The 57,671-nt window shown below is 65.4% G+C and carries 49 protein-coding genes and 1 pseudogene (1 of these 50 running past the window's edge); 45 read left to right on the top strand and 5 right to left on the bottom strand.

The genetic code is table 11. From position 1 onward, the window contains the following. The 10 genes from sucC to A5777_RS18995 form a co-directional block, all read left to right on the top strand. On the top strand, nt 1-176 hold the 3' end of the coding sequence (gene sucC, locus A5777_RS19040; RefSeq protein WP_064863832.1) for an ADP-forming succinate--CoA ligase subunit beta. The gene continues 988 nt to the left of window position 1, outside the view; only the last 176 of its 1,164 coding nucleotides appear in the window; its start codon lies off the left edge, out of view; its stop codon occupies nt 174-176. Between the two features lie 14 nt (nt 177-190). Beyond that, nucleotides 191-1,093 carry a succinate--CoA ligase subunit alpha gene (gene sucD, locus A5777_RS19035; protein ID WP_064863831.1) on the top strand — a complete coding sequence of 301 codons (903 nt, stop codon included), beginning with the start codon at nt 191-193 and terminating at the stop codon, nt 1,091-1,093. 205 nt (nt 1,094-1,298) lie between these two features. Continuing rightward, a complete protein-coding gene (locus A5777_RS19030) occupies nt 1,299-2,060 on the top strand; it encodes a hypothetical protein (protein ID WP_064863830.1) in 762 nt (253 codons plus the stop codon). Beyond that, nucleotides 2,047-2,607 (top strand): RDD family protein, encoded by a 561-nt coding sequence (locus A5777_RS19025; RefSeq protein ID WP_064863829.1) that lies wholly within the window; start codon nt 2,047-2,049, stop codon nt 2,605-2,607. The genes A5777_RS19030 and A5777_RS19025 overlap by 14 nt, the downstream gene beginning before the upstream one ends. Before the next feature lie 77 nt (nt 2,608-2,684). After that, nucleotides 2,685-4,637: a carboxyl transferase domain-containing protein gene (locus A5777_RS19020; protein ID WP_064863828.1), complete on the top strand. Its 1,953-nt coding sequence runs from the start codon at nt 2,685-2,687 to the stop codon at nt 4,635-4,637. 163 nt (nt 4,638-4,800) lie between these two features. Further along, a complete protein-coding gene (locus A5777_RS19015) occupies nt 4,801-5,673 on the top strand; it encodes a MetQ/NlpA family ABC transporter substrate-binding protein (protein ID WP_064863827.1) in 873 nt (290 codons plus the stop codon). Next, nucleotides 5,663-6,757, top strand: coding sequence for a methionine ABC transporter ATP-binding protein (locus A5777_RS19010; protein WP_197502422.1), 1,095 nt, complete (start codon nt 5,663-5,665; stop codon nt 6,755-6,757). The genes A5777_RS19015 and A5777_RS19010 overlap by 11 nt, the downstream gene beginning before the upstream one ends. 17 nt (nt 6,758-6,774) lie before the next feature. Beyond that, nucleotides 6,775-7,461 carry a methionine ABC transporter permease gene (locus tag A5777_RS19005; RefSeq protein ID WP_082933751.1) on the top strand — a complete coding sequence of 229 codons (687 nt, stop codon included), beginning with the start codon at nt 6,775-6,777 and terminating at the stop codon, nt 7,459-7,461. A 13-nt stretch (nt 7,462-7,474) separates the two neighbouring features. Beyond that, nucleotides 7,475-8,095, top strand: a complete 621-nt coding sequence (locus A5777_RS19000; RefSeq protein WP_064863826.1) for a nitroreductase family protein — start codon at nt 7,475-7,477, stop codon at nt 8,093-8,095. 47 nt (nt 8,096-8,142) lie between these two features. Continuing rightward, complete coding sequence (locus A5777_RS18995) at nt 8,143-8,790, top strand: TetR/AcrR family transcriptional regulator (protein WP_064863843.1); 648 nt, start codon at nt 8,143-8,145, stop codon at nt 8,788-8,790. A 364-nt stretch (nt 8,791-9,154) separates the two neighbouring features. Here the strand turns inward: A5777_RS18995 and A5777_RS18990 are convergent, their stop codons facing one another. Next, a complete protein-coding gene (locus tag A5777_RS18990; RefSeq protein WP_064863825.1) occupies nt 9,155-12,868 on the bottom strand; it encodes an indolepyruvate ferredoxin oxidoreductase family protein in 3,714 nt (1,237 codons plus the stop codon). 522 nt (nt 12,869-13,390) lie between these two features. On the opposite strand from A5777_RS18990, the gene A5777_RS18980 reads away from it, so the two are divergent. The 23 genes from A5777_RS18980 (at nt 13,391) to A5777_RS18875 (ending at nt 39,834) form a co-directional block, all read left to right on the top strand. Further along, nucleotides 13,391-14,938 (top strand): carboxyl transferase domain-containing protein, encoded by a 1,548-nt coding sequence (locus tag A5777_RS18980; RefSeq protein ID WP_039856216.1) that lies wholly within the window; start codon nt 13,391-13,393, stop codon nt 14,936-14,938. A 34-nt stretch (nt 14,939-14,972) separates the two neighbouring features. Then, the gene (locus A5777_RS18975; protein WP_039856214.1) at nt 14,973-17,036 is read left to right on the top strand and encodes an acetyl/propionyl/methylcrotonyl-CoA carboxylase subunit alpha; all 2,064 of its coding nucleotides are present in this window, start codon (nt 14,973-14,975) and stop codon (nt 17,034-17,036) included. Further along, nucleotides 17,036-18,181, top strand: a complete 1,146-nt coding sequence (locus A5777_RS18970; protein ID WP_064863823.1) for an acyl-CoA dehydrogenase family protein — start codon at nt 17,036-17,038, stop codon at nt 18,179-18,181. The genes A5777_RS18975 and A5777_RS18970 overlap by 1 nt, the downstream gene beginning before the upstream one ends. Then, nucleotides 18,178-18,687: a MaoC family dehydratase gene (locus A5777_RS18965; protein WP_039856200.1), complete on the top strand. Its 510-nt coding sequence runs from the start codon at nt 18,178-18,180 to the stop codon at nt 18,685-18,687. Before A5777_RS18970 ends, A5777_RS18965 begins: the two co-directional genes overlap by 4 nt. A 50-nt stretch (nt 18,688-18,737) precedes the next feature. Further along, nucleotides 18,738-19,658, top strand: a complete 921-nt coding sequence (locus A5777_RS18960) for an HpcH/HpaI aldolase/citrate lyase family protein (RefSeq protein WP_005207296.1) — start codon at nt 18,738-18,740, stop codon at nt 19,656-19,658. 47 nt (nt 19,659-19,705) lie between these two features. Beyond that, complete coding sequence (locus A5777_RS18955) at nt 19,706-21,349, top strand: AMP-binding protein (RefSeq protein ID WP_005207295.1); 1,644 nt, start codon at nt 19,706-19,708, stop codon at nt 21,347-21,349. Then, nucleotides 21,349-23,370 carry an acetoacetate--CoA ligase gene (locus tag A5777_RS18950; protein ID WP_064863822.1) on the top strand — a complete coding sequence of 674 codons (2,022 nt, stop codon included), beginning with the start codon at nt 21,349-21,351 and terminating at the stop codon, nt 23,368-23,370. The genes A5777_RS18955 and A5777_RS18950 overlap by 1 nt, the downstream gene beginning before the upstream one ends. A gap of 100 nt (nt 23,371-23,470) precedes the next feature. After that, entirely contained in the window at nt 23,471-24,757 is a 1,287-nt protein-coding gene (locus tag A5777_RS18945) for a hypothetical protein (protein ID WP_064863821.1), read from the top strand. A gap of 159 nt (nt 24,758-24,916) precedes the next feature. Then, the gene (locus tag A5777_RS18940) at nt 24,917-26,488 is read left to right on the top strand and encodes a cell division protein PerM (protein ID WP_231894652.1); all 1,572 of its coding nucleotides are present in this window, start codon (nt 24,917-24,919) and stop codon (nt 26,486-26,488) included. A 53-nt stretch (nt 26,489-26,541) separates the two neighbouring features. After that, entirely contained in the window at nt 26,542-27,123 is a 582-nt protein-coding gene (gene purN, locus A5777_RS18935; protein WP_064863841.1) for a phosphoribosylglycinamide formyltransferase, read from the top strand. Further along, nucleotides 27,120-28,700: a bifunctional phosphoribosylaminoimidazolecarboxamide formyltransferase/IMP cyclohydrolase gene (gene purH, locus A5777_RS18930; protein WP_064863820.1), complete on the top strand. Its 1,581-nt coding sequence runs from the start codon at nt 27,120-27,122 to the stop codon at nt 28,698-28,700. The genes purN and purH overlap by 4 nt, the downstream gene beginning before the upstream one ends. A gap of 69 nt (nt 28,701-28,769) precedes the next feature. Then, a complete protein-coding gene (locus A5777_RS18925; protein ID WP_064863819.1) occupies nt 28,770-29,513 on the top strand; it encodes a sulfite exporter TauE/SafE family protein in 744 nt (247 codons plus the stop codon). A 163-nt stretch (nt 29,514-29,676) separates the two neighbouring features. Continuing rightward, nucleotides 29,677-30,546, top strand: coding sequence for an ABC transporter permease (locus tag A5777_RS18920; RefSeq protein WP_005207288.1), 870 nt, complete (start codon nt 29,677-29,679; stop codon nt 30,544-30,546). A 6-nt stretch (nt 30,547-30,552) separates the two neighbouring features. Then, nucleotides 30,553-31,629 (top strand): taurine ABC transporter substrate-binding protein, encoded by a 1,077-nt coding sequence (locus A5777_RS18915; protein ID WP_005207287.1) that lies wholly within the window; start codon nt 30,553-30,555, stop codon nt 31,627-31,629. A 67-nt stretch (nt 31,630-31,696) separates the two neighbouring features. Beyond that, nucleotides 31,697-32,542, top strand: coding sequence for an ABC transporter ATP-binding protein (locus A5777_RS18910; RefSeq protein ID WP_064863840.1), 846 nt, complete (start codon nt 31,697-31,699; stop codon nt 32,540-32,542). A 68-nt stretch (nt 32,543-32,610) separates the two neighbouring features. Beyond that, a complete protein-coding gene (locus A5777_RS24810; protein ID WP_156529428.1) occupies nt 32,611-32,865 on the top strand; it encodes a hypothetical protein in 255 nt (84 codons plus the stop codon). Beyond that, nucleotides 32,846-33,787 carry a TauD/TfdA dioxygenase family protein gene (locus tag A5777_RS18905; protein WP_064863818.1) on the top strand — a complete coding sequence of 314 codons (942 nt, stop codon included), beginning with the start codon at nt 32,846-32,848 and terminating at the stop codon, nt 33,785-33,787. The genes A5777_RS24810 and A5777_RS18905 overlap by 20 nt, the downstream gene beginning before the upstream one ends. Before the next feature lie 182 nt (nt 33,788-33,969). Continuing rightward, a complete protein-coding gene (locus A5777_RS18900) occupies nt 33,970-34,353 on the top strand; it encodes an ArsR/SmtB family transcription factor (protein ID WP_064863817.1) in 384 nt (127 codons plus the stop codon). After that, a complete protein-coding gene (locus A5777_RS18895; protein ID WP_039856209.1) occupies nt 34,347-34,835 on the top strand; it encodes an SRPBCC family protein in 489 nt (162 codons plus the stop codon). The genes A5777_RS18900 and A5777_RS18895 overlap by 7 nt, the downstream gene beginning before the upstream one ends. 1 nt (nt 34,836) lies before the next feature. Next, nucleotides 34,837-35,409 (top strand): maleylpyruvate isomerase family mycothiol-dependent enzyme, encoded by a 573-nt coding sequence (locus tag A5777_RS18890; RefSeq protein WP_064863816.1) that lies wholly within the window; start codon nt 34,837-34,839, stop codon nt 35,407-35,409. A 56-nt stretch (nt 35,410-35,465) separates the two neighbouring features. Continuing rightward, a complete protein-coding gene (locus A5777_RS18885) occupies nt 35,466-36,911 on the top strand; it encodes a sigma 54-interacting transcriptional regulator (RefSeq protein WP_064863815.1) in 1,446 nt (481 codons plus the stop codon). A 35-nt stretch (nt 36,912-36,946) separates the two neighbouring features. Then, entirely contained in the window at nt 36,947-38,947 is a 2,001-nt protein-coding gene (locus tag A5777_RS18880; RefSeq protein ID WP_064863814.1) for a vWA domain-containing protein, read from the top strand. A gap of 125 nt (nt 38,948-39,072) precedes the next feature. After that, entirely contained in the window at nt 39,073-39,834 is a 762-nt protein-coding gene (locus tag A5777_RS18875; protein ID WP_442903061.1) for a DUF1707 SHOCT-like domain-containing protein, read from the top strand. A gap of 101 nt (nt 39,835-39,935) precedes the next feature. Here A5777_RS18875 and A5777_RS18870 read toward each other — a convergent pair whose 3' ends face one another. Then, a complete protein-coding gene (locus A5777_RS18870) occupies nt 39,936-40,598 on the bottom strand; it encodes a TetR/AcrR family transcriptional regulator (protein WP_064863812.1) in 663 nt (220 codons plus the stop codon). Nucleotides 40,599-40,683: 85 nt separating this feature from the next. Between A5777_RS18870 and A5777_RS18865 the strand changes: the two genes are divergently transcribed. Further along, the gene (locus A5777_RS18865; protein ID WP_051993946.1) at nt 40,684-42,204 is read left to right on the top strand and encodes an MFS transporter; all 1,521 of its coding nucleotides are present in this window, start codon (nt 40,684-40,686) and stop codon (nt 42,202-42,204) included. Between the two features lie 90 nt (nt 42,205-42,294). On the opposite strand, the gene A5777_RS18860 is transcribed toward A5777_RS18865, so the two are convergent. After that, nucleotides 42,295-43,233 carry an AEC family transporter gene (locus tag A5777_RS18860; RefSeq protein ID WP_064863811.1) on the bottom strand — a complete coding sequence of 313 codons (939 nt, stop codon included), beginning with the start codon at nt 43,231-43,233 and terminating at the stop codon, nt 42,295-42,297. A 179-nt stretch (nt 43,234-43,412) separates the two neighbouring features. On the opposite strand from A5777_RS18860, the gene A5777_RS18855 reads away from it, so the two are divergent. The 3 genes from A5777_RS18855 (at nt 43,413) to A5777_RS18845 (ending at nt 45,635) form a co-directional block, all read left to right on the top strand. Beyond that, on the top strand, nt 43,413-44,303 hold the full coding sequence (locus A5777_RS18855; RefSeq protein WP_064863810.1) for a DUF4190 domain-containing protein: 891 nt from the start codon (nt 43,413-43,415) through the stop codon (nt 44,301-44,303). Between the two features lie 295 nt (nt 44,304-44,598). After that, entirely contained in the window at nt 44,599-44,772 is a 174-nt protein-coding gene (rpmF, locus tag A5777_RS18850) for a 50S ribosomal protein L32 (protein WP_005174583.1), read from the top strand. Nucleotides 44,773-44,996: 224 nt separating this feature from the next. Next, nucleotides 44,997-45,635 carry a trimeric intracellular cation channel family protein gene (locus tag A5777_RS18845; protein WP_064863809.1) on the top strand — a complete coding sequence of 213 codons (639 nt, stop codon included), beginning with the start codon at nt 44,997-44,999 and terminating at the stop codon, nt 45,633-45,635. Between the two features lie 40 nt (nt 45,636-45,675). On the opposite strand, the gene A5777_RS18840 is transcribed toward A5777_RS18845, so the two are convergent. Further along, nucleotides 45,676-46,446, bottom strand: coding sequence for an SDR family oxidoreductase (locus tag A5777_RS18840; protein WP_064863808.1), 771 nt, complete (start codon nt 46,444-46,446; stop codon nt 45,676-45,678). A 247-nt stretch (nt 46,447-46,693) separates the two neighbouring features. Between A5777_RS18840 and A5777_RS18835 the strand changes: the two genes are divergently transcribed. Both A5777_RS18835 and A5777_RS18830 read left to right on the top strand, forming a co-directional pair. Then, nucleotides 46,694-47,638 (top strand): AurF N-oxygenase family protein, encoded by a 945-nt coding sequence (locus A5777_RS18835; RefSeq protein ID WP_064863807.1) that lies wholly within the window; start codon nt 46,694-46,696, stop codon nt 47,636-47,638. After that, nucleotides 47,638-49,233 (top strand): 4Fe-4S binding protein, encoded by a 1,596-nt coding sequence (locus A5777_RS18830; RefSeq protein ID WP_005207270.1) that lies wholly within the window; start codon nt 47,638-47,640, stop codon nt 49,231-49,233. Before A5777_RS18835 ends, A5777_RS18830 begins: the two co-directional genes overlap by 1 nt. Before the next feature lie 94 nt (nt 49,234-49,327). Here A5777_RS18830 and dctA read toward each other — a convergent pair. Continuing rightward, a pseudogene (dctA, locus tag A5777_RS18825) lies at nt 49,328-50,744 on the bottom strand (C4-dicarboxylate transporter DctA). A 171-nt stretch (nt 50,745-50,915) separates the two neighbouring features. Between dctA and A5777_RS18820 the strand changes: the two are divergent. The 6 genes from A5777_RS18820 (at nt 50,916) to A5777_RS18795 (ending at nt 57,568) form a co-directional block, all read left to right on the top strand. After that, nucleotides 50,916-51,602, top strand: coding sequence for a response regulator transcription factor (locus A5777_RS18820; protein ID WP_005207267.1), 687 nt, complete (start codon nt 50,916-50,918; stop codon nt 51,600-51,602). A 32-nt stretch (nt 51,603-51,634) separates the two neighbouring features. Continuing rightward, nucleotides 51,635-53,092: a sensor histidine kinase gene (locus tag A5777_RS18815; RefSeq protein WP_064863806.1), complete on the top strand. Its 1,458-nt coding sequence runs from the start codon at nt 51,635-51,637 to the stop codon at nt 53,090-53,092. A gap of 173 nt (nt 53,093-53,265) precedes the next feature. Next, nucleotides 53,266-54,651, top strand: coding sequence for a S1C family serine protease (locus tag A5777_RS18810; RefSeq protein ID WP_064863839.1), 1,386 nt, complete (start codon nt 53,266-53,268; stop codon nt 54,649-54,651). A 126-nt stretch (nt 54,652-54,777) separates the two neighbouring features. Then, on the top strand, nt 54,778-55,431 hold the full coding sequence (locus tag A5777_RS18805; RefSeq protein WP_049697920.1) for a MogA/MoaB family molybdenum cofactor biosynthesis protein: 654 nt from the start codon (nt 54,778-54,780) through the stop codon (nt 55,429-55,431). 695 nt (nt 55,432-56,126) lie between these two features. Beyond that, complete coding sequence (locus A5777_RS18800; RefSeq protein WP_049697921.1) at nt 56,127-56,771, top strand: MspA family porin; 645 nt, start codon at nt 56,127-56,129, stop codon at nt 56,769-56,771. A gap of 77 nt (nt 56,772-56,848) precedes the next feature. Then, entirely contained in the window at nt 56,849-57,568 is a 720-nt protein-coding gene (locus A5777_RS18795; protein ID WP_049697922.1) for an MspA family porin, read from the top strand. Nucleotides 57,569-57,671: the final 103 nt, after the last annotated feature.

The following is a 57,671-nucleotide window of genomic DNA, read 5'->3' as shown; positions in this document are numbered from 1 at the left end:
TCGGTGCGCTCAATAAGCTCGGCGACGAGGCCAACAAGCCTCTGGTGGTCCGCCTCGACGGCAACAAGGTCGAAGAAGGCCGCAAGATCCTGGCCGATGCGAATCACCCCCTGGTGACGCTCGCCGAAACGATGGACGCAGGCGCCGACAAGGCTGCCGAACTGGCGAGCAAGTAAGGGGCGACGAATCAATGTCGATCTTTCTGAACAAGGACAACAAGGTCATCGTCCAGGGCATCACCGGCGGTGAGGGCACCAAGCACACCGCGCTGATGCTCAAGGCAGGCACCAACGTCGTCGGCGGCGTCAACGCGCGCAAGGCCGGCACCACCGTCACCCACAAGGACTCCGACGGCAACGACATCGAGTTGCCGGTCTTCGGATCTGTCGCCGAGGCGATCGAGAAGACCGGTGCCGACACGTCGATCGCGTTCGTGCCGCCGAAGTTCTCCAAGGACGCCATCATCGAGGCGATCGACGCGGAGATCCCGCTTCTCGTCGTCATCACCGAGGGCATCCCCGTGCAGGACACCGCGTACGCGTGGGCCTACAACGTCGACAAGGGCGCCAAGACGCGCATCATCGGCCCGAACTGCCCCGGCATCATCACGCCGGAGGAGTCGCTGGTCGGCATCACCCCGGCGAACATCACCGGCAAGGGCCCGATCGGTCTCGTCTCGAAGTCGGGCACCCTGACGTACCAGATGATGTACGAGCTGCGTGACCTCGGCTTCTCGACCGCCATCGGCATTGGTGGCGACCCGGTCATCGGCACGACACACATCGACGCCATCGAGGCCTTCGAGAAGGACCCCGACACCAAGGTCATCGTGATGATCGGCGAGATCGGTGGCGACGCCGAGGAGCGTGCTGCCGAGTACATCAAGGCCAACGTCTCGAAGCCCGTGGTCGGATATGTCGCGGGCTTCACCGCGCCCGAGGGCAAGACGATGGGTCACGCAGGTGCGATCGTGTCGGGTAGTTCCGGCACCGCGCAGGCGAAGAAGGAAGCCCTCGAGGCGGCAGGCGTGAAGGTCGGCAAGACGCCGAGCGAGACCGCCAAGCTGGCCCGCGAGCTCTACGAGAATCTGTGACCGCGTAGACCCCGGTTCGTGATCCACCCCCGCGTAGCGCACCCGCGCGACGCGGGGGTGAGTCTTTTCCGAGGTCATGCTCACGCGACTGTGGTGTGCTCCCGCGAACGACGTCACGGTCGCGGGAAGGAACTGACTTCGCGGGTGGGTGCGATCTCGTGAAGTGCGCACCGTATCGGACTCGTTGCGGTGCCATACTTCTCGTGTGAGCAACGATGCCGGTGCACAGCGTGATGACCGAGGTGGTGCCAGTGTCTTCGGACTGATCGGGCTGCCGGTCCGCGCGGTGTCGAGGATGATCGACGTTGCCGAGCAGGTCCCGGTTGCCGGATCTGCTGTACGCGATGCCCGGCGAAGGGCGCACGACGTCGTCGATTCCGCAGGAGTGTTGGCAACCGCCGGAGCGCAGGCGGGTATGAGTGCGCTGATCCGCGAGGTCGTGGCCGTGTTCACGTCCGAGATCGACCTCACCGCGCTGGTGCTCGACAACGTCGATCTCGACAAGATCATCGCGTCGGTCGACATGGACGCGATCGTCGACCTTCTCGACCTCGAAGCCATTGTCGCGCGGGTTGATCTCGACGCTGCGGTCGCGCGGGTCGATCTCGACGCTGCGGTCGCTCGGGTGGACCTCGACGCTGCGGTCGCGCGCGTCGACATCGAAGCGGTCATCGCGACCGTCGACCTGGACGCGATCATCGACACCGTCGACCTCGACCGTGCCGTCTCGCATGTGGACGTCGACGCCGTGATCAACCGCGTCGACCTCATCGGCCTCGCCGACGTCGTCATCGACGGCGTCGACCTTCCCGGGATCATCCGCGAGGCGAGCACGTCGGTCACCGCCGACGGAATGACCGACGTACGCAGCACCAGCGAACGCGCCGACGACGCCGTCGCCGTCATGGTCGGCCGGCTGCTGCGCCGACGCGTGGCCGCGGAGGTGGAATCCGGTGAGCGTGATTGAGCCCCAACGGGATTCGTCCGAATCCGATTCGCACCATGAACCCGACGGCGGCGATACCTCCGATACCGCCGCCGACGAGCACGCCGCTCGCTCAGAGGCCAGAAAGACCAAGGCCCACGCGGTGCACGACACCGCGAAGTCGGCCGGCATCGTGAGTCGCGGAGTTGGTGCGGTCATCGACCTGATCGTCGTGCTGGTCATCATGAGTGCCATCTACCTGGGCGTCGTGATGGCCCGACTGCTCTACAACGTCCACGACTTTTCGATGCCGAGCACCAACGGGATCTTCACGGTCGGTGCATTCGTCGTCGTGTCGATCGTCTACCTCGCGACGTGTTGGGCGGTGTCTGGGCGCACGTTGGGGAGCGTCGTGATGGGCATTCGGGTGGTGAATCGCAAGGGAGATCGTGTGCGGCCATCCGTGGCTGTGATTCGGGCTGCGATCTGCGTGTTCTTCGCCATCGGACTGCTGTGGGCCGGCGTCGACACAAAGCGACGCTCGGTTGCCGACCTGATCCTGCGGACGCGAGTCGTGTACTCGCGCTGAGGTTCTTCACCCGCCGAAGCCAGGTCGCCGACTAGCGTTGGTGAGGTGGTTGAGTCGGTGGGAATGACGGCGGGCGAATGACGGCACTGGAACTGGTGACCGCCCTCGTCGACGACGGCACCTGGCAGTCCTGGGACGAAGCGCCCAGCTACGTTGAGCTCGACCGGGACTACGCCGCGGCGTTGGGGCGTGCTCGCAAGCGAACCGGTATCGACGAGTCGGTGATCACCGGGGTCGGAGAGATCTCCGGCGCTCCGATTGTGTTGGTTATCAGCGAATTCGGGTTCCTGGGCGGATCGATCGGGCGCGCCGCCGGTGAGCGTGTGGTCAACGCTGTTCGACGCGCGACACGTGAGCGACTTCCGGTGCTGGCACTGCCCGCTTCCGGTGGCACTCGAATGCAGGAGGGCACGGCCGCCTTCCTGCAAATGGCGTCGATCGCCGAGGCGGTCGGCAGTCACCGACGAGCGGGGTTGCCGTACCTCGTGTATCTGCGCAACCCGACCACCGGCGGGGTGTTCGCCTCGTGGGGTTCTCTGGGGCACATCACCTGGGCCGAACCCGGCGCGCTCATCGGGTTCCTCGGACCGCGAGTCTACGAAGGCCTGCACCACAAGCCTTTTCCCGACGGCGTGCAGGTGTCGGAGAATCTGGCCGCCCACGGCATCGTTGACGCCATCGTGCCGCTGCGCGAACTCCCGGGACGCGTAGCCCAGGTCGTCGCATTGCTTGCCGAGCCCGCTGATCTGCCGGCCGAGCCGCTGTCTCCGCCGACCGACCCGCCGGTCGACGCCTCATCCCCGTTGGTCGACGCCCTTCTCCCGCCGGTCGCCGCCCCATCTCCGCCGGTCGAGGTCCCATCTCCGTTGGTCGACGTCCCGTCTCCGCTGGTCGAGCTTGTCGAGACCTGGCCCAGCGTGCTGGCGACGCGCGCCGCAGGCCGTCGCGGGCTGCGCGCGCTGCTGCTCGATTCCGGCACCGCCGTGATCCACGACACCGGTCCAATTGTCCTGGCGCTGAGTCGATTCGGGCGAGCGACGGCCGTGGTGGTCGGGCAGGACAGGGCAGTGCAGGCCGACGGTCGGCTGATCGGCCCTGCTGACCTGCGGGTCGCCCGGCGAGGTCTGGTGTTGGCGACCGAACTGCGCCTGCCCGTCGTCACGGTGATCGACACACCGGGCGCAGACCTGTCCGTCGACGCCGAAGAGGGTGGTCTCGCGCGTGAGATCGCGCTCTGTCTGGCAGATCTCATCGCTGTGCCGCGGCCAACGGTGTCGGTGCTGCTCGGTGGGGGGGCCGGTGGCGCGGCGCTCGCGTTGTTCCCGACGGATCGTCGACTCGCCGCGCACGACGCGTGGCTGTCGCCTCTGCCGCCGGAGGGTGCGAGTGTCATCGTGCATCGTGACACGGAGCACGCACCAGAACTCGCTGCGGCACAGGGTATTGCGGCCACCGACCTCGCCGAACACGGTGAGATCGACGAGATCGTGCACTGGGGAGCCGACGCAGCGGGCGACCTCCGCGCGAGTATCGGCCGGGTGTTGGCGGGGCTCATACCCGATCATCGACGGCGTGTGCGTCATTCGGCAGACAGGCGCGGACGTCGAATACTCGCCGTCGGTGCGATCATTCGCGACGACGACGGACGATTTCTTCTGGTGCAGCGACTTCGCGACCCCCAAGCCGGCCGGTGGACGGTGCCCGGCGGCAAGGTCGATCCGGTCGACGCCGTCGGTCCCCACGGACCCCGTGACGACGAAGACATACTCGTCGCGGCGGTGATCCGCGAGATCGCAGAGGAGACCGGACTCGACGTCGCGGTCGGCGCCAAGGCATGGGTGGTCGACATCCCCGACGGCAGGGGAGGGGTCTTCGAAATCCACGATTTCGTCGCAGTTCCGGTCGGTGGCACGGTGAGGGCAGCCGACGATGCCGCTGACGCCGGATGGTTCACGGTCGACGAGATGCGCGCGCTGCCACTCACCGACGGCCTGCTCGAGCATCTGACCGCGGGCGGGTTCGTCGAGTGAGCCACTTCCGTTCATCGTGAACACAATTCGACGTCGCGTCGAATCCGCAGGTCCGCATGGTGGGTGATGATCGTGACATCGGCGCGTGGTCGGAAGCTCGGTGTACGGGCATTAGCGTTTTGCAGAGTCAGATCAGTGTCGATTGTGATTCGCGGAGGTCGTCGTGCGGTCGAAAGTTCTCGCCGTCTTGTTGTTGCTCGTGTTCGGTGGGGCGGTGCTGACGGCCTGCGGTGGCGACGACGACTCGTCGAAGGTCAAGATCGGTGTCGCCGACGCGTCCGAGGAATACTGGAATGTGTTCAAGCAGAAGGCTTCTGCGCAGGGCATCGACGTCGAGCTGGTGAACTTCACCGACTACAACCAGCCCAATCCTGCTCTCGCAGAGGGTGAACTCGACCTCAACGAGTTCCAGCACCTGCTTTACCTCGCCACGTACAACGCGAAGAACAAGCAGAATCTGGTGCCGATCGGTGCGACGGCCGTCTACCCGTTGCCGCTGTACTCGACCAAGCACAAGTCGGTGTCGGAGATCCCTCAGGGTGGGCAGGTCGCGATCCCCAATGACCCGACCAACCAGGCGCGCGGACTACTGGTTCTCGAACAGGCGGGTTTGATCACGCTCACCAAGCCGGGCAATGCGTTCTCGACCCTCGCCGACATCGACCAGGGCAAGTCGAAGGTGAAGGTCATCGCCGTCGACGCCGGTCAGACAGCGGCCAATCTGGATTCGGTCGACGCCGCGATCGTCAACAACAACTACGCGACGTCGGCGAAGCTGACCAAGGACCAGATCATCGCGTCCGACGATCCCAACTCGGCCGGGGCCAAGCCGTACATCAACGCGTTCGTCGCCCGCAACGACGACAAGGACAACCCCACCTATGCAAAGCTGGTGAAGATCTACCACGACCCCGAGGTGATCGCCGCCGTCAAGCGTTCACTCGGCGATAGCGGTGTGATCAAGGACAATTCGGCCTCCGAGCTCCAACAGACGACGAAGGACCTACAGGCGTCCGTCAACACCAATGGCTCCTGACGTCGACGCGGCGTCGGACCTCGGTTCATCTGCGGGGTCCGACACCGCGATTGACTTCGTCGGCGTCTCAAAGCGTTTCGACAAGTCTGGGCCGAAAGTCCTCGACGGGATCGATCTGAGTGTCCGCTCGGGGGAGATCGTCGGGATCATCGGTCCGTCCGGTGCCGGAAAGTCGACGCTCGCCAGGCTCATCAACGGTCTCGAACGGCCAACCAGTGGGCAGGTATTCGTGCACGGTGCAGAACACAGCCGGGCGTCGGAGCGGGAGCTCAACCGGCTGCGTACCGATATCGGCATGATCTTCCAGCAGTTCAATCTGTTCAACTCGCGGACCGTGGCGGGCAACGTCGACTTCGCTTTGAAGGTCGCTCACTTTCCGAAGGACAAGCGGCGCAGTCGAATCGAGGAGCTACTCGACTTCGTTGGCATTGCCGACAAGGCCGATCAATGGCCCGCAGCGCTCTCGGGCGGACAGAAGCAGCGCGTCGGAATCGCGCGAGCACTCGCCACCTCGCCGTCGATTCTCATCGCCGACGAGGCGACGAGCGCGCTCGATCCGCAGACGACGTCGGACACCCTGAAGTTGTTGCGGCGCATCAACTCCGATCTCGGTACGACGATCGTCGTGATCACCCACGAGATGGATGTCGTGCGTGACGTGTGCGAGTCGGTCGCGGTCCTCGATCGGGGTCGGCTCGTCGACAACGGAGATGTGTACTCCGTCTTCGAGCATCCCACGTCGGACGTCACACGAGGACTGTTGCGACACGCCGTCGCGGGAGTCCCGGACGCCGATGCGTTGGCGACGCTGCGCGCCCGGCACCCTGGACTCCTCGCAACCGTGTCGGTGCGCGACGACGCTGCCGCTAGCGGTCATCAGGACGTCACATTCGACCTACCCGCGGCCGTCGCGGAGCACGGCGCTCGGTCGACGGTGATCGCGGGCGGCATCAGCGACATCGCGGGTCGACCGTTCGGCGCATTGACCTACGAGATCATTGGCGACGCACCGTCGGTCGACGCTGCGCGTGCGCAACTGGTGCGCATCGACGGCGTCGTCGTACACGAGGAGGCACAGCAGTGACCGCCCCCCAGACGTTCCTGCTCGCCGACGGCGAGAGCCTCACGCGGGTCTTCGGGCCGGAGCTGCGGCCGCTGCTCATCCAATCCATCTGGGAGACATTCGAACTCGTCGGCGTGACGCTGCTGATCGGAGGTCTGCTCGGGCTGGTCATCGGAGTGATCCTGTACGCGACGAGTCCTGGAAATCTCTGGTCCAACGCGTGGATCTTCAACGGGTTCAACGTCGTTGTGAATATCGTCCGACCGATCCCGTTCATCATCTTCATCACCGCGATCGCCCCGCTCACCAAAGCTGTGATGGGCACGCGCATCGGTACCGAGGCGGCGATCTTCCCGATGACGCTGATGGCGATGGTGGTCATCGGGCGCGTCGTCGAACAAAGTCTTGTGTCTGTTGACCCGGGCGTCGTCGAAGCGGCGCGGGCGTCGGGTGCGAGTCGGTTGCGTACGTTGCTGACCGTCGTGGTTCCCGAAGGATTTGCGCCGCTAATCCTCGGCTACACCTTCATCTTTGTCGCCATCGTCGACATGTCGGCGATGGCCGGGTACGTCGGCGGTGGGGGTCTCGGCGACTTTGCCTTCCAGTACGGCTATCAGCAGTTCGACTGGAAACTGACCGTCGTGGTGATCGCCCTACTGGTGATCCTGGTACAAGTGGGCCAGTACTTTGGGAACTGGCTGGCACGCCGCGCACGGCACAGATGACCCGAGGAGCACGATGACCGACCTTCTGCCGCTGAACCCTGATGAGCTGCTGACGACGACCCGTTCGGTTCGCAAGCGCCTCGACCTGGAGCGACCCGTTCCGATCGAGGTCGTCCGTGAAGCACTCGAGGTTGCGATTCAGGCCCCGACCGGGTCGAACGCGCAGGGCTGGCATTGGATCGTCATCTCCGACGCCGACCTCAAGCGCCAGGTCGCCGACTATTACGCCCGCTCGTTCGCCGACTATTCGGCGCAGCGCACATTGTCGACCGACACCGCCCGCCGTGTCGCCGCCAGCGCCCAGTACCTCGCCGACGTGATGGGCGAGGTGCCGGTGTTGATAGTGGGAGCGATCAAGACGGGCGCTGACCTGCCGACAGGCAACCAGGCCGGGGTGTGGGGATCGTTGCTCCCGGGGGCCTGGAACCTCATGCTCGGACTGCGTGCACGCGGATTGGGTTCTGCGTGGACCACGCTGCACCTCGTGTACGAACAAGAAGTGGCCGACCTGCTCGGCATTCCCGACGGCGTGCACCAGGGCGTGCTGCTCCCGGTCGCCTACACGCAGGGCACCGACTTCGCGCCTGCACAACGCAAGCCGCTCGACGATGTACTGCATATCAACGGTTGGTGAATCAGCGTCGCCGGTATCGCCGTACCGGCGGTAGATTCGATGACACCATGACGCCAGCAGACCCCGTTGAGACCGCGACGCTTGCCTCGCCTGTCACGCCGCCGCTCACCAAGCGTGGCGAGGCGAAAGCCGCTCGACGTCGAGAAATGCTCGACGCCGCCGCCCGACAAATGGCCGCACGGGGATTCGCCGGAGTGCGCCTCGAGGACATCGGCGGCGCCGTCGGGGTGAGTGGCCCCGCGATGTATCGGCACTTCGCTTCGAAGACCGACCTGCTCGATCAGATGCTGCTCGACATCAGCCGTCGACTCCGCGACGGCGGTGCCGAGGTCGTCGACCGCGGCCTTGCGCCTGCCGAGACCCTCGAGGCGTTGATCCACTTTCACATCGACGTGCTTGTCACCAAGCCGGACCTGATCGTCGTGCAGGATCGCGATCTGCACAACCTGACACCCGAGGCCAACCACGAGGTGCGCTCGCTGCAGCGCCGTTACGTCGAGCAGTGGGTTGACGTACTCCTGGCGCTGATGACCGAACGCGGCGCGACACTCGCGCGGCCGGAAGCCCGCGTCCGGGTACACGCGATGTTCGGCCTGCTCAACTCCTCGCCGCGACTGCCCGCACTCGACAGCTCCCGCCTCCGCACCGTCCTGACCGCCATGGCCACCGCCGCGCTGGAGTGCTCGGCGGGGTGAGCGGGGGCGCGCGGCGTCGGCGGGGAGCAGCTCTCGGGCAGCCGGGCCGTCGGGCCGTGCAGAAAGTAGGGGAAGGGTTCTTTCCGCGGGGTTTGGGCGTTTCCGTTGGTTGTTTCGCGGGGAAAGGTCAGGACTGCGGGGAAGGGTGTGGGGGTGGTCTGTTCGGCGGTTGTCGGGCGGTGCAGAAAGTAGGGGAAGGGTTCTTTCCGCGGGGTTTCGGCGTTTCCGCGGGTTGCTTCGCGGGGAACGGTCAGACCCACGGGGAAGAGTTCGGCCAGCCTGCTGCGGGACGGCCCGAGCGCCACGCAGAAAGTGGGGGAAGAACCCTTCCCCCACTTCCCGCGCACTCAGTCGGGGACAGCCGTCAGATCCCGAGCTCGGCCCGGCGGCGTGCGACCTCGGCGCGATACCGCGCGACGTTGTCCATCTTGATCTGCTCGTAGCCGCGGACCATGTCGGGCAGCGCCGCCAACTCGGCCAGCGCCGACAGCCGACGCGGATCAGGAGTGCCAGGATCGACAGACCCCGAGCCGACGGCGCCGAGGATCGCGTCGACGAGTTCCCGATATTCGACGATGAGCTCGCGCTCGGTGCGTCGAATCTCGGTGTAGCCGAACGGATCGAGGCGCGTACCGCGCAACTTCTTCATCTTCGCGAGACCGGCGAGCATCGGGGCCGTCCGCGCACCGAACGACATCTTCTCCTTGCGGCCAAGTGCCCGCAGCAGCGGGGGATGCAGTCGCACAGCGACTTTCGCGTCGTCGCCGTAATCGCCGCTGATTTGGGCGGCGAAGGTCGGATCGGCGGTGAGGCGCGCCACCTCGTACTCGTCCTTGTACGCCATCAGTTTGTACAGGTTCCGTGCCACCGCGTCGACGAGTTCGGGGCTGTCCGACTCGCGCGACACGCGGTCGACGACGCCGAGATACTCAGCGGCATAACGCTCGTCGGCGTAAGCGACCAATTCGTCGACGCGAATGCCGACGCTGTGGGCGAGGTCGTCGTCGAGGTGTAGTCGCGCAACCTGCTCGCGCGCATACGAACTCGGCTCGACTGCAGTTGATTCGACGCCGGTGACCTCTCGCGACACGGCATCCGGATCCGCGATCACCTGACGACCACGCCGGAACGCCTGCAGGTTTGCCGACACTGCAACGCCGTTGAGTTCGACGGCGCGCTCGATCGACTCGGCCGAGATCGGTAGTGCCCCGGTCTGATACGCCGCGCCGACCATCAGCATGTTGGCGAACTGCTCGTCATCGAACAACTCCGTCGCGAGCGCGCCCGCGTCGAGGTATGCGGCTCGTGCGACACGGGCGTCGATCGAGTCATGGACAGCGGTGTCGGCGGGGAAGCCGACCGAGGTGTCGATGACCATGGCGCCGGTGGGAATTCGGGTCGTCGACACCACCGCGACGGTCCGATCCGGCGCGGTGACCTTGAGGTTCACCGGGTCGGTGCCGACGAGGGAGTCGCACGCGAGGTACAGATCGCACGTGTCGGCCGCGGCCTTGGCTGCCTGCTCGACGGGGCTGGGGAGGTGGTCTCGACAAGCTCGACCAGCGGTGGAAGCTCGACCAGCGGGATCGGCTTGACCCGCGGTGGAATCAGCTCGACCAGCGGTGGGATCGGCTTGACCAGCGGAAGACGACGCTTCACCAGCGGGGTCGGCTTGACCAGCGGCATCAGCGGAATCGGTGTCGACGGAGTGCAGCGCCGAGACCTTGATGTCGCTGACGACGGCGCCGCCCTTTTGGGCGAGGCCGGTCATGTCGACCGTGCGGGCCGCGTGGCCGTCCAAGAACGCTGCGGTTGCGAGGATCTGGGAGACGGTGACGACGCCGGTCCCGCCGATGCCCGTGATGCGCATCGTGAAGTCTGTGTCGCCCGTGACGGGTCGGGCAATGGGGGGAGTGGGGACCACACCGGCGTCGATCTCGGTCGCGCGCCGCGCGGCCGGAGTGTGGCCGGGCGTCACGGTGACGAACGACGGGCAATCGCCCTTCAGGCACGAGAAGTCGAGGTTGCATGAGCTCTGGTCGATACGTGTCTTGCGGCCGAACTCGGTCTGTACCGGATGCACCGAGAGGCAATTCGACTTCTCACCGCAGTCGCCGCATCCCTCGCAAATTCGCTCGTTGATGACGATTCGCTGCGTCGGGGTGGACATGGTGCCGCGCTTGCGTTTCCGACGTTTCTCCGCCGCGCAGTGCTGATCGTGGATCAACACCGTGACCCCGGGGACCGCCGCCAGTTCGGTCTGCACGTCGGCGAGGTCGCCGCGATCACGCACCACGACGCCGTCGGCGAGGTCGGCAGACCGTGTGCGCGACGGGTCGTCGGAGGTGACGACGATGCGCGACACCCCTTCTGCGGCAAGCAGTCGCGTCAACTGGGCGAGGCTGAACTCGCCGACGGGGTCCTGTCCGCCGGTCATCGCGACGGTGCCGTTGTAGAGCAGCTTGTAGGTGATGTTCTCACCCGAGGCGACAGCAGCGCGCAGGGCGAGTGATCCCGAATGCGTGAACGTGCCGTCGCCGATGTTCTGCACGAAATGGTCGGCGGGTACGAACGGTGCCATGCCGAGCCACTGGGCGCCCTCGCCGCCCATCTGGGTGACGCCGGCGATATCGCCGACCTGTTCCGGATCCATCAGCAACACCATTGCGTGACAGCCGATTCCGCCGCCGACGAGCGTGCCGGGACTGACCTTGGTCGAGCTGTTGTGCGGACATCCCGAACAGAAATACGGCGTGCGGACAGCGAGCGGAAGGTCGATCCGGGTACTCGACCGACGCGCGTTGTGCTCGTCGAGCCACGCCTGCGCGGCGTCGACGTGATGGTGTCTTGCCAGGCGTGTCGCGAGGCCGAGAGTGACTGCGTCGACGTCGAGTTCGCCGAAACGCGAGAACAACGTCGAACCGTCCTCATGAACCTTTCCGACGATGCGCGGGGCCCGCGGATGGCGATACAGCATGTCGCGCATCATGGTTTCGATGAAGTCGCGCTTCTCCTCGACGACGATCACCTCGTCGAGTCGACCGGCGGCGGTATCGGTGATGAAGCGCTCGAGGATCTCGCGGTCGAGCGGGTAGACCATGCCGAGTTTGAGGATGCGGATACCGGCCCGTTGTAGATCGGCGTCGTCGAGTCCCATGAGTCGCAACGCATTCCGAAGATCGAGGTACGTCTTTCCCGCGGCGACCAGTCCGATCCTGTCGTCACCACTGCGTACCGCGATGCGGTTGATGCCGTTGTGTCGTGCATATGCCAGCGCGCGCGGGATGCGCGTCGTCAACTGATTCTGTTCGAGCTCCATGAGATTGGCGCCGAGCAGCTTGCCGCTGGGTACGTGCGGGCTGCGCCCCAGATCGCCGTAGACGGGAACCACTCGATCGGGATGCACCACCGCGGTCGACGACCCATCCGCCACGTGTGCAGAGATCTTGAGCGAGGTCCACAGACCGCTGACCCGGCTCATGACCGCGGCGTGTACGCCGAGGTCGAGGATGTCTTGAGAATCGGCCGGGTAGAGCGTCGGGATGTAGAGGTCGGCGAGCGCCATCTCCGATGTGCACGGGACCGTCGAGCTCTTGGCGGCCGGATCGTCGCCGACGAGAGCGACGGCACCGCCGTCGGGATGCGTACCGATGAGGTTGGCGTGGCGTATGGCGTCTGACGCGCGGTCGAGGCCGGGCGCCTTGCCGTACCAGTAGCCGACGACGCCGTTGCGCTGCTGGCCGTCGTCGTCGGCCGCGAGCGGGCCGAGTGTCGGCGCGAGTTGCGATCCCATCACCGACGTCGCGGCGAGTTCTTCGTTGAGACCCGGGCGGTGCACCACGTCGAAGGGTGCAAGGAGCGACTGGCGTCGCATGAGTTCGAGGTCGAAGCCTGCGAGCGGCGAGCCTTCGTAGCCGGAGATGAACGACGCCGTGCGCAGATTCTGTCTCCGGTCGACGCGGGCGCGGTCGGCGATCATCCGGACGAGCGCCGTGATCCCGCCGAGGAAGATCGGACCTTCTTCGCGGGTGTATCGGTCGTCGAGCGTGAAATCGGTGGGGCGTGTCGTCGCACGCACTCCTGCCTGCGTCGATGCTGAATTCTTCGCGGTTGCGTCGCGCCGGAATCGGTCGGCTCGATCATCTGCGAGGGTCACGGGTTCACCTGGCCTTCGTGGTGTGTCGGCGTCGGCACGGGGTGTGGCCGACGACGTGTGGGCTGGGTCCGGGGGTGGTGGACCTCATCACCCACAGTACGAAATTGCGTGACGCCCGTCACGTCTGGGACGACGATGACAAGTAGATGACAGCCGCGCCGCGATCCGCTAGAGTCACTTTCAGTTAATTGCAGCTAACTGAAAGCGGATGGCTGCACGCATCCCTGCGAAGCGAAAGGTCTGCCTGTGACGAGGGTGGTCTCGACAAGCTCGACCAGCGGTGAGGGCTCGGCCAGCGGTAGCGGCTCGGGCAGCGTGGTCTCGACAAGCTCGACCAGCGAGAAGGGCTCGGCCAGCGTGGTCTCGACAAGCTCGACCAGCGAGAAGGGCTCGACCAGCGGTGAGGGCTCGGGCGGCGGCAATGGCTCGGCCAGCGGTCGGGCGGTGCACGAGGCCAACGTCGCGACGCTGCGCGAGCGTCTTGCGCGCGTCGCGGTCGGCGGCGGCGAGCGCGCCCGTGAGCGGCACATCTCCCGCGGCAAACTGCTCCCGCGCGATCGCGTCGACGGCCTGCTCGACGTCGGGTCGCCGTTCCTCGAGGTCGGGCCGCTCGCGGCGTTCGGCATGTACGACGACAAGGCGCCGTCGGCCGGTGTGATCGCCGGTGTCGGGCGTGTCGCCGGGCGTGAGTGCATGATCGTCGCCAACGACGCCACGGTGTCGGGCGGCACCTACTACCCGATGACGGTCAAGAAGCACCTGCGTGCGCAGGAGATCGCCGCCGCCAACCGGCTGCCCTGCATCTACCTCGTCGATTCCGGTGGCGCGATGCTCCTGGCGCAGGACGAGGTGTTTCCCGACCGGGAACACTTCGGACGGATCTTCTACAACCAGGCGACGATGAGTGCGGCGGGCATCCCGCAGATCGCGGCGGTGCTGGGATCATCGACGGCAGGCGGCGCCTACGTGCCCGCGATGAGCGACGAGACCGTCATCGTCCGCAATCAGGGCACCATCTTTCTCGCGGGACCCCCGTTGGTGAAGGCCGCGACCGGCGAGGACGTCAGCGCGGAGGACCTCGGCGGCGGTGCCATGCACTCGTCGGTCTCCGGGGTCACCGACCACCTCGTCGACAACGACCAGCAGGCGCTGGCCAAGGTCCGCGAGATCATCGCGACCCTCGGGCCGCGCGAGCAACCGCAGTGGGACACGATCGCCCCGCGTGAACCCGCGCGCAGCCAGACCGACATCTACGACGTCGTGCCCACCGACGCGCGTACCCCGTACGACGTTCGACAGGTCATCGAGATCATCAGCGATGCAGGCGAATTCACCGAGTTCAAGGCGAACTACGGCACGACGCTGGTCACGGCGTTCGCGCACGTGCACGGTCATCCCGTCGGCTTCGTCGCCAACAATGGTGTGCTGTTCAGCGAATCGGCGCTCAAGGGAGCGCACTTCATCGAACTGTGCGACCAGCGTCGAATTCCGTTGGTGTTCCTACAGAACATCACCGGATTCATGGTCGGGCGTGCCTATGAGGAAGGCGGTATCGCCAAAAACGGCGCCAAGATGGTCAATGCCGTTGCGTGCGCACGCGTTCCGAAGTTCACCGTGATGATCGGTGGCTCGTTCGGGGCGGGCAACTACTCGATGTGTGGCCGCGCCTACTCGCCGCGGTTCCTGTGGTCGTGGCCCAACGCGCGCATCTCCGTGATGGGCGGACCACAGGCCGCTGACACCCTTGCGACGGTGCGCCGCAACCAGATCGAACGATCCGGGAAGGAGTGGTCGGCCGACGACGAGGAGGCGTTCAAGACGCCGATCCGCGAGCAGTTCGACGAACAGTCCGACGCGTACTACTCGACGGCGCGCCTGTGGGACGACGGCATCGTCGATCCGGCACACACCCGCACGTTGCTCGGGCTCGCGCTCGAAACCGCCCGTTACGCACCGCTGGCCGATCAGCGCTACGGCGTCTTCCGGATGTGACCGACCGATGCGACACGAGATGGATGAGAACGTCATGACGACACCGACAGCCCGCCCGATCCGCAGCGTGCTCGTGGCCAACCGAGGCGAGATCGCGTGCCGCGTCATCGAGACATTGCGCCGCATGGGGATTCGGAGCATCGCCGTCTACTCCGACGCCGATGCCGACGCTCTGCATGTGCGGATGGCCGACGTGGCAGTACGACTCGGGCCTGCGTCCGCCGCACGCAGCTACCTCGACATCGACGCGGTGGTGCGCGCGGCGCAGCAGACCGGCGCCGATGCGGTGCACCCCGGATACGGATTCCTTTCGGAGAACCAGAAGTTCGCGGCAGCGCTCGACGCCGCGGGGATTGCGTTCATCGGGCCCCCGGCGGATGCGATCGCGACGATGGGCGACAAGATCACCGCGCGCGCCGCCGTCGTCGAACGCGACGTTCCGGTGGTGCCCGGTCTGTCACGGCCGGGGCTGACCGACGAGGATCTGATCGCCGCAGCCCCCGAGATCGGATTCCCGGTCCTGATCAAGCCCAGCGCCGGCGGCGGTGGCAAGGGCATGCACCGCGTCGAGAACGCCGACGAACTCCCGGCGGCGCTGCAACGTGCACGACGAGAGGCCGGATCGGCGTTCGGCGACGACTCGTTGTTCCTCGAGCACTTCGTCGACACCCCACGCCACATCGAGGTGCAGGTCCTTGCCGACCAGTACGGCAACGTGATTCATCTCGGCGAGCGCGAGTGCTCGCTGCAGCGTCGACACCAGAAGGTCATCGAGGAGGCACCCTCGGCGCTTCTCGACGAAGCGACGCGCGCACGTATCGGCGAGGCCGCCTGCGACGCGGCGCGCAGTGTCGGCTACACCGGAGCGGGCACCGTCGAATTCATCGTCTCCGCCAAGCGACCCGACCAGTTCTTCTTCATGGAGATGAACACACGGCTGCAGGTCGAGCATCCTGTCACCGAGCTCGTCACCGGAGTCGACCTCGTCGAGCAGCAGATCCGGGTTGCGCGCGGTGAGAAGCTCGCGCTCACCCAGTCCGACATCGTCTTGTCGGGGCACGCGATCGAGGCGCGGGTGTATGCCGAAGATCCGGCGCGGGGATTCCTGCCGACCGGCGGCACGATCGTGGCGCTCGAAGAGCCGGCCGTGCCGGGTGAGACGTCCGAATACAGCGGCATCCGTGTCGATTCCGCGATGTTCGAGGGCATGGTAGTCGGGAGCGATTACGACCCTATGCTGGCCAAGGTCATCGCATACGGCAGCGACCGCGACGAGGCGATCGAGCGTCTCGACCAGGCTCTCGCGCACACCAGAGTGCTCGGTGTGGTCACCAACATCGACTTCTGCCGCTTCGTGCTGGCGCAGGACCGCGTCCGCGACGCCGAGCTCGACACCGAACTGCTCGACAGGCTCGTCGTCGACTACGCTGCGCCGCAACCGGTTCCGGAAGCGCTGGTGCTCCTGGGTGCTGCCCGCACCGGGTTTCGGCAACCCGGCGACGTCTGGAATACCGAAGTCGGCTGGCGCATCGGTGCACCTGCACCGGTGGTGACCCGCATCGTCGACGGCGACAACAAGCACTGGACGGTCTCGTTCCGTGTCGACGCCGCCACCGACGACACTCTGCGCGGACGCGCGTCGGTCTCCGGCGACGACGTCGACTCCTGGGAAGCCGACGTCGAATACCGTCGAATCGACCAGGGCGGCAACGGTGATCACGTCGACCGCTTGATCGTCGACGGTGTCAGTCAGTCGTGGTCGCACGCGGAGATCGACGGCTCGTGGTGGGTGTCGGGACCAACGGGGTCGTGGACTCTCGAACTCGCCCGACCGATTCTCGACGAGGCCGCAGATGAGAAGGCCGGAGAGATCACCTCGCCCATGCCGGGGACCATCGTTGCCGTGTCGGTCGTCGACGGTGACGATGTCGAGGCAGGGGTACCCGTGCTCGTCGTCGAGGCGATGAAGATGGAGCACACGCTGACAGCCCCGATCACGGGCGTGGTCGCGCTCGCGGCGAAGGTCGGCGACAAGGTCGCGGCGGGCCAAACACTTGCACACGTAACGGATGAGAACTCGATGGAGCAGGCCAACTGATGGAACTGACACAGGACTACACCGACCTGATCGACACCGTGCGCGACTTCGCGCAGTCGGTGGTTGCGCCGGTCGCGGCGAAACACGATGCGGAACACAGCTTTCCGTACGAGGTCGTCTCGCAGATGGGGAAGATGGGACTCTTCGGACTCCCGTTCTCCGAAGAGTACGGCGGCATGGGTGGCGACTACTTCGCGCTGTCGCTCGCGCTCGAGGAACTCGGCAAGGTCGACCAGTCGGTGGCGATCACGCTCGAGGCCGGTGTGTCGCTCGGGGCGATGCCGATCTACAAGTTCGGTACCGAGGAGCAGAAGCAGCGCTACCTGCCCGACCTGACTTCCGGTGTCGCGCTGGCCGGATTCGGGCTCACCGAGCCGGGAGCCGGCTCGGATGCAGGAGCCACCGCCACAACGGCGCGCGACGACGGCGACACGTGGATCATCAACGGCGCCAAGCAGTTCATCACCAACTCCGGTACCGACATCACGTCGCTGGTGACGGTGACCGCGGTGACCGGCGTCAAAGACAATGGGCGCAAGGAGATCTCGACCATCATCGTGCCGTCGGACACGGTCGGGTTCACCGCTGAACCCGCGTACAACAAGGTCGGCTGGAACGCGTCGGACACCCACCCGCTGGCCTTCACCGACGCGCGGGTACCGACCGAGAATCTCCTGGGCGAGCGTGGCCGCGGATACGCCAACTTCCTGTCCATCCTCGACGAGGGGCGCATCGCCATCGCGGCACTCGCGACGGGTGTGGCGCAGGGATGTGTTGACGAGAGCGTGAAGTACGCCAAGGAGCGGCAGTCCTTCGGGCAGCCGATCGGCAACTACCAATCGGTCTCGTTCGCCATCGCCCGAATGGAGGCGCGAGCACACGTAGCCCGCACTGCGTACTACGACGCCGCAGCGAAGATGTTGGCGGGCAAGCCGTTCAAGAAGGAAGCGTCGATCGCCAAGATGATCGCCAGTGAAGCCGCGATGGACAACGCGCGGATGGCGACACAGATCCACGGCGGTTACGGGTTCATGAATGAGTATCCCGTGGCCCGCCATTACCGGGACTCGAAGATCCTCGAGATCGGGGAGGGCACCACCGAGGTGCAACTCATGCTGATCGCACGCGAACTGGGGTTCTCATGAGTGATGGCACGCAATCGCCCACATCGACGGCTCGCAGGGTGATACAACGCGGGTTGTGGTTCGAGGAGTTCGACGAGGGCACGGTGTACGAGCATCGGCCGGGTCGGACCGTGACCGAGGCCGACAACGTGCTGTTCACCACGTTGACCATGAACACGCAGGCACTGCATCTCGACGCCGCGTGGTCGGCTCAGCAGCCCGGCTTCGGCGGTCAGCGACTCATCAATTCAATGTTCACGCTGTCGACGATCGTCGGATTGTCGGTGTCGCAACTGACACAGGGGACGCTCGTCGCGAACCTCGGTTTCAGCGAGGTCTCCTTTCCCGCACCGTTGTTCGCGGGCGACACGCTGTACGCGGAGACGGAGTGCACTGGCATCCGCGAGTCCCGGTCGCGTCCCGGCGAAGGGGTGGTCAACCTGCTTCACGTCGGTCGCAATCAGGACGGGGTGGTTGTCGCCCGAGCCGCGAGGGCCACACTGGTACGGAAGCGACCCGACGACTGACGCCGCCGGAGACAACTCCGCCGACGTCTGAACGAACAGGAGTGAGAATCGTGACCACCGGCCCGATCGTGCCGCCCAATCAGTTCGGTATTTCCAGCCAGATCGGCAGTGAACCACAGATGTTGGTCAACGCCTGGCTGCCCTCGGGTCCGGCGATGCTGTTCTGTCCGGCCGACCGTCCCGACCGCTACCAGAAGGCACTCGAGCGAGCCGACGTCGTCATCCTCGACCTCGAGGACGCGGTCGCACCGGAGAATCGCGTGGCAGCACGGGAAGCGTTGGTCGCCAACCCGATCGACCCGGACCGAACCGTCGTGCGTATCAACCCGGCGGGTACCGGTGACTATCGGCGCGACCTCGCGGCATTGAGCGACACCAACTATCGGGTGGTCATGCAGGCGAAGGCCGAGACCGCAGCGTCGGTCATCGAGACGGCGTTCCAGACCATCGCACTCATCGAGACACCGCTCGGCGTGGTGAACGTCAACGAGATAGCTCAGGCCGTCAACTGCATCGGATTGATGTGGGGTGCAGAGGATCTCGTGGCCGGTCTGGGCGGCAAGTCGAGCAGATTCGGTCAGGCTGAGCCGGGGGCGGGCACCTATCGCGACGTTGCCCGCTACGCACGTGCGATGGTGCGGATCTCCTCGGCGGCCGCGGGGATCTTCGCCGTCGACTCGGTACACATCGACATCCCCGACACCGACGGCCTCGCAGCAGAGGTCCGCGACGCCGTCGCACTCGGGTATGCCGCGACAGCATGCATTCACCCCTCACAGGTGGAGATCATCCGTGCCGGATACAGCCCGGATGCCGACGAGATCGATTGGGCCAAGCAGGTTCTCGAAAAGTCGGAGGAGTATCACGGTGGCGTCTTCAGCCTCGACGGGCAGATGATCGACGGCCCCGTGCTTCGTCAGGCCGAGGCTGTGCTGGCGCGTGCCGCCGCAGCCGAAAACCTCGACACGTAAATGACCGCATGATCAGGATATGAGTCCACGAGAAGAGAGTGATCCGAATGGCCGAGCAGAAGGTCGAATTGGCCTATGCCCGTGGTGAAGACAACCCGCCGCTGCTGACGGAGACGATCGGGCAGACGCTCGCGCGCACCACCGAGGCGTACGGGGAGAACCTCGCCCTCGTCGACGCTCCCAGCGGACGAACCTGGACGTATCGAGAGTTCCGTGCCGAGGTACTCGCGCTCGCCGCGGGACTGCTCCGGCACGGCGTTCAGGCGGGCGATCGGGTGGGCCTGTGGGCGCCGAACCGACCCGAATGGGTGATGGTGCAGTACGCGACCGCCGAGATCGGTGCCATCCTGGTCAATCTCAACCCCGCCTACCGGCAGAACGAGCTCGACTATGCGCTCACCCAGTCGGGCACCAGCGTCGTGCTCGCCGCCGAGCGGTACAAGGACTCCGACTATCGGGGCATGCTCGACGCCGCCCGGCCCGCGGCGTCGGAACTGCGTGAGGTGATCCTCTTCGAGACGCCCGAGTGGGACGAACTGCTCACCTGGCCGTCGGACGATGAGTTGTCCGCGGTGGCGCAACGCGCGGCGACGCTGCGGTCGGACGATCCGATCAACATCCAATACACTTCGGGTACAACGGGTTTCCCGAAGGGTGCGACACTCACGCACGCCAACATCAGCAACAACGGTTACCTCGTCGGCGAACTACTCGCCTACACCGACGCCGACCGCATCTGCATCCCGGTGCCGTTCTATCACTGCTTCGGCATGGTGATGGGCAACCTTGCCGCGACGAGTCATGGTGCGGCCATGGTCATTCCGTCGCCGACCTTCGATCCGGAAGCCGCATTGCGGGCCGTCGTCGACTATCGCTGCACGAGCCTCTACGGTGTGCCGACGATGTTCATCGCCGAGCTGGCGCTCCTCGATCACGTCGAGCCGGGCCAGTACGATCTGTCGAGTCTGCGGACAGGGATCATGGCGGGTTCGCCGTGCCCCGAACACGTGATGCGGCAGGTGGTCGATCGCATGCACATGGGCGAGGTCTCGATCTGCTACGGGATGACGGAGACGTCGCCGGTGTCGTGTCAGACGAGAGTCGACGATCCGCTGGAACTGCGGGTCGGCACCGTCGGGCGGGTGGGGCCGCATCTGGAGATCAAGGTGATCGACCCCATCACGGGAGAGACACTGCCGCGCGGTGAGACCGGCGAATTCTGTACTCGCGGTTACAGCGTGATGAGCGGGTACTGGAACGAACCCGAGAAGACCGCGGAGGCGCTCGATGCCGACGGTTGGATGCACACCGGCGACCTGGCCGTCATGGACCCGAACTCGTACGCGCGAATCACGGGGCGCATCAAGGACATGGTGATCCGCGGGGGAGAGAACATCTACCCGCGCGAGATCGAAGAGTTCCTCTACACCCACCCCGACATCCTCGACGCGCAGGTGATCGGCGTGCCCGACGAGCGTTACGGCGAAGAACTCATGGCGTGGATTCAGTTGCGCGACGGCGTCGCCGACCTCACCGCCGACGACGTGCGCGAGTTCGCGACCGGAAAGATCGCGCGCCACAAGATCCCGAGATACGTCCACGTGGTCAAGGAATTCCCGATGACCGTGACCGGCAAGGTACGCAAGGTGGCGATGCGCGCGGAGTCCGTCGACCTTCTCGGGTTGGCGTGATGACCGACCCCGGATCTTCGGGCCGAGGCGAAACAACAACGCGCATGGACGATTTCGCGCGAGAGGTCGCCGAGCGCCACGGCGTCGACACGTCGTCGTACGCGACGCTGTGGGCCTGGTCGGTGGACAGTCCTGCGCAGTTCTGGCGCGCGGTGTGGGACTTCTTCGACCTCGACGCCGTTGCCGGTCCGCTCGCCGAAGGCGCCGCCGCCGTCCTCGCGTCGACGGACATGCCAGGCGCGCAATGGTTTCCCGACGTCACCCTGAACTACGTCGATCAGGTCTTCCGGCACGCCGACGATCCCGACGCCGCCGCGCGGACCGCGATCGTCGGAGTCGACGAGAGCGGCACGCGTGTGTCGCTGACGTGGGCACAGTTGCGCGAGCAGTCGCTGGCGTTCGCGCGCACGCTGCGCGGGCTCGGGGTCGGTGTCGGCGATGTGGTCGCCGCCTACCTGCCCGACATTCCCGAGGCGTTGGTGGCGTTCCTCGGCACCGCCGCGGTCGGCGCGATCTGGTCGGGTTGCGGACAGGACTACGCGCCGTCGGGTGCCGCGGGCCGACTCGCCCAACTCGAGCCCAAGGTGCTGGTGACCGCCGACGGCTACCGATACAACGGCAAGGACATCGACAAGACGGCCGACAGCGCCGAACTGGCAGGCCTTCTCGAAGGGCTGGGCTCCCACATCGTCGTCGGAGATCCGTCGCGACAGCCTGCCCGCGGAATCGAAATTCTGAGCTACGAGAGCGCCATTGCGTCGAATTCGCAGGCGCAGTCCGACGTTCCCGACGCCGACATCCCGGTGCGGGTCGGGTTCGATCATCCGCTGTGGGTGCTCTTCAGTTCGGGAACAACGGGGCGTCCCAAGGGAATCGTGCACGGGCACGGCGGCGTCGTCGTCGAACATCTGAAAGCCGCCGGCCTGCATGCCGATCTGTCGCGTGATGACGTCTTCTTCTGGCACACCGCGCTGAGTTGGATGATGTGGAACTTCCGGGCCGCGGGATTGCTGGTGGGCGCTGAGATCGTCTGTTACAGCGGCTCACCGCTCTACCCCGACGCCGATCGGCTCTGGGCACTCGTCGCCGACGAAGGTGTCACCTACTTCGGCACCAGTCCCGGACAGTTGCAGGCGAGCCGCAAGGCAGGCCTGCAACCGGGCCGCGACCACGACCTGGCGGCGCTACGGGGGATCGGGAGCACCGGTTCGGCGTTGTCGGCCGATCTGTTCGACTGGATCGACGAGAACGTACGCCCCGGGATTCCGGTGTCGTCGATCAGTGGCGGCACCGACGTGGTGACCGCGTTCGCAGGCGGTTCGTCGGGTCAGCCGGTCGTGCCCGGTGAGCTCTCGGTGCGTTACCTCGGTGTGGCGCTTGCCAGCTGGGCTCCCGACACGACGCCGCTGATCGGGGAGGTCGGCGAGATGGTCGTCACCGCACCGATGCCCTCGATGCCGGTGGGCTTCTGGAACGACCCGGACGGTGCTCGTTATCGTGCCGCGTACTTCGCGCACGAGTGGTCGGGCACCGACTCCGATTCGGAACCCGTATGGCGACACGGCGATTGGGTCACGGTCACCGATCGGGGTTCGCTCATCATCCACGGCCGCAGCGACGCGACGCTCAACAAGCAGGGCGTGCGCATGGGATCGGCCGACATCTACGAGGTCGTCGAAAGCCTCCCCGAGATCGCAGAGGCATTCGTACTGGGCGTCGACGGGCCCGACGGCAAGTACTGGATGCCCCTGTTCGTGACCCTGGTGCCCGGCGCCACGCTCGACGACGATCTGCGCTCGACGATCGCCTCGTCGATCCGCACGCGGCTGTCGCCACGACACGTTCCCGACGAGGTGATCGAGGCGCCCGGCATCCCGCACACCCGCACGGGTAAGAAGCTCGAGGTGCCGGTGACCGCGATCCTCGCGGGCCGCACCGGCGTCGACGTCGACCCCCGGTCGATCGACGATCCGGGCCTCATCGACTGGTACGCAGCACGGGGTCGCGAACATCAGTGGTGAGGGATCCGTCTCACACCGATGTACTAGCGTGGTCGGGGAACTGCCGTGCCACGTGTCTGTGCGGGCGCGGCCCGCACGCTTCGACCAGGAGATATGACGTATGAGCTATCAGCCGGGGGGCTCCGGTTTCGGCGCCTCCGACTCGGGCCAGGGTTATGGACAACAGGCCGGACAACAAGCCGGGTATCCGCAGGCCGGGAGCGGGCAGCGCAGCTCTGACCAGCAGGGATCGTCCCAACAGGGCTACGGGCAGCAGGGCTACGGCCAGCAGGAGTACGGGCAGTCGGGATATCCCCAGTCCGGATACTCGCAGCCGGGATACGGTCAGGCCAATTACATCCAGTACGGGCAGGGGCAGTACGGCTACGGTGCCGCGCCGAAGCCTGCGAGCCAGGGACTTCCGGCGAACACCTCGTTGTTCCTCGCCATCGCGCTCAGCGTGCTCGCGGTGCTGAACCTGTTCGTCGGCTTCTGGAGCTACGGATCGGGGCTGTCGTTGGGGGTCATCGTGATCGCGTTGTCGCTGCTCGCTGCGTTGTTCCCCAGCAAGGTCGCCGTCAACGCACTCGTTCCGGTCTTGGCGGCATTGACCGGCGCCGACGCGATCACGCGGATCTACTCGCTCATCCACACCTCGTTGACAGACGTATCGAACTACGCGAACTACGGCGTGACGGCTCCCTCGTCGTCGTGGGAAGACTACGTGCAGTTGGTTATCTCGTTGTTGATTGCGGGCCTCGCTATCTTCTGGCTGCTCATCGTGCTCGGAGCGGTCAAGCTCGCACCGGCGCCGGGCGCTGACGCAACCACCGGGTCGGTTCCCGCGGGTTCGACCGTGACCGCCGTCGAGCAGACGACCGTCGTCGCCGAGACCACTCCCGCGACACAGGCATACGGGCAGGCGACGGCGACCGGCTATGGCGACGCACAGGCATCAGGCAAGGCGCAGGCGCCTGTCGCCTCCACGCCCGCTGCCGCTGGTTCCGCTACACCGAGCCCCTCCGCCGCGGGCTACGGACAGTCGGCGTACACCTACGGCCAGTCGCCGTCTCATCAGGCGGGCGACTCGACTGCGTACGGTGCGGGCGCCGCGTCGGCCCAGGAATCGTCGCCGCAGTCGTCGTCCTACTCGCCCTATTCGGCCTCGTCGCACTCGCAGGCTCAGCCGTCGTCGAGTCCCTCCGCGCACTCGAGTGGGTACCCGAGCGGTCCGGCCGCGTCGGAATCGACGGGAGCAGGCTCCAAGGGGCCGGCGTCGAGGGGAGCGGCGTCGCAGGCGTCCTCACCGTCCGCTGCACCGTCGGCCGAGAGTGGATACGGGGACCGCACCACGGCGTTCCACCGTCCCGAAGATCAGTCGGGTAAGGGCGGTTCGTCGTCGAGCTGACGCCCGGCCGGCAGTGTATCGCCGGGCAGCTGAAAACCAACGCAACAACTCGATACGTGTAGGGCCCGCCTCGTTGCGGGGCCCTACACGTATGCCGTGAGTGTTGTCTCTCGGCGCGTCTCCAACTCAACTGCAGTCACTCGTGTCACGCTCGTAACGATGTCGTCGATCAGGTCTGTGCCCAAAGAGAGTCTTTCCGCGCGTCTGCGTCAGGTGCGGCGGACGACCCGCGCGCAGCGTCTCGGCACCGAGGGCAGCGCGCGGGAGTTGATCCTGGTCGCATTCGGGGTGCCGGTCCTCACGCTGATGGTCCTCGTGGTCTGTGTACTCGCCGTACTCCTCATGTCCGGCGGAGATATCTCGGGCATCGCGAACGTGATCTCGGCGTGCTGGTTGGCCATCCACCAGGTGCCGATGACGATGAACGGCGTCACGCTCGGCGTGCTTCCGATGCTGCCGACTTTGCTCGTCGCGGCGGGGACTGCCGGGTTCGCGTCGTCGGCGAGCCGCGTCGGGCGGTCGGCGTCTGAGCTCGCGGCGATCGTGGCGGCCGCGATCGGCGGGCCGCTGGTGATCACCGCGATGGCGTTGGCCGTGCTCATGGACGGATCGTCGGATACACCCGTTGCCGCCCCGAATGCGTTGTTGGCCTTTGGTTGCACGATCGCTCTGCATGGGTTGGCGACAGCCGCAGGTGTTGCCTGGCGGCGTCGTCGCGACCTGGCGGCACTGAGCTCGGTGACCGCAGCCGACCGTCGGGGGTTTCGCTTCGGTCTGCTTGCCGCGGTCGCGCTCCTCGCGGCCGGGTCGGTTCTCGTTCTCGTACGACTCCTGCTGAGCTTCTCCGACGTCGGGCACGTCATCAGCGGCGGCTACCGCTTCGACGGCTACCTGGGCCTGACCGTGCTGTCGATTCTCTACCTTCCCAACGTGATCGTGGGCGCGACGGCTGTTCTCGTCGGCGCCAACGTCCTCGTCGGGGCGATGTCGGTGGACCTTCTGTCGGTACGTAGCGGGCCGATGCCGCCCGTGCCGCTGCTCGCAGCGCTCCCCGATGCCGATTACGGCACGCTCGGCGTCGTCGGATTCGTTGTCCCCGCTGCCGTCGCCGGCTACGTCGGTTGGCGATGCCGATCACTCGACCCGATCGCCCACGTCCGTGCTGTCGGCGTGGCCGGAGCGGTCGCGGCGTCGATCGTCGTGCTCCTCGCTTGGCCTGCAGGCGGCCAACTCGGCGAGATCGGCGCGACGGGCATCAATGTCGCAGCGGCGGGAGTGTTCACGCTCGGTTGGATTGTCGTCGTCGGACTCATCGTCGCGCTCATCTACGGCTGCCTGCCATCGACTCGGCGCGCCAGGCTGCAGACGGAGTCCGGCGCCGAGGATGCCGACGATCTCAACACCTGGCTCGACGACTCCGGATACGACGACGACTACGTCGCCGACTCCCGGGAAGAATACGACTCCTGGGACGAGGACGACTCCTATTACAGCGATGCCGGTGATGACGCGGAGTTCGACGGCGACAGCGATCTCAGCGACAGCGACGACGACGGCGTCGGCCCCGACGGCCGTGCAGTCGACGATGATGCCCGGTTCGACGGCGATACCGGGTTTGACGATGACGGCGCGTTTGACGATGACGGCGCCGACGTCGATCCGGTCAGCGCCGGGGACGCAACGACTCGCTCACGGGGCGCGAAAAGCGATCCACTAGGCTCGCAGATGTGAACAGAACCCCCGTGGACGCTGCCGGTAACCCGGTACGCGTCCCGATCGTCGTGATGGCGTCGGGTACGGGAACACTGCTCGAGTCACTCATCGACCGCGCCGACGGCCCCGACGCCGCCTTCGAGGTGACGGCAGTCGTCGTCGACCGTGACTGTCGCGCAGCGTCGATCGCGCAACGCCACGAGATTCCCGTCGTCGTATGTCGTGTCTCCGACCACGCCGACCGTGCCCGCTGGGACGAGGCGCTGGCCGAGCAGGTGGCAGCGGTAGCGCCCGCGTGGGTGGTGACCGCAGGTTTCATGAAGATCCTCGGCCCGGCGTTCCTGTCGCGTTTCGGTGGTCGCATCGTGAACTCTCACCCCGCGTTGTTGCCGTCGTTTCCCGGCGCGCACGGCGTCGCCGGCGCTCTCGCGCACGGCGTCAAGGTGACGGGCGCGACGATCCACCTCGTCGACGACGGCGTCGACACCGGTCCGATTCTCGCGCAGGCGCCGGTGATGATCTCACCGAGCGACACCGAGGAGACCCTGCACGAACGCATCAAGTCGGTCGAGCGATTCCTGCTCGCCGACGTTGTGGCGAAACTTGTCACCCGAGGAGTTGTCATCGACGGACGAAAGGCCCGGATTCCGTGAACGCAGCCACCCCCGCAGACACAGGTCGACGCCCCATCAAGCGTGCGTTGGTCAGTGTGTACGACAAGACCGACCTCGCCGATCTCGCGTCGTCGTTGCACGAGGCGGGCGTCGAACTCGTCTCGACCGGGTCGACTGCGAAAACCATTGCGGCAGCTGGAATTCCGGTGACCGAGGTGTCGGAGCTGACCGGATTCCCGGAATGCCTCGACGGACGGGTCAAGACGCTCCACCCCAGGGTGCACGCGGGCATCCTCGCCGACAGTCGCAAGGAGTCGCACGTCGCGCAGCTCGACGAGTTGGGTGTCGCCCCATTCGATCTCGTCGTGGTCAACCTGTACCCGTTCACCGAGACCGTCGCGTCTGGTGCCACGCCCGACGAGTGCATCGAGCAGATCGACATCGGCGGACCGTCAATGGTGCGCGGCGCGGCCAAGAACCATCCCAGCGTTGCCGTCGTCGTCGATCCGATGGACTACGAGCAGGTCTCCGCTGCCGTCGCCGAGGGCGGATTCACGCTCACACAGCGACGTGAGTTGGCCGCCAAGGCATTTCGGCACACCGCTGACTACGACGTCGCTGTCGCCTCCTGGATGTCGCAGGAGGTTGCGCCCGCGGCTGACGGATCGAAGTTCCCCGAGTGGACCGGATTCACCTGGGAGCGTTCCGACGTGCTGCGCTACGGCGAGAACCCCCATCAGGCCGCGGCGCTCTACCTTTCCACCGCTGCTCCCGAGGGACTCGCGTCGGCAGAACAGTTGCACGGCAAGGAGATGAGCTACAACAACTACACCGACTCCGACGCGGCCTGGCGCAGCGCCCATGACTTCGACGCACCCGCCGTCGCGATCATCAAGCACGCCAACCCCTGTGGCATCGCCATCGGTGAGACGATCGGGGAGGCGCACCGCCTCGCCCATGCCTGCGATCCTGTCAGTGCTTATGGCGGCGTGATCGCGGCCAACCGTGAGATCACGGTCGAGATGGCCGAGCAGGTCGCCGAGATCTTCACCGAGGTGATCATCGCTCCGGGCTTCGCCGACGGCGCGCTCTCGGTGTTGCAGCGCAAGAAGAACATTCGCATCCTTCGCGCCACCCCGCCGGTGCGCGCAGGACTCGAGTTCCGTCCGGTGTCCGGCGGCCTGCTCATGCAGGATCGCGACATCCTCGACGCCGAGGGCGACAACCCGGACAACTGGACACTCGTCGCAGGACCCCCGGCCGATCCCGACACCCTCGCCGATCTCGAATTCGCCTGGCGCGCATGCCGCTCGGTGAAGTCGAACGCCATTCTGCTCGCCAAGGACGGCGCCTCTGTCGGCGTCGGTATGGGGCAGGTCAACCGGGTCGACTCGGCGCACCTCGCCGTCACCCGCGCAGGCGAGCGGGCCAGTGGCAGCGTCGGAGCGTCGGACGCCTTCTTCCCGTTCCCTGACGGCCTGCAGGTGCTGATCAACGGTGGGGTATCGGCGGTTGTGCAGCCGGGCGGGTCGATCCGCGACAAAGAGGTCATCGAGGCCGCCGCAGAAGCCGGCATCACCCTGTACCTCACCGGTGCACGGCATTTCGCGCACTGACCTGATCCTGTCGACCGGGCGCATTGTCGGACCGGCTGGGCGCTCCGTCGGGCCGAGTGGGCGTGACCGATGACCGTCCTCGACCTCGCGCTGCTGTTCGTCGCGGGGTTCGGCGCCGGACTGATCGGATACGTCACCGGCTTGGCGTCGGTGGTCAGCTATCCCGCGCTCCTGGCAGTGGGACTCAGCCCGATCGCGGCGAACGTCACCAACACGGTGTCGCTCGTCGCGGTGGGGGCAGGGAGTCTCGGCCAGTCCGGCAAAGTACTGCTCGCGGGTGATCGTCGGCCGCTGTACGCAGGTGTGGTCGCGTCGCTGATCGGCGGCACGATCGGCGCGATCATTCTCTTGATCACGCCCCCCGATAGCTTCAAGGTGATCGTGCCGTACCTCGTTGGGTTTGCGGCGATCGCTCTGCTCGTTCAACCACAGCTTCGACGACTCGCCTCACGTCACGCCGACCGTCCGTGGCTCTTCGTCGTCGGACTCGGCCTGATCTCCATCTATGGCGGCTACTTCGGTGCGGGCGCGGGCATCGTGCTGCTCGCGCTGACTCTCGTCGTGACGAGCGAACCACTCTGGCGCGCAACGCTGTTGAAGTCTCTGTTTCTCGGCGTCGCCAATCTGGTTGCGGCCGTGGGCTTCATCATCTGGGGTCCGGTTCACTGGCCGGCGGCGATTGCCATGGCGATCGGCTGTCTGATCGGCGGCTGGTGCGGTCCACCCGTGGTCAAACGACTACCCGCCGGACCCCTCCGCATCGCGGTGGGACTCGGCGGGCTCGGTCTCGCTGTGTGGCTGGCGTTCAGCTGATACCCGTCGTCGGGGCGAGATCCCTTGCGCGGACGTACGCTTGGCGTACATAATCGTCGACGTCCCTGGAGAATCGACGACCCAGGGCGCCAATCCAGTGTGCATTTTTCTCACGCTGAGGAAAAGGATGGTCGTGCGCTGCCCGTCCCGGTACACATAGCCGGTGACTTTGTTCGTCGACATCACGCCCGAGGAGCAGCAGGGCGGACAACCAGGGGTTGAGAAGACCTCGACCGGTAGCAGGCTTCGTTCTGCTGCACTGCAGTTCGGTCTCCCGGTGCTCTCGGTGGTTCTGTTCCTCGCCGTCTACCAAGCCGTCGCGGTCAGCGGCGTCTGGAGCGAGACGTTCGTTCCCCGTCTCGGTACTGTGTGGCACGCCTTTGTCGAAATGTCGACGACGCACAACGGCGTCGTCGGCTATGCCGGTTATTACTGGTGGGAACACCTCTACATGACGCTGCGTCGTGTCTTCGTCGGTGTCGTGATCGGCGTCGCCGCGGGTGTGGTCCTGGGGCTTATCATGGGCTCGATCCCTTGGGTCCGACGACTTCTCGAGCCGTGGCTGACATTCCTGCGCGCGTTGCCTCCGCTGGCGTACTTCTTCCTCTTGGTCATCTGGCTGGGAATCGACGAGGCGCCGAAGATCACGCTTCTCGCGTTGGCCGCTCTTCCGCCGGCAGCGGTGGCGACCACCACGGCCGTCAGCGCCACTCCGGTCTCGCTGATCGAGGCTGCACGCGCCCTGGGGGCAAGCAGGCGTGAGGTGATCTCCGACGTCGTGATCCCGGCCGCGCTACCCGAAACATTCACGGGCATCAGGCTTTCGGTCGGCATCGCCTATTCGTCGGTGGTCGCGGCCGAGCTCTTCAACGGCATTCCCGGCATCGGTGGCGTCGTCAAAGATGCCAGCAACTACAACAACACTCCCGTCGTGCTGGTCGGCATCGTCCTCATCGGACTGTCGGGTCTCATCATCGACGGAATACTTCGGATAATCGAGCACCGCCTGGTGCCGTGGCGTGGAAAGGCCTGAACAACAATGACATTCCTGACATCGAGCGCGTCTCGTCGATCGCGGTTGCGTTCGCTCGGGGTCACCGTCGGTGCTCTCGTCGCCTCGGCCGCGGTTGTACTCACCGGTTGCTCGGTCGACAAGTCGTCCGGAGACAGCGACAAACCGACGATTCGCCTTGCCTACCAGTCCTTCCCGAGCGGCGACTTGATCGTGAAGAACAACAAGTGGCTCGAGGACGCGCTGCCGAAGTACAACATCAAGTGGACCAAGTTCGATTCGGGTGCCGACATCAACACGGCGTTCGTCGCGAAGCAGATCGACTTCGGCGCAATCGGTTCGAGCCCCGTGGCGCGTGGACTCTCCGCGCCGTTGAACATTGCCTACCAGGTCGCGTTCATCCTCGACGTCGCGGGCGACAATGAAGCTCTGGTGGCGCGCAACGGAACTGGGATCAACTCGATCGCCGACCTCAAGGGCAAGCGGGTGGCCACGGCGTTCGCATCGACCTCGCACTACAGTCTGCTCGCCGCTCTCAACCACGCCGGCGTGAACCCGAAAGACGTCAACCTGATCGACCTGCAGCCGCAGGCATCGCTGGCCGCGTGGCAGCGCGGAGACGTCGACGCCGTCTACACCTGGCTGCCGACGCTCGACGAGTTGCGCAAGTCCGGCAAGACCATCGTGACCAGCCGTGAGGTGGCCACCTGGGGCAAGCCGACGCTCGACCTCGGCGTCGTGTCGTCGGACTTCGCGAAGGATCACCCCGACGTCGTCGACACCTGGCGCAAGGCCGAAGCACGCGCGCTCAAGCAGATCCACGACGATCCGCAGGCTGCGGCCAAGGCTATTGCCGCACAGTTGAACACGACGCCCGAGGACGCGGCCAACCAGCTCAAGCAGGGCATCTACCTGACTGACGCCGAGCTGACCTCGCCGCAGTGGCTCGGCACCGAGGGCAAGCCGGGCAACGTCGCCGACAACCTGCACAGCGCCGCGGAATTCCTTGCGGAACAACAGCAGATCCCGTCGGCGCCTCCGCTGTCGACGTTCCAGAATGCGATCTACACCAAGGGGCTTCCGGGTGTCCTCACCGCACAGTGATACCAAGACCGATAGCGGCAGCAAGGTCGACGCCGAGAAGGCCGATGCTCAGAAGGCCGACGCGACGGTGACCGACAGCCAAGCGGCGTCGAGTCCCGCTGCGGCGCAGAGTGAACCGGCACAGGGTCAGGGCAGCATCAGCCTGCGCGGCGTGACGCAGCGGTACGGCAAGGGTGCCGACGCCGTGACCGCCGTTGGGCCGGTCGACCTCGAGGTCGACCCCGGTGAAGTACTTGTGCTCGTCGGGCCGTCGGGCTGTGGCAAGTCGACGCTCCTGAGGCTGATCGCGGGATTCGAGGACCCCGCGTCGGGCGTCGTAGAGGTCTCCGGACGAAAGCCGGCGCCCGGCAGCTCGTCTGGCGTGGTCTTCCAGCAGCCGAGGCTGTTTCCGTGGCGCACCGTCGGCGGCAACGTCGACCTCGCGTTGAAGTACGCAGGCGTGCCGCGTTCGGATCGGCCGGCACGTCGGGAGGAACTGCTCGCGCGAGTGGGATTGTCCGACACGGCGAATCGTCGAATCTGGGAGATCTCGGGTGGTCAGCAGCAGCGCGTCGCCATCGCGCGTGCGTTGGCGGGCGACACGTCGCTGCTTCTGCTTGACGAACCGTTCGCGGCTCTCGACGCGTTGACGCGAGAGACGCTTCAGGAGGACGTTCGCACTGTGAGTGCGGAGCTGGGGCGCACGAATGTCTTTGTGACGCACAGTGCGGAGGAGGCCGCGTTCCTCGGATCGCGGATCGTCGTGTTGACCAGCCGTCCCGGTCGAGTGGCACTCGACATCTCGTCGCCGATTCCGCGTACCGGTGTCAGCGCCGACGACATAAGGGACTCAGCCGAGTACACCGTCCTACGCACCGAGATCGCGAGCGCGGTCAAGAGTGCGGCGCGCGGCGAATCGGCTGGGAAGAAGTGAGTGTCAGGGTTTTTATCGCGCTGCGGTAAACCCTGTTCCGACTGCTCCCCGGTGACTAAACAGGTGGTGTGAGTACAACCTCCCACGTCATCGCACCGATCGGCACGCTTCGCGCTGCCGATCGGTGTCGACTGTGGGACTCTGTTGTCGACGGTGGGTCGGCGCGGACCACGGCCTTTCAGGAGCAGCAGGGGTACGCGCAGATGATTCACCGGATGACATGGGCAGACGGCAGCCACCACGGCTCGCCGCCGGTCTCTCTCGGACTCGCAACCACCTACGACTCCCCGAGAAGGACCCACCATGACCATTTCACTTCCTGAATCCTCACGTACCGGCGTACAAGCCCCGCGTGATTCGACGCCTCTCGATCCGACGGCAACGGTCGCGTCGGGTGTCGAGTTCGATATCGACGAATTCGGCCCACGATTCGGCGCCGAGATCCGCGGCGTCGACGTCGCTTCGGCCTCCGACGACGAGATCCGCGCCATCCGGGCCGCGCTGATCGAGTACAAGGTGATCGTGCTGCGCGACCAGCAGCTCGACGATGCGTCGCACGTCGAATTCGGCCGTCGCATAGGCGATCTCACCGCGGGACACCCCGTGTGGAACAGCGGCGACGTGCCCGCCGAGGTGTACTCGCTCGACAGCACCGACAACGGTTTCGCCGACGTCTGGCACACCGACGTCACGTTCATGCCCCGACCGCCAATGGGATCGATCCTGCGCCCGGTTGTGTTGCCACGCAACGGAGGCGACACGAACTGGGCCGACGCGGAGCTCGCATACGAGTCGCTGTCGACTCCGGTACAGCGCCTCGTCGAAGATCTTTCTGCCGTGCACGACGGTAACCGGGAGTTCGGCTACTACCTGAAGCAGCGTCGTGGCGGACGCGGAAACGTCTGGGACGGAAAGGAAGTCACCGAGTTGGTACCGGTGACCCACCCCGTCGTGCGAGTGCATCCAGAGACCGGGCGCAAATCGCTGTTCGTCAACCCGGGCTTCACGTCGCACATCGAGGGCGTGTCCGACGCCGAGAGCCGCGGCATTCTCGATCTGCTCTACGCGCACTTGACGAAGCCGGAACACATTGTGCGACACCGCTGGCGCCTCGGCGACCTGGTGCTGTGGGACAACCGCAACACTCTGCACTACGCGAACCGCGACTACGGCGACAACCGCCGCGTCATGCACCGCATCACACTCCGCGGCGACGAGCCAGTGGGCCCGCCTGCCGCTGGTTGAGCGGGCGCCAGCGCAGCGAGCACCCGAGTCGAAACCACTGTGCGGGGGCAGCTTGACCAGCAGGTTCAGCTCAGCCGGCGGGTTCAGCTCGACAAGCGGCGCGCGGCGTATTCAACCAAAGGGTTGACAACTTATCGGCGTCGTCGCACACTCGTATTCAACCAAACGGTTGAGGAGGACGAGTGGCAGACGAGCTGTCCAGGGTATTCGCCGCGCTGGCAGACCCGACCCGGCGTGACATGGTTGCGCGGCTCGCAGTCGGTGACGCGACGGTCGGTCAGCTCGCCGAGCCCTATGACGTCAGCATCCAGGCGGTCTCGAAGCATCTGAAAGTGCTCGAAGACGCAGGCCTGGTGACCCGCACCCGGGAGGCGCAGACCCGTCCTGTCCACCTGGAAGCCGAGGTGTTCGACCTCATGACCAAGTGGATCGAGCGGTATCGCCGCGCGGCAGAGGATCGCTATCAGCGTCTCGACGCCGTACTGGCACAGATGAATGACGCGCAGATGAGCGACGCGGTTCCCCGCGGCGACGAGACACCGACGAAGAAGGGCAAGGCATCATGAGCACGCAGACGCGCTATCCGGAAGCCACCATCGAGGCCGACAAGGAGGTGCCGATCATCCGTATCACACGCGACTTTCGTGGCACCCCAGCACAATTGATGAAGGCACACACCGATCCCGAGCTCTTCGTGCGCTGGGTGGGGCCGGACTCGATCAGTAGCAGGATCGTCGAGTGGGACGTCCGCAACGGTGGGAGCTGGCGCTATGTGTCATCGCGCGACGACGACGAATTCGCCTTCCGCGGTTGCTTCCACACGGTGTCCGACGACACGATCGTGCAGACCTTCACTTGGGAGGGAATGCCCGATCAGGTGGCGCTGGAGACGCTGCACTTTGAGGACCTCGGCGATGGCACCACGCGCCTGCACGCCCAATCCCTTTGCGACAGTTTCGAAGCCCGCGACGGTTGGTTGTCGTCGGGCATGGAGGTCGGGGTCAACGAGGGCTACGCCAAGCTCGACGGCCTGCTCGGAGAGCTCTGACATGACGACGTCGCTCACCGAGCTCAGCGCTGCCGACCGCCATCGCATCATCGCGAACGGATTCGCCGAAGAGATTGCAGCAGTGAAGGATTGGGATGCTCCGACGCCGGTCGATGGATGGGTGGCGCGCGACGTCGTCGCTCATCTCGTCGACTGGTTCGCAGCCTTCCTCGCCGCCGGGGGAGTGCGGCTACCCGACGGCCCGTCAGTTGCCGACGACCCACTCGCCGCCTGGCAGGCGCGCAGTGCCGCGATCGGGGATTTGCTCGACGGCCCGTCGTCGAACTCGGCTTTCGTGCACCCGATGGTCGGTGAACGTCGTCTCGCCGACGCGGTCGATCAGTTCTATACGGCCGACGTCTTCATGCACACGTGGGATCTCGCGGCGGCCGGAGGTCGCACCCCCGACCTCGACCCCGTCTTCGCGCAACGACTACTCGACGGCATGACGGGTATCGAGGAGCTGCTGCGATCGTCTGGTCAGTACGGACCCGCAGTGTCAGTCGACGACGACGCCGATCCGGTCTCGCGGCTCGTCGGATTCATCGGGCGCGATCCCGCCTGGCGTCCTTGAGCCCCAGCGGCGAACGCAGTCGTGAACCCGGCACCCGCGACGCCGACGGGAGTACCGTGGAGAAGGTGCCAGAGGAGAACTTCACCACATCCAACTCCCAAACCACCGAAAGTCGCCCACCCTCACCAAGGACCGTTGGCGAGTTGCGTGCCAGCGGCCATGTGCAGCGCAGTGTGCGTGACGAAATCCGCCACAATCTGCTCACCGCGCTTCGCGAGGGCGACGACCCGTGGCCGGGAATCGTCGGATTCGAGGCAACGGTCATCCCGCAACTCGAGCGTGCGCTGATCGCAGGCCATGACGTGGTCATGCTCGGCGAACGCGGTCAGGGCAAAACGCGCATTCTGCGCACACTGGTCGGCCTGCTCGACGAGTGGACGCCGGTCATCGAGGGCTCTGAACTCGGCGAGCATCCGTACGAGCCGATCACGCCGGCGTCCGTCCGACGCGCCGCCGCACTTCTCGACGAGCTCCCGATCGAGTGGCGTCATCGCAGCCAGCGCTACAGCGAGAAGCTCGCGACACCCGACACCTCCGTTGCCGACCTCGTCGGCGACATCGACCCCATGAAGGTGGCCGAGGGCCGCAGCCTCGGCGATCCGGAGACGATTCACTTTGGACTCATTCCGCGCGCGCACCGCGGGATCGTCGCCATCAACGAGCTGCCCGACCTTGCCGAACGCATCCAGGTCTCCATGCTCAACGTGATGGAGGAGCGCGACATCCAGGTGCGCGGCTACACGCTGCGGCTCCCGCTCGACGTTTTGGTCATGGCGAGCGCGAACCCCGAGGACTACACCAACCGCGGCCGCATCATCACACCGCTCAAAGACCGCTTCGGCGCCGAGATCCGGACGCACTACCCACTGGAACTCGACGACGAGATCTCCGTCATCGAGCAGGAAGCCGACCTCACGGCGACGGTTCCGACGTTCATCACCGAGATCCTCGCCCGCTTCACCCGCTATGCGCGCGACCATCCGTCGATCGATCAGCGGTCGGGCGTCTCTGCGCGGTTCTCGATCGCGGCCGCAGAGACCGTCGCCGCCGCAGCGTTGCATCGTGCCACCGTGACCGGGGAGGACGTGCCCGTCGCGCGCGTCGTCGACCTCGAATCGGTGATCGAGGTGCTGCGCGGCAAGATCGAGTTCGAGTCGGGTGAGGAGGGGCGCGAGCTCGAGATCCTCGAGCACCTGCTCCGCAAATCCGTCGCCGACACCGTGCGCGCACACCTCGGCGGCATCGACATGGCGCCGCTCGTCGACGCCCTGGAGAACGGAGAGCCCGTCGTCACCGGAGACCGGGTCACGGCGACGGACTTCTTGGCTTCCATCCCCTCACCCGAGACGACGGCCGGTGTCCTCGACGGAATCGCCGAACGACTCGACGCCGAGGCGGACGGCGAGCGTGCGAGCGCACTCGAACTGGCGCTCGAGGGACTATTTCTGGCCCGTCGCATCGGCAAGGAAGCCGACGACGAGGGGCAGACCATCTACGGCTGATCTACGCCGTACGACATCGGGCTGGACGTATACACATGGCTCAGAAGAACTTTCACCGCTCGCGCTATCAGCGGTACACCGGTGGTCCCGACCCGCTTGCGCCGCCGGTCGATCTCCGCGAAGCGCTCGAGGAGATCGGCGACGACGTGATGGCGGGAGCGTCGCCGCAGCGCGCGCTGCGCGAATTTCTGCGGCGCGGGACTCAGGACATGCGCGGGCTGGACAAGTTGCGTGAAGAGGTCAACCGTCGGCGGCAGGAGCTGTTGAAGCAACGGAACCTCGACGGAACGTTCAATGAGATCCGCGAGCTCCTCGACCGCGCGGTACTCGAGGAGCGCAAGCAGCTCGCACGCGACCTCGACGACGACGCGCGTTTCGCCGAGATGCAGATCGGGAGTCTGCCACCGTCGACTGCCCAGGCCGTCGAGGAACTGTCGGAGTACAACTGGCGGAGCCCTCAGGCGCGTGAGGACTTCGAGAAGATCAAAGATCTGCTGGGCCGGGAACTGCTCGACCAGCGTTTCGCGGGCATGAAGGAAGCGCTCGAGGGCGCCACCGATCAGGACCGTGAGGCCATCTCCGAGATGCTCACCGACCTCAACAAGCTGCTCGACGCCCACAATCGCGGCGAGGACACCGCTGAGCAATTCGACGACTTCATGCGCAAGCACGGCGAGTACTTCCCCGAAAACCCGCGCAACACAGAAGAACTCATCGACTCTCTCGCGCAACGTGCGGCCGCGGCACAGCAGTTCTACAACTCGCTCACGCCCGAACAGCGAGCAGAACTCGATCAGCTCGCACAGCAGGCGTTCGGGTCACCCGACCTGATGAATCAACTCGCGCAAATGGATTCGGCACTGCGTGAGGCCAGGCCGGGCCTCGATTGGGATGGCGGCGAGTCGTTCTCGGGCGATCAGCAGATGGGACTGGGGCAGGGTGCGGCGGCACTGCGCGACATCTCCGAACTCGACGCGCTCTCCGAGCAACTCTCGCAGCAGTACGCCGGCGCGCGCATGGACGACATCGACCTCGACGCCCTCGCACGACAGCTCGGCGACCAGGCGGCCGTCGACGCCCGAACGCTCGCCGAGCTCGAGAAGGCGTTGACCGAGCAGGGATTCTTCGACCGCACGTCCGACGGGACTCTACGGCTGAGCCCCAAGGCGATGAGGCAGTTGGGGCAGACCATCTTTCGCGACATCGCCGACCAGATGTCGGGGCGTCGGGGTGACCGACACACCCGCAAATCAGGATTGCTCGGCGAGCCGACCGGGGCGACGCGCGAGTGGGAGTTCGGCGACACCGACCCATGGGATGTGACGCGAACTGTGTCGAATGCGGTGTTGCGCACCATTTCCGAGAGTTCCGATCCCGTGAACGCGCCGTCGGCGATGGCACGCGACGGTGTGCACATCTCGGTCCGCGACGTCGAGGTCGCCGACACCGAGGCGCGGACACAGGCCGCGGTGGTGCTGCTGGTCGACACGTCGTTCTCAATGGAGATGGAAGGTCGCTGGACGCCGATGAAGCGGACCGCGATCGCGCTGAATCACTTGATCTCCACCAGGTTTCGCAGTGACGAACTCGAAGTGATCGCGTTCGGACGATATGCCCGCAGCATCGACATCGCCGAACTCACCGGCCTGCAGCCACGGATGGAACAGGGAACCAACCTGCACCACGCACTGTTGCTCGCCCAACGGCACCTGCGGAGATTCCCCAACGCGCAGCCGGTGGTCCTCGTCGTCACCGACGGTGAGCCCACCGCGCACCTCGACCCGAGCGGCGAGCCGTTCTTCTTCTATCCGCCGCACCCGCAGACCATCGCGCTCACCGTGCGCGAACTCGACCACGTCGCACGGATGGGTGCGCAGGTCACGTTCTTCCGGCTGGGGGAGGACCCCGGCCTCGCGCACTTCATGGACCAGATCGCCCGCAGGATCGGCGGTCGGGTGGTGGCCCCAGACGTCGACGGACTCGGCGCCGCGGTGGTCGGAGACTACCTGCGGTCACGGCGTCCGCGCCGCGGTTGATCGGCGCGTGAGGCGGATCTCGGAGAAATCAGGGGACGAGTCAGGGTATTTCAGGGTGTCGGGCGCCGCATGCGATCACTAACGTCGACGGTATGAGCGTTCCCGCCGAACTGCCAGAGCCTGAACTGCCAGAACCCGATTCGACCGGGCATGACCCGGCAGCTCCTGAATCGACCGGGCCGGACCTGACCAAGCCCGAGCCGGCCAAGACTGAGCCGGCCAAGTCCGACCTGACCAAGCTCGGTCCCGTCCAGCACGAGACCGCGGCTCCCGGCGGTACGCCCGCGCCCGATCACCGGCTCAGAGCGGCCGACGCCGACCGCGAACTCGTGCACCAGATCCTCTCCGCGGCGATGACCAGCGGCGCGCTGACGCCGAGCGAATACGAGGAGCGGGCGCTGAAGGCCTCTACCGCAAAGACTTTCGGCGATCTCGACGTATTGACCGACGACCTTCCCGTCGGGAAACTCGGTGTACCCCTGCCGCGACCCGGCGACCCGTACCCGACGGGCGTGACGCGTCCCGGCACGGGGTCGGGGCGTAAGCCGGTGCGTCATCGACTTGCGATCATGTCCGGCTCGGAGCTGAAAGGCCGTGCGGCGGTTGCTGATCAGCTCGAGGCGACCGCGATCATGGGCGGCGTCGAGATCGACCTGCGAGAGGTCGAGTTCACCGAACCGGTGCTGACTGTCCAGTGTGTGGCGATCATGGGTGGCGTCGACGTCATCGTGCCGCCGGATGTGACCCTCGAGGTCGGTGGTCTCGCCATCATGGGCGGATTCGAGAGCAAAGCCGAGGGGCCCGGGCGCCCCGGCGCTCCGACTGTCCACGTCACCGGATTCGCGTTGATGGGCGGAGTGGACGTCAAGCGCAAGGAGCGTCGTTGATCGCGGTGCTGTTGATCGTGCCCGCGCGGTGTCGCTGATCGCACCCGCGCGGTGCTGTTGGTCGCGCTCGCGCGGTGCTGTTGATCGCGCTCGCGGGGTCGTCAGTCGATGCGACCGTAGATCATCCGCAGGATGGCGACGGTGAGTGTGTCGAGAGCGTCGTCCGCGGGGACCGTGACCGCAGGAACCGTGCCCGCGGACGATGTCAGTTCGCTCAGGCCTGCGTCGCGCATCACGGCCACCAGGTTTGCCAGATTGGCGGCTGGCGGACCGTCGGGCGCCAGCCCCGCTGATCGATCGCGCTCGATCTTGGCGGCGAGTCGTTCGACGAATCGGGCGCGTGCTCGCGCGAGGAAGTCCTGTAGCGGCGCGTAACCGGAGGTGTATCCGGTCCGGGCTGCGCACGCCATGATCGATCCGTTCGTCTGCCAGATCGCGGCGACGGCGTCGAGTTGCTCGCGCAGGCCGTCGGGGTCGGGTCCGACGGCGTCGAACCAGTCGTGAGTGCTGGCGAAGTCGTCCCAGATCCGTTCCATGAGCGTCGTGAGGACGGCCTGCTTCGACGGAAAGTAGAAGTAGAAGCTCGTTCGTGAAATGCCTGCCGCAGAAGAGATGTCGTCGATGGTGACGTCGTCGATCGGATGGTCGGCGAGAAGTGAACGCATCGCGCTCAGAATCTGATCTTCACGCTCGTCGCCCTTGGTGCGAGCACCTCTACGGCGGGCCGGGTTGGCCTGCGAATCGTCGGGCGCCTTGGTCGTCATACCTCCATAGTAGGAAATCCGGACAATTTCGACTAGTCGTCGACAAAAATCGACGAAGCGTCGATTTTGTTCTAGATTGTCCCGTATGACACAAGCGGCAGCTCCGGAGCAGGCACCCTCGAAGGTGCGCTCGTCGACAGCACTGATCGTCGTTGCCGCGGCGGCGTCGGTGCTGTTGCTCTCGATGATTCAGACCCTCGCGGTGCCCGCGCTGCCGCAGATCGGTGAGCAGCTCGGCGTCTCGCTGACGACTGTCGGATGGGTGACCACGGCGACGATGCTGGCGGCGTCGGCATTCACTCCGCTGTTCGGGCGTCTCGGCGACGTCTACGGGCACAAGCGAGTGATCGTCGCGGTGCTGCTGATCACCTTGGTGGGCAGTCTCATTGCGGCGCTGGCGAATTCGATCGACTTGCTCATCGTCGGTCGCGTGTTGCAGGGTGCGAGCTTCGGACTCTTCCCGCTGGCGATCAGCGTGCTGCGGCAGGAGCTGCCCCGCGAACGTCTCACCGGGGCGATGGCGATCACGGCGTCGTCGTTGGGAGTCGGTAGCGGGCTGGCGCTCGTGGCAACAGGTCTGCTGACACAGGGCGGCGCCGACTACCGGCGCATCTTCTGGCTGTGTGTGGCGATGTCGGCCGTCGTTCTGGTGCTCGTGATCTTCGCGATTCCGTCTCGACCGGGAACGGGCGGTCGCGTCGACTACTTCGGTGCGCTGGTGCTCGCGATCGGTCTGGTGTGCCTCCTGCTGCCGACGTCGCAGGGCCACACGTGGGGCTGGGGGTCGGCACGTGTGATCGGCCTCTACGTCGCCGCCGTCGTCGTGCTCGGCGGCTTCTGGATACTGCAGAGTCGACGCGGCGAGCCGCTGGTGTCCGTCGACCTGCTCAAGCAGCGAGCAGTTCTCGCCACGAACGTCGCGTCGCTGTGCGTCGGGTTCGCGATGTTCAGCGTGTTCCTCGGCGCGACGTACTTCGTGCAGACGCCGGATGCGTTGGCGGGCTACGGCTTCGGCGCCTCTGTCCTACGGACCAGTGTGGCGTTCATGCTTCCCGGCGCGATCGTGTCGATCCTCGTAGGCCCGGTCGCGGGCGGACTGGTCGGCCGTGTGGGTCCCCGCATCGTGCTGCTCGGTGCGAGCGTGATCGGCGTGGTCGGAATGCTGATGCTGACCTTCTTGCACGAGAACACCGGCGAGATGATCGCCGGCCTCATCGTTGCGAATGTGGCTGTGGCCGCGGCATATTCGGCCATGCCTGCGCTCCTGGTCGAAAATGTCGAGCCGCATGAAACCGGCATCGCCAATTCGATCAACTCCATCATGCGCACGGTCGGTGGCGCGATCGGCAGCGCGGTCATCATCACCGTGCTCGCTGCCGAGGTCGCGATTCACGTCGTGGGTGGCACCGCGGTCTCGCTTCCGACGGAGAACGCCTACCGCGCCGCGTTCCTACTCGGCGCCGGAGCGTTCGCGCTCGCTGCCCTGCTCGCGGCCTTCGGGATTCCACGTCGAAGCCCGCACCACTTGACGGCGCATCAGCGTGAAGAAGAGATCGCGCTTGGTGCCGCGGGCGAGTTCGCGACCGGGTCCGTCGACGTCGACTGACGATCTGGCTCGAGTTGCGTGGGACACAGGGGTACAAAAATGCCCCCGAGCGTCCCACGTAACTGACGGGATTGCACGCAACTCGGTCGCTCAGGCCAGCAGCCACGCGATCACCGCGATGACGGGGATCGAGACCACGGTGGTGAGCAGTGCGGTGTCGCGCGCGAGTACCTGCCCCCGCCGATACCGAGTCGCGTAGACCAGCACGTTCTGGGCAGTCGGCAGCGCCGCGATCACGACCTGCGCGAACAACGTGTGTCCTGATTCGCCGAACCCCCATCGCGCGATCACGTAGACCAACGCAGGCATGAACAGCATCTTGAGCACGGTTGCGAGTGCGACCTCGCGCCGCGGACTCTGTCCCTTCTTGAACAGCGGCACACCTGTCAGCGACATTCCGAATGCCAGGAGTGCCGCGGGAACTGACGCGCTGCCGAGCATTTTCATCGGTTCGAGGATCGCGCTGGGCGGATGCCACCCGATCAGCGAGACGATCACTCCGATCAGCCCGCCGATCACGATCGGGTTGGTCAGCGGGAGTCGCAGGGTGTCGCGCAGCACCGACTTTTCCGCAGTGCGGTCCAACGCCGTGACGTCGAGTACGCCCAACGCCAGCGGCGAATAGATCAGAATCTGAAACAGCAGTAGCGGCGCGATGAACGAGGCGTCGTCGAGAACGAAGATTGCTATCGGTAGACCGAGGTTGACGCTGTTGACATACGACGACGAGAGCGCGCCGATGGTCAGTTCCGGTATCTCGCGACGTCGCAGTATGCCGCGGGCGAGCACGATGTAGAGCGTTCCGGTGGCAAACGCCGAGGCTCCCGCGATCACGAGCGTCGACGAGAAGATGACCGAGAGGTCGGAGGTCACCAGCGACGAGAACAGCAGCGCCGGCGTACAGACGAAGAACACCAGTCGCGACAGCACGTCATGTGCGTGTTCACCGAGGATCTGCGTCCGGCCCAGGGCGAATCCGATGGCCACCAGAATGAAGATGACGGTGAAACCGGAGACGACGCCTGACACTCGGATGAGTGTATGCAGCCGGGCTCGTGCGCTTTTCACTAAGCTGGCTGCAGCATTGGAGTGACCTCGCCCTGTGGGGCGTGCCCGGTCCCTCTGCCAGTACGGTCGGTGCGGCGATAACGCCGACGGCGATCCCAACGAGGGAACCCAAAGGGGCGACCCCAGAGAGGTGAACGCAGATGTCCACTCCGTATGGAGGTTCGAGCGCATCGGATCCAGAGCGCCCAGACCAGAACTCGACCGGCTCCGACGGTTCCGGCACACCCAGCGCTGAAGCACCAGGGACGACGCCGAGCGACGATGCCACCTCGCTGATCAAGCGGCCCAGCTCCGGCTCGGAGGGGCCGGGGGCTTCGGGTTCAGGGGCCTCGGGTTCAGGGGCCTCGGGTTCAGGGGCCTCGGGTTCAGAGGCCTCGTATGCAACTCCGCCGACCGGCAGCGGATCACCTGAGCCTCCGACGACCAAGTTCGACCCATCCGCCTACGGCCCGCCCTCGCAGGGGGAGTCGACGTACCAGCCGCCGCAGTACGGTTCGACGCCCGACTACGGCTCGGGCTCGCAGGCTCCGCAGTACGGCCAGACACCCGACTACGGCCAGACGCCTGGCTCGACGCCCGACTATGGCACCCCGCAGGGTTTCGGTCAGTCGTCTGCTGAGTCCGCGCAGTCACCGTACGGTCAACCGCCCTACGGCCAGTCCTCGTACGGTCAGCCCGGCTATGGCCAGCAGGCGTACGGACAACCCGCGTATGGTCAGCCCGGCTATGGCCAGCAGGCATATGGGCAACCTGCCGGCTACCCGGCGGCGGGACAGTCGACGAACGGCCTGGCGATCGCGTCGTTGGTGTCATCCATCCTCGGTATCTTCTGCTGCGGGGTGCTCTCGATTCTCGGGCTTGTGCTCGGTGTGGTCGCCAAGCGACAGATCAGGGACTCCAACGGGACCCAGACGGGCGATGGAATGGCCACCGCAGGGATCATTATCGGCGGCATCGCACTGGTGCTCTGGATCATCTACTGGATTTTCGTCGCCGCCGGCGTGGTGAACATGAATTTCAACACCACATAGCGTGCGTGGCGGGCCAACGAAGAGCACGGGTGCTCGACGTCGTTTTGGAGGTTGACCGCGCGACCGGTAGTCTAGAGAGGTTGCGTGCTGCGCCCGAGGGTTGCGTGGCACGTCCACCACGCCGGTCGACGCTCCACTCTGTGGAGAATGGACGACCTGAGGGCACGGTCCGCGAGGGCCAGCGTTACGGGTCCGCGAGGGCCACGGTTGCAGGTCTGCGAGGACCACAGCGACCTGTCCGTGAGGACCACAGTGAGACACAGTCCGTAAGGACACAGTAGAGAAGGGCACAACCATGGCTGTACCGAAGCGCCGGATGTCGCGGGCCAACACCCGCAGCCGTCGTTCGCAGTGGAAAGCGGACAACCCCGCGCTGCAGGAGGTCAAGGTGAACGGTGTTGCTCAGCGCATCCCGCGTCGTCTGGTCAAGGCTGCGCGCGCCGGCATCATCGATCTCGACCGCCGCTGATCGCGACATAACCTCAGCGACTTAATCCAGCACAACTGCCGCAACGTCTGGGACGTTGCGGCAGTTGTGCTGTTCTGTGGAAGTACACCTGGAAAAGCGCTCCTCCGGAACTACGCCGTGAACGTCCGCCGGTGCAGAAGTACACCGTGAAAGCGCAGATGTCCTCCGAAAAGCGCAGATGTCCCCCGAAAAGCGCAGATGTCCTCCGTGAAAGCGAGGTGCCGATGCTGCTTGCGATCCTGAACATCGCGGGTATCGGGGTGTTCGCTGCGTCGGGAGCGTTGGTCGGAATCCGAAAGGACTTCGACATCTGGGGGATCGCGACGGTCGCAGTGCTCACCGGAGTCGGTGGCGGCATATTGCGCGATCTTCTGCTCGGCATCACCCCGCCCTCGGCGCTGGACAACTGGGTCCCCGTCACCACAGCACTGATCGCCGCGCTGGTGACGGTGATCTTTCATCCGTCGTTTGCGCTGCTGCGTCGGACCATCGTTGTCCTCGACGCGATCGGCATGGGATTGTTCGCCGCCACCGGCGCGAGTATCGCGATCGACCATCACGCGCACGCCTTCGCCGCCACCCTCATCGGGATGCTCGCGGCGATCGGCGGTGGCGTCCTGCGCGACGTGCTCGCCAACGAGATCCCGTTGCTCCTGCAACCAGCTGATCTCTACGCCGTGCCCGCAATCGTCGCCGCCGCGGTGGTCGCGATCGGCAGAACGTACTCCGACCTGCCGTCGCAGGTCTGGGTCATCGCAGGACTCATCGTCGGCGCACTGCTACGCCTGGTTGCGCTCGCCCTCGGTTGGCGGCTGCCGATGGCGCCCCGCGGCGTCGGCTACAACTGGCGTCGTCGAGGGTGACGGGCGGCGACGCGCCCCTCTCACCGCCGGTCTGGGGTGACTACTGAGCGATGACCTTGTTCACCAGTCGGTTCAGCGAGTTGGGGATGAACTTCGCCGCGTTGCCCAGCACGAGCGTCTGGGTGCCGACGGAGTAGCTCGTGCGGTGCAGCCGCAGATCGTTCTTGGTGGGATGGACCGACTCCCAGATCTTGTCGGCGACCTGCTCGGGGGTGATCCGCACGCCCAGCGTCTTGGTCGACTTGGCGTCGTTGGCCGCCAGCGCGGTCTTGGCCCACAGCGGCCAGATGCTCACGACGCGGATGCCGTCGGGTTCCCACTCGAGTTCGAGTGCCTCGGTGAGTCCCGCGACGTAGAACTTGCTGGCGCTGTAGGTGGCGATGCCCGGCTGCCCGTAGATCGCCGACGCCGAGGCGATGTTCACCAGGTGCGAGCCCGGTGTCTTCTTGAGGTATTTGTGTGCTGCCTGCGCCCCCAGCGTCACGCCGAGTGCGTCGATGTCGATCTGGCGGCGCACGGCGTCGGGGGAGATGTCGGCGAGCTTGCCCTCGGTGAGCACGCCTGCGTTGTTGTCGAGGACGTCGAGGGTTCCGCCGGTGTGTGCTGTGAAGTCGGCCAGAGCGTCGTCCCACTCCTTGGGGTCGCGGACGTCGATCTTGCCGGTGATGAAATCTGGGTGGTTCGCCTTCACCTTGTCGAGCGCGTCGTTGTCGACGTCGTACACGCCGACGGTCCACCCCTCGCGTGCGAAACGCTCCGCCGTGGCCAGGCCGATACCCGCGGCCCCACCGGTGATGAAGATCGATGACATGAGGTTCCTGCCCTTCTGAACTGCGACGACGTTCCGCTTCCGCAACTTACTCGCCAGTATAGATGTCCGAGTTGTTTACTACGTCACACCGGGGTGCTATCTTGACAACAAGCGTTGATATGACATCAGCTGTTGATATGACATTAGTCGTTGATACAAAACTGAGGGTCAACAACACCTCACTGCTGTGCCAGTGAAATCCAGGTCGCCGAGTTCCGCCGCAGGCGGAGATGGGAAGTCGAGCACCATGACTGCTGCAAGGGACCGCACCGAACCCACCGACGATGTCGTCGGCAACGTCGTGAGTATTCGTGACGAGGGTGCCGACGCCGTGTCCGAGCGTCTCCTTGCGTCGGCGGCGCGGCTCTCGCGCAACGCCATGACGGAGATCGACTGGAGTCTTCCGATGGACCCGACCAAGTACGGGTGCAGCCCGGAGTGGTCGTCGCTCTACGGCACGGACTACTGGGACGAGATGACCGAGGAACAGCGGATCTCGGTGACGCGTCACGAGTTCGCGTCGATCATGAATATCGGAATCTGGTTCGAGATGATCCTGCAGGAGATGGTCATCCGCGACCAGTACCTCGGCGCCTATCACAGCAATGAGTTCCAGTTCGCGCTCACGGAGATCGCCGACGAGTGCCGTCACTCGATCATGTTCGCCAAGGCGTCGGAGAAGATGGTCGGCACGTCGTACAAGCCCACCAAGTGGGTCGGTCGCGCGGGCAAGCTGTTCAAGCGCACCGCCAAGGACGAGGTCGCGTTCGCGGGCATCCTGGTCGCCGAAGAGGTCCTCGACGTCTTCCAGCGCGGCTGCATGCGCGACGAGCGCGTGCTTCCGTTCATCCGTACCGTCAACGAGATTCACGTCCTCGAAGAGTCGCGCCACATGAAGTTCGCGCGTGAAGAGGTCCGCGATTCGATGAAGGGTGTCGGCTGGTTCCGCCGTCAGTTCAGCGCGCTCTACGTCGCGCTCGGTGGCTACTTCATCGTGTCGAGCCTCGTGCAGCGTCAGGCCTTCGTCGACGCCGGGCTCGACGCCGATCGTGCTGTCGCAGAGATGAATACCAACTCGCACTTCCACTCGATGATCCGCGGTAGCTGTGCGCACCTCATGGAGTTCCTCGACGAGGTCGGCCTCCTGACCAAGCCCGCCGCGTACTACTACCGGAAAGTGCACATGCTCTGATGTTCGTCATCACTCAGTCCTGCTGCAGCGACGCAGCATGTGTATCCGTGTGTCCGGTCAACTGCATTCATCCGACGCCGGAGGAGCGCGGTTTCGGCACCTCCGACATCCTGCACATTGATCCGCAGGCCTGCATCGACTGCGGTGCATGTGCAGACGCGTGCCCTGTCGACGCGATCTTCCCGGCCGAGAACCTCGGCACCAGGGACAAGGTCTTCATCGAGATCAACGCCGACTACTACAAGAACAACCCGGACGTGAAGTCGGGCTGGTCTGACGTTGTCTACCCCGAGATTCCGAAATTGCCTGCGGGACTTCGTGTTGCGCTGGTTGGCACCGGACCGTCGGGCGGCTACGCGCTGCGTACGCTGCTCGACCGCACCGAGGCTTCGGTCACCGTTATCGACAAATTGCCCACGCCCGGCGGCCTGGTTCGCGCGGGCGTCGCCCCCGACCATCCCGGCACCAAGGGCGTCCTGCGCGGATTCGATCTGCTCTACCGCGACCCGCGCGTCACGATGGCGACCAATGTCGAGGTCGGCGAGTCGGAGGGTCAGATCACGCCCGCCGAACTCGCCGAGCACTTCGACGCCGTGTTCTACGCGGTCGGCGCGAGTGAGTCACGACGCCTTGGCATTTCGGGTGAGGACCTGCCTGGCTCGACGTCGGCGACCGAACTCGTCGCCTGGTACAACGCGGTGCCCGGCGCCGACGCTGCTCCGCCGATCCGTCGCTCGACCGACGCCGATCCGGCGAGCGGACGCGCCGTGATCGTCGGAACCGGAAACGTGGCCCTCGACGTCGCGCGAATCCTCGTGTCGCCACCGGAACTGTTGGCCACCACCGACATTGCCGACCGCGCACTGGGCATCCTGGAGCAGCAGAACGTCCACGAGGTTGTCCTGCTCGGTCGTCGAGATCAGGCGCACGCGGCCTACACGTCGGCCGAATACCGTGCGCTGTCGACGATTCCGGGTGTCGAGGTGCTCGTCGTCGACGACGCCGACGGCGCCGGAGTTCCCGACCTGACCGGGCCTGCGGACCCCGACCACCGACGAATCGTGTTCCTGTTCCACAGCACTCCCGACGAGATACTCGGTGACGAGCGCGTCGAAGGCGTCACCGTCACTACCGGCGGGCAGACGCATCGGATCGACGCCGACCTCGCCGTGCGCAGCATCGGATACCGCTCGGTTCCCATTGCGGGACTTCCTTTCGACGACGCTCGTGGACTGTTCCCGAACGTCGACGGACGGATGCTCGACGACTCGGGCGAGATCATTCCCGGTTCGTACGTGCTCGGCTGGGCCAAGCGCGGTCCGAGTGGCGGCATCGGGGCGAACAAGAAGTGCGCCCAGTTGACGGTCGAGGACTTCATCCGCGACGCGGTCGACGGCAAGCTGAGTCGTACCACGCGTCAGCCCGGCGAGTTCAGCTCGTTGCTACGCAAGCGAACTCGCCACGTCATCGGCTATCGCGGTATGCGCGCAATCGACCGGATCGAACGTCGACGCGGCTCCGAACAAGGCCGTCCGCGAGTGAAGTTCACCCGCGTGGGCGACATGGTCGGCGCTGCGGGCTGGCGTAAGCGGTAGCAGCCGAGCACATTCGACGTTTCCTGCGCTGAAACCGTGCAGCCCTGCAACTCTCAGTTCTGCGCGGTTCAGTCCTGCTTGGTTTCGGCGCGGTTCAGTCCTGCTTGGTTTCGGCTTCGACGGTGTGCAGGCCGAGCCCTTCCTCCTCGGGGAGCAATTGCTTCTCGCCGGTGATCGGGTTGGTTTCCTCGAGCGGGGGGACAGGTTGGCCGGCGAGCACGAGTGCCATTCTCTCCTTGTCGAGTTCGCCCTCCCATGCGGCGACGACGAAGGTGGCGACGCAGTTGCCGATCAGGTTCACCGACACCCGCATCGAGTCCATGATGCGGTCGGCGCCGAGCAGAAGGGCAACGGCCGCAACGGGAATCGATCCGTGACCGATGGCCGAGATCGTGGCTGACAATGCCAGGAACGACGAACCGGGTACTCCCGCCATGCCTTTCGACGTCAGCATCAGCACCAGCATCGCGGTCAACTGCTCGCCGAGGCTGAGGTGCACGCCCATCGCCTGTGAGAGGAACAGCACACAGATCGAGAGGTACAGGGTCGCGCCGTCGAGGTTGAACGAATAGCCGGTCGGGACAACGAGTCCCGTGACGGACCGCGAACACCCCGCGTAGGTCAGCTTGGTCATGATGCGCGGCAGCACCACTTCCGTCGACGCGGTGCCGAGTGCGACGAACAGCTCGTCTTTGATATAGACGATGAACTTCCACAGGTTGACGCCCGCGAAGACCCGGACGATCACCCCGAGAACCAGGATGAACAGCACCGCTGCGAGGTAGCAGCACGCGATGAGTTTGCCGTAGCTGCCCAGTGACGAGATGCCGTACTGGCCGATGATGTACGCCATCGCGCCGAATGCTCCGAGCGGAGCCAGCTTCATGATCCAGCCGATCATGGTGAAGAAGACGTGGCTGGACTGATCGACAAACCCCAGCACGATGGGCGCCTTCTCGCCGATCTTGGCAAGCGCGAGTCCGAAGAGGACCGCGAAGAACAGCACCTGCAGCAACTCGTTCTCGGCGAAGGCGGAGATCGCCGACGTCGGGATGATGTTCATCAAGAACTCGACAGTGTGGGGGAGTTCGCCGTTGCTGGTCTTCTTCGCGACGGCTTCGGCTCCGGTCGCCAGGGTTTCGGGGTTCACGTTGAAACCGGCACCGGGTTTGACGATGTTGCCGATCACGAGCCCGAAGATCAGGGCAAACGTGGTGACGACCTCGAAGTAGATGAGTGCTTTGACCCCGATCCGCCCGACGGCCTTCATGTCGCCGACGTTGGGCGATGCCGAGCACCACCGTGCAGAAGATGATCGGTGCGATCAACATCTTGATCAGCTTGATGAAACCGTCTGCCAGCGGTTTGAGGGCCGAGCCGAAGTCCGGCCACACCGCCCCGACGACGATGCCCGCGACGATCGCCACCAGCAACCAGATGAACATCGATCGGTACCACGGTGTTTTCGACGACTCGACCGGGCCCTCCGCGAGTGCGATGTCTGTTGTCATCGCGCAAGTGTCCGACCGTTCGGGTGCGGCTCCGTGAGCGAGCGGTTGCGGACAGGTAAAAACGTTTGCGAAGCATGCTCAACCCGCCGAAGGCCGCGAAGTGTCACGAAGTTGTCGGTAATCGGCGCGTTGCTCAGCGGGTTCTCAGTCGAAGTCGATAAGACTGTCTACATGCGCATTCTTGTTGTCGACGACGACCGGGCGGTCCGCGAGTCGCTGCGCCGCTCGCTGACGTTCAACGGATACACCGTCGACACCGCGGGTGACGGCATCGAAGCGCTGGAGAAGATCGTGGCCGAGCGGCCCGACGTGGCGATTCTCGATGTGATGATGCCCCGGCTCGACGGTCTCGAGGTGTGTCGCCGACTCCGATCGACCGGCGACGACCTGCCGATCCTGGTGCTCACCGCACGCGACACCGTCTCCGAGCGGGTCTCCGGCCTCGACGCCGGCGCCGATGATTACCTGCCCAAGCCATTCGCTCTCGAAGAACTGCTCGCGCGACTGCGCGCACTGCTGCGCCGCGCGGCACCCGAGGAAGACGCCGATTCGGAGGCGCTCACCTTCGCCGACCTCTCGCTCGACCCGGTGACCCGCGACGTCTCGCGCGGCGAACGCCAGATCAGCCTCACCCGCACCGAGTTCGCGCTGCTGGAGATGCTGATGGCCAATCCCCGTCGGGTGCTCTCCCGCAGCCGCATCCTCGAAGAGGTGTGGGGCTACGACTTCCCGACATCGGGCAACGCGCTCGAGGTCTACGTCGGATACCTGCGTCGCAAGACCGAAGCCGACGGCGAGTCGAGGCTGATTCACACCGTGCGCGGCGTCGGCTACGTGCTACGTGAGACGCCGCCGTAGTGCCGTCTGTGCTTCGACTCCGCCTCGCACGGATGTGGTTGCGGGTGCGTCCGGAGGGCAAGTCGGGCGAAATGCGCGACCCGATGCCCCTGACCCGGTTGGTCTCGCTGCGCCTGCGCGTCACGTTGTTGTCGGCGACGGTCGTGCTGGTCTCGGTGGGCCTGATGGCCGCTGCCGCGTACTTCGTGGTGTACCGCGCGATGTACAACGAGGTCGACAACCAGCTCGAATCCCGCGCAGACGGCATGACCGCGCTCGCGAAGATGGGGACACTCAACGACCGTCCCGAGGCGTTGGTCGCGGGAACGGTGTTCTCCACCAATATCTCTCTCGCGCTGGTGAAACCGAGCGGGCAAACCTACCTCGTCGGGTCGGTGCCATTCGAGGACGTCGAACGCAAAGTCGCGCGCTCTCCGTCGAATCCGGGGAACAACCTGCAGAGTCTGCGGACCGTCAACAACCAACGGGTACTCGCACGCAAACTCGACGACGGCAACACCCTCATCCTCGCGCAGAGTCTGCTGCACACCGATCGTGTCCTCAAACGACTCGCGTGGGTCCTCTTCGTCGTGGGGTGTGGCGGCGTCGCGCTCGCGGCAATCGCAGGTACGACGGTCGCGCGTGCGGGTCTTCGACCTGTCGCCCGCCTCACTCGCGCTACCGAACGGGTCGCGCGCACGCAGGACCTCACCCCGATCCCGGTGGCGGGAAACGACGAATTGGCGCGTCTCACCGAGAGTTTCAACACCATGCTGCGGGCGTTGGCTCAGTCGCGTGACCAGCAGGCGCGACTCGTTGCCGACGCGGGCCACGAATTGCGTACTCCGCTCACGTCTTTGCGCACGAATCTCGAATTGCTCATGGCCGCAAGCGAACCCGGCGCGCCCGCGGTGCCCGCGGCCGACATGATCGAACTCCGCTCCGACATCGTGGCGCAGATCGAGGAATTGTCCACTCTGGTGGGCGATCTCGTCGACCTCGCGCGCGAGGACACCCCCGAGGTGGTCTTCGAGGAGGTCGACCTCGACGAACTCGTCGAGACAGCGCTCGAGCGAGTACGTCGACGCCGCGTTGACGTCGAATTCGAGGTGCATCTCGAGCCGTGGTTCGTATTCGGTGAGCAGCACGGGCTCTCGCGTGCGGTGGTCAACGTCCTCGACAATGCAGCCAAGTGGAGTCCGCGTGGGCGTTCGGTACTCGTGACGCTGCGACAGCTCGATACCGGCACAGCCGAGTTCTCCGTCTCCGACGCGGGTCCTGGTATCCCGCCGGAGGATCGGGAGTTGGTGTTCGAACGCTTCTATCGGTCGACGCAGTCGCGGTCGATGCCAGGTTCGGGACTCGGCCTCGCGATTGTGCGGCAGGTCGTCGACCGGATGGGTGGGACCGTCCGCGCTGATCAGTCGAGTCTCGGTGGCGCGATGATCACGATGACTCTGCCCGGTCGCCCGACTCCGGTGGAACCTTCACCGAAGGTGATTCGTCAATAGTTTCGGGAGACGACACTTCCGGCCTATCGCTTACCTACGCGAGCAGACGGTCCAATAGTGTTGAGCAACAAGTGAGCGCCGGACGGGAAGTGCGGTCCGGCGTCGAAGATCGGTCGATGGGTCCGCGGTCTGCCAAGGCGCGGTCCGAACAAGGCGAGGAAAGAAGCACGACGATGACAGGTGGAGGCCCGCACGGGGGAAATCCGTACGGAAACGACCCGCATACCGGTGGATTTCCCGCGTACGGCTCGGGTCACGGCGATTCTCAGCAGAGTCCGGGCGGGCAGCAGGGCTTCGGTGCACCACCGACGCAGCAGTATTACGGACCACCTGCGGGCCAGCAGCCCAACCAGGCGTGGAGCGCAACGGGTTCGACGACGCCGCCCGGGCCTCCGGGGCCTCCGACAGGATTCGACGCACCTGACGCGGGTGAGCCGACGCCGCCCAAGAAGTCGCGCGGCGGCCTCGTCGCAGCACTCATCGGTGGAGCGCTCGTGATCGGTTTGGTCGCAGGAGGCATCGGCGGCGTCGTCGGAGCAAAGGTCTCCGACGATGATTCGACGTCGAGCAGTTCGGCGCCGCTTGGCGGCGATCCGAACACCAACAGCGAAAGCGTTGCTGCCGCGCCCGCGGGGTCGGTGCAGGAGGTTGCCGCCAAGACGCTCCCGTCCGTGGTGTCGATCGACGTTGTCAGCGGGTCGGAGGCGGGCGAGGGCTCGGGCGTCATCCTCTCCGAAGACGGATACATCATGACCAACAACCACGTGGTCGCCGGTTCCTCCGGCAGCGGTAAGCCGTCGGCGATCCAGGTGAACTTCCAAGACGGCACGCGCGCAGCGGCGAAACTGATCGGCGCCGACTCGATCTCCGACATCGCGGTGATCAAGGTGGAGAAGAACGACCTGCTACCCATCAATGTCGGAACGTCGAAGAACCTGGCAGTCGGGCAGTCGGTCATCGCGATCGGCGCACCCCTCGGGCTTCAGGGAACCGTCACCACGGGCATCATCAGCGCGTTGAACCGTCCCGTATCAACCTCGCGCGACGGCGGCACGACGTCGGTGATCGACGCCATTCAGACCGACGCCGCGATCAATCCGGGCAACTCGGGTGGCGCTCTGGTCAACGCCAGGGGCGCCCTGATCGGTATCAACACCGCGATTGCGTCGCTCGGGGCGTCCGAACAGCAGCAGAGCGGCAGCATCGGGCTCGGCTTCGCGATCCCGATCGACCAGGCCATCCGCGTCGCCAACGAACTACGAAACAACAACGGTAGGGCGACGCACGCCAGCCTCGGGGTGTCGGTGCGCCCGAACAGTCCCGCGAGCACGCCGGGTGCTGTGGTCTCCGATGTCACGGCCGGTGGCCCAGCTGCGCAGGCGGGTATCCCCAAGGATGCGGTCGTCACCAAGCTCGATGACAGGACCATCGCGTCGGGTGACGCGTTGGTCGCCGCGGTGCGCTCCCACGCACCCGGCGAGAAGGTGACGGTCACCTATGTGGCGAACGGACAGACCCGAACAGCGTCGGTGACGCTGGGAACGCTCACCACCAATTGACGGCGCCGGCGGCCGACCGCTCGAGCATCTGCCCCCGAGCGATCTGTCGCCGACTGATCATCGAAGCCCCTGATCTGAGACCATGATCAAGGGGCGAGAACAGGCGAGAACGAGAAAGAGGCGAGCATGATCGAATCCAGCCGCAGTCCGCAAGGCTCAACCCTTACCGACGACGCGTCGAGCGTGATCGATCCGATCGCGCTGGAGGCCTCCGAGGTCGATCCCGCCGACGTGGTCGCCGCGGACGCTGCCGCGCGCGAGTTCGTTGCCCGCCATAGCAGTGAGGCGGCCGGGACCTTGGGCGACGAGATCGGTAGAGCACTGGTTGTGGTCGTCGACGACCAGATTGCGCACGGTGAGGTTGCCGATTCGCTCGGCCCGCTGGTCGGCGAGCTGCTCAACGAGGCGGGCTTCCACGTCGACGCGACGCTTGCGGTGTCCGGCGACGAGATCGAGATCCGCAACGCGCTCAACACCGCGGTCATCGGGGGCGTCGACCTTGTTGTTTCGGTCGGTGGCGTCGGTGTCGGTGCTCGCGACGTGGCTCCCGAGGCCACCGAGCCGCTGCTCGACCGCCGACTTCGCGGTATCGAAGAAGCGGTCCGAAGCTCCGGTCTCGCCGCGGGGGCGACAGACGGTGGACTGTCGCGGGGGCTCGCGGGCATCTCGGGGCAGACGCTCGTGGTCAACATCGCCGAGTCGCGTGCGGCCGTTCGCGACGGAATGGCTACCGTTGCGCCCCTCGCGAAGCACGTAATCGAGTCGATCAGCGAGTTCTGAGTCGGGCTAATCGAATAGTGCGCAAATATCAGGAAATGCGCACGTGTGCATAACTTCGGTTCACATTGTGTTCACGGAGAATTCGAAAGCATGCCATTCTCTCGCTGAGACGGAATAGTCGATATGTCGCAAGAAGGCTCGAATCGTGAGACGCCGGACGGTTCACGACGGAAATCGAGGCATCGTCGCAGGATCGATGACGTTTTCGGCGACGACCTCCCCGAGACCACGTCGGACGAGAGTGACGAAGGTCACATAGGCGATTCTCAGGAGTGGTACCGGGCCCAGCGGCCGCCGCATTACGAGTGAAATGTCGCTTCCGGCATAGCGGGCGCAGGGTGTTTTCCATTTGTTAACACTTTTCCTGACGCTGACGTGAATTCTCCCTGTGTAATCGTGTAAGAGAATCTTGAGATCGCGCTGAGCGTTGCTGTTGCCCGTCTTGATATCGCTCGGATAACGTTCGCTGCGACAACACTCGGCCCCTGCGGGAGGCCGGGGCCGTGGTCCTGCAGTCCGATCAACGTCGGCCAGCAGCAGTGGAACGAGGGGGCAGGGACTTTAACGCCTCGGAGAGCACGATGAAACACCGTGTTAACCGGAGTGGACGATGATTCCCGCGAGCCGCCAAGGTCAACCCGAGGGAACGAGTTCGTCTCCCTCGGATAACAGCCGAATCCTGTGAGAGGGAACGAATGAGCAAGTTCAGCAAGCTTGGGCGCCGCGGAGCTGCTGCGGTCGCCGTCGCCGCTGCCGCGGTGATTGGCGCAACCAGCATGGGGGCGGGACACGCCGAGGCGCAGAAGCTCGCGCCCGGGTACAAGAAGGCCGTCGCGAGCGACGGTACGACTGTTGAGACCTGGCGCAACGGTGAGTACTTCACTCGAGTCGGAACAGTGGCCAACAACCCGCTGTCGCGGGGGCTGGCGATTTCCGGCACCTACACCGTGAAGACCGCTGCCGGTGTCGGCGGCCAGGTAAACGTCGGCTACATCATCGGTTGCCAGGTCGACATCTCCGGCATCAGCCTCGACCTTGGTGGCACTTTTGACATCGTTGGTGGCGGACTGACCGGCAGCGGCAGCGTCACTCTGCCGATCAAGCCGGGCCAGATCGCGAACTACGCGCTCTCCGACATGAGCATCTCGGACAAGGGCGTGGCATCGCTCCAGGTTTCCGATCTCCAGGTGATTCTCGACAAGTGCGGCGGCTACGCGTCGGCACGCTCGTACGTCTCCGTCTACGCGGCCAAGGGATTCGATGCCAAGGGCGGCACGCTGAACGTCGACGGACCTTTGGTGAAGTCCACTCTGTACGGCCAGCCTTTCAACGTCAGTTAAGCCGCAGCAGGTAATTCAACAACTCACTCTGAGATTTATCTGCTCGTAGGCAGATTGACATTCCACGAAGGGGAATCATGAAGAAGAGCAACACTCGCCGCCTGGCGGCTGTCGCCGCCGTCGCGGGTGCCGCCGCGATGGGTCTGAGCAGTGTCAGTGCAGGACACGCTGACGCTGGGCCACTGCCCGGCGGCAAGGTCACCAAGACGCTTGTCGACGGAACTCCGGTCAGCATCACGCTTTCGAACGAGAGCATCAGCGTCCAGCGTCCGGTCAACCAGAGTGCGCTGAGCCGCGAAGCCTGGGGATCGGGAACGGTCAGCGTCAACGTGGGCGGCAAGGCCAAGGGCGGCACCATCAAGGTCGGCTATGAGCTGGGATGCCAGGTTGACTTCGGCGTGTCCGGCGGTCTCGGAGCCGGCGGCGGGTTCAAGCCGGGGGCTGCCAACCCGAATGCCATCGGTGGGACCGACGCCGACTGGAGTCGCTCCGCTGGTGGCAACGGGTCGGTGACCCTCGGGCCCGGCGGCGTGACCAAGTACTGGCTCATCAGCGGTGACAGCCTCGGAAACAGCATCCAGTCGTCGGACGTGACGAACAAGGATGATGACAACTACACCGCCAGCAATCTGACCTTCACCGGTTCCACCGGTGGAGTCACCTACAGCCAGGAGCACTTCGTACTGAACGGCTGCGCGGGATACGCGTCAGCCCGGACGATCGTCCAGGTGACCGTCAAGACGGACTCCGTCAAGGGGATCGTCACCTACACGGGTAAGCCCTTCAGCCTCGGCTGATCGCGCCTGTCGCACAACAGAACACAACCGCGGGGGGGACCAGAACGCCGGGTACAAGGAGGACGAGGTAGTTGTCGACGCCACCCGCAACGGCTCCGCCGAA

It is taken from the genome of Gordonia sp. 852002-10350_SCH5691597 (assembly GCF_001665715.1).
GTDB lineage: Bacteria > Actinomycetota > Actinomycetes > Mycobacteriales > Mycobacteriaceae > Gordonia > Gordonia sputi.
Note: the sequence above shows the minus strand (reverse complement) of the source record. Positions and strands in the feature narration are given on the sequence as shown.

Excerpts from the sequence above, each read along its gene's own strand:
- sucD (WP_064863831.1), top strand. The coding sequence starts at position 191 with ATGTCGATCTTTCTGAACAAGGACAACAAGGTCATCGTCCAGGGCATC.
- A5777_RS19020 (WP_064863828.1), top strand. The coding sequence starts at position 2,685 with ATGACGGCACTGGAACTGGTGACCGCCCTCGTCGACGACGGCACCTGG.
- A5777_RS19010 (WP_197502422.1), top strand. The coding sequence starts at position 5,663 with ATGGCTCCTGACGTCGACGCGGCGTCGGACCTCGGTTCATCTGCGGGG.
- A5777_RS19000 (WP_064863826.1), top strand. The coding sequence starts at position 7,475 with ATGACCGACCTTCTGCCGCTGAACCCTGATGAGCTGCTGACGACGACC.
- A5777_RS18995 (WP_064863843.1), top strand. The coding sequence starts at position 8,143 with ATGACGCCAGCAGACCCCGTTGAGACCGCGACGCTTGCCTCGCCTGTC.
- A5777_RS18975 (WP_039856214.1), top strand. The coding sequence starts at position 14,973 with ATGACGACACCGACAGCCCGCCCGATCCGCAGCGTGCTCGTGGCCAAC.
- A5777_RS18970 (WP_064863823.1), top strand. The coding sequence starts at position 17,036 with ATGGAACTGACACAGGACTACACCGACCTGATCGACACCGTGCGCGAC.
- A5777_RS18965 (WP_039856200.1), top strand. The coding sequence starts at position 18,178 with ATGAGTGATGGCACGCAATCGCCCACATCGACGGCTCGCAGGGTGATA.
- A5777_RS18955 (WP_005207295.1), top strand. The coding sequence starts at position 19,706 with ATGGCCGAGCAGAAGGTCGAATTGGCCTATGCCCGTGGTGAAGACAAC.
- A5777_RS18950 (WP_064863822.1), top strand. The coding sequence starts at position 21,349 with ATGACCGACCCCGGATCTTCGGGCCGAGGCGAAACAACAACGCGCATG.
- A5777_RS18945 (WP_064863821.1), top strand. The coding sequence starts at position 23,471 with ATGAGCTATCAGCCGGGGGGCTCCGGTTTCGGCGCCTCCGACTCGGGC.
- A5777_RS18940 (WP_231894652.1), top strand. The coding sequence starts at position 24,917 with ATGTCGTCGATCAGGTCTGTGCCCAAAGAGAGTCTTTCCGCGCGTCTG.
- purN (WP_064863841.1), top strand. The coding sequence starts at position 26,542 with ATGGCGTCGGGTACGGGAACACTGCTCGAGTCACTCATCGACCGCGCC.
- A5777_RS18925 (WP_064863819.1), top strand. The coding sequence starts at position 28,770 with ATGACCGTCCTCGACCTCGCGCTGCTGTTCGTCGCGGGGTTCGGCGCC.
- A5777_RS18915 (WP_005207287.1), top strand. The coding sequence starts at position 30,553 with ATGACATTCCTGACATCGAGCGCGTCTCGTCGATCGCGGTTGCGTTCG.
- A5777_RS18905 (WP_064863818.1), top strand. The coding sequence starts at position 32,846 with ATGACCATTTCACTTCCTGAATCCTCACGTACCGGCGTACAAGCCCCG.
- A5777_RS18890 (WP_064863816.1), top strand. The coding sequence starts at position 34,837 with ATGACGACGTCGCTCACCGAGCTCAGCGCTGCCGACCGCCATCGCATC.
- A5777_RS18880 (WP_064863814.1), top strand. The coding sequence starts at position 36,947 with ATGGCTCAGAAGAACTTTCACCGCTCGCGCTATCAGCGGTACACCGGT.
- A5777_RS18870 (WP_064863812.1), bottom strand. The coding sequence starts at position 40,598 with ATGACGACCAAGGCGCCCGACGATTCGCAGGCCAACCCGGCCCGCCGT.
- A5777_RS18865 (WP_051993946.1), top strand. The coding sequence starts at position 40,684 with ATGACACAAGCGGCAGCTCCGGAGCAGGCACCCTCGAAGGTGCGCTCG.
- A5777_RS18855 (WP_064863810.1), top strand. The coding sequence starts at position 43,413 with ATGTCCACTCCGTATGGAGGTTCGAGCGCATCGGATCCAGAGCGCCCA.
- rpmF (WP_005174583.1), top strand. The coding sequence starts at position 44,599 with ATGGCTGTACCGAAGCGCCGGATGTCGCGGGCCAACACCCGCAGCCGT.
- A5777_RS18845 (WP_064863809.1), top strand. The coding sequence starts at position 44,997 with ATGCTGCTTGCGATCCTGAACATCGCGGGTATCGGGGTGTTCGCTGCG.
- A5777_RS18840 (WP_064863808.1), bottom strand. The coding sequence starts at position 46,446 with ATGTCATCGATCTTCATCACCGGTGGGGCCGCGGGTATCGGCCTGGCC.
- A5777_RS18835 (WP_064863807.1), top strand. The coding sequence starts at position 46,694 with ATGACTGCTGCAAGGGACCGCACCGAACCCACCGACGATGTCGTCGGC.
- A5777_RS18830 (WP_005207270.1), top strand. The coding sequence starts at position 47,638 with ATGTTCGTCATCACTCAGTCCTGCTGCAGCGACGCAGCATGTGTATCC.
- A5777_RS18820 (WP_005207267.1), top strand. The coding sequence starts at position 50,916 with ATGCGCATTCTTGTTGTCGACGACGACCGGGCGGTCCGCGAGTCGCTG.
- A5777_RS18815 (WP_064863806.1), top strand. The coding sequence starts at position 51,635 with ATGTGGTTGCGGGTGCGTCCGGAGGGCAAGTCGGGCGAAATGCGCGAC.
- A5777_RS18810 (WP_064863839.1), top strand. The coding sequence starts at position 53,266 with ATGACAGGTGGAGGCCCGCACGGGGGAAATCCGTACGGAAACGACCCG.
- A5777_RS18805 (WP_049697920.1), top strand. The coding sequence starts at position 54,778 with ATGATCGAATCCAGCCGCAGTCCGCAAGGCTCAACCCTTACCGACGAC.
- A5777_RS18800 (WP_049697921.1), top strand. The coding sequence starts at position 56,127 with ATGAGCAAGTTCAGCAAGCTTGGGCGCCGCGGAGCTGCTGCGGTCGCC.
- A5777_RS18795 (WP_049697922.1), top strand. The coding sequence starts at position 56,849 with ATGAAGAAGAGCAACACTCGCCGCCTGGCGGCTGTCGCCGCCGTCGCG.